General features: G+C 72.3%; 43 protein-coding genes and 2 pseudogenes. 31 read left to right on the top strand and 14 right to left on the bottom strand.

Features of this window, described 5'->3' with window-relative positions; genetic code table 11:
• The coding region (locus tag JS521_RS07880; RefSeq protein ID WP_372448565.1) for a FecCD family ABC transporter permease at nt 1-1,057 on the top strand (1,057 nt) is incomplete at its 5' end.
• A 115-nt stretch (nt 1,058-1,172) separates the two neighbouring features.
• Complete coding sequence (locus tag JS521_RS07875; protein WP_205082008.1) at nt 1,173-1,751, top strand: hypothetical protein; 579 nt, start codon at nt 1,173-1,175, stop codon at nt 1,749-1,751.
• 133 nt (nt 1,752-1,884) lie between these two features.
• On the opposite strand, the gene JS521_RS07870 is transcribed toward JS521_RS07875, so the two are convergent.
• Both JS521_RS07870 and JS521_RS07865 read right to left on the bottom strand, forming a co-directional pair.
• Complete coding sequence (locus tag JS521_RS07870; protein ID WP_205082007.1) at nt 1,885-2,577, bottom strand: DedA family protein; 693 nt, start codon at nt 2,575-2,577, stop codon at nt 1,885-1,887.
• A gap of 14 nt (nt 2,578-2,591) precedes the next feature.
• Nucleotides 2,592-3,491, bottom strand: coding sequence for an SIS domain-containing protein (locus tag JS521_RS07865; protein ID WP_205082006.1), 900 nt, complete (start codon nt 3,489-3,491; stop codon nt 2,592-2,594).
• 257 nt (nt 3,492-3,748) lie between these two features.
• On the opposite strand from JS521_RS07865, the gene JS521_RS07860 reads away from it, so the two are divergent.
• The 11 genes from JS521_RS07860 (at nt 3,749) to JS521_RS07810 (ending at nt 16,592) form a co-directional block, all read left to right on the top strand.
• Nucleotides 3,749-4,546: a DeoR/GlpR family DNA-binding transcription regulator gene (locus JS521_RS07860; RefSeq protein ID WP_205082005.1), complete on the top strand. Its 798-nt coding sequence runs from the start codon at nt 3,749-3,751 to the stop codon at nt 4,544-4,546.
• Nucleotides 4,547-4,712: 166 nt separating this feature from the next.
• Nucleotides 4,713-5,117 carry a cell division protein SepF gene (locus JS521_RS07855; protein WP_006128240.1) on the top strand — a complete coding sequence of 135 codons (405 nt, stop codon included), beginning with the start codon at nt 4,713-4,715 and terminating at the stop codon, nt 5,115-5,117.
• Nucleotides 5,118-5,252: 135 nt separating this feature from the next.
• Nucleotides 5,253-5,612, top strand: a complete 360-nt coding sequence (locus JS521_RS07850) for a nucleotide pyrophosphohydrolase (RefSeq protein ID WP_205082004.1) — start codon at nt 5,253-5,255, stop codon at nt 5,610-5,612.
• A gap of 124 nt (nt 5,613-5,736) precedes the next feature.
• The gene (locus tag JS521_RS07845; protein WP_205082003.1) at nt 5,737-6,237 is read left to right on the top strand and encodes a DUF6099 family protein; all 501 of its coding nucleotides are present in this window, start codon (nt 5,737-5,739) and stop codon (nt 6,235-6,237) included.
• An 89-nt stretch (nt 6,238-6,326) separates the two neighbouring features.
• Nucleotides 6,327-7,250, top strand: coding sequence for an LLM class F420-dependent oxidoreductase (locus JS521_RS07840; RefSeq protein WP_205082002.1), 924 nt, complete (start codon nt 6,327-6,329; stop codon nt 7,248-7,250).
• A gap of 60 nt (nt 7,251-7,310) precedes the next feature.
• Nucleotides 7,311-8,291, top strand: coding sequence for a homocysteine S-methyltransferase (mmuM, locus tag JS521_RS07835; protein ID WP_205082010.1), 981 nt, complete (start codon nt 7,311-7,313; stop codon nt 8,289-8,291).
• A gap of 59 nt (nt 8,292-8,350) precedes the next feature.
• Nucleotides 8,351-9,838 carry a 3' terminal RNA ribose 2'-O-methyltransferase Hen1 gene (locus JS521_RS07830; RefSeq protein WP_205082001.1) on the top strand — a complete coding sequence of 496 codons (1,488 nt, stop codon included), beginning with the start codon at nt 8,351-8,353 and terminating at the stop codon, nt 9,836-9,838.
• Nucleotides 9,835-12,420, top strand: coding sequence for a polynucleotide kinase-phosphatase (locus JS521_RS07825; protein ID WP_205082000.1), 2,586 nt, complete (start codon nt 9,835-9,837; stop codon nt 12,418-12,420). Before JS521_RS07830 ends, JS521_RS07825 begins: the two co-directional genes overlap by 4 nt.
• An 88-nt stretch (nt 12,421-12,508) precedes the next feature.
• The gene (locus JS521_RS07820) at nt 12,509-13,744 is read left to right on the top strand and encodes an arginine deiminase (RefSeq protein WP_205081999.1); all 1,236 of its coding nucleotides are present in this window, start codon (nt 12,509-12,511) and stop codon (nt 13,742-13,744) included.
• A 114-nt stretch (nt 13,745-13,858) separates the two neighbouring features.
• On the top strand, nt 13,859-14,863 hold the full coding sequence (gene argF / locus JS521_RS07815; RefSeq protein ID WP_205081998.1) for an ornithine carbamoyltransferase: 1,005 nt from the start codon (nt 13,859-13,861) through the stop codon (nt 14,861-14,863).
• Between the two features lie 241 nt (nt 14,864-15,104).
• Nucleotides 15,105-16,592, top strand: coding sequence for an amino acid permease (locus JS521_RS07810; RefSeq protein ID WP_205081997.1), 1,488 nt, complete (start codon nt 15,105-15,107; stop codon nt 16,590-16,592).
• Here JS521_RS07810 and JS521_RS07805 read toward each other — a convergent pair.
• The gene (locus JS521_RS07805; RefSeq protein WP_097867015.1) at nt 16,543-16,992 is read right to left on the bottom strand and encodes an ATP-binding protein; all 450 of its coding nucleotides are present in this window, start codon (nt 16,990-16,992) and stop codon (nt 16,543-16,545) included. The genes JS521_RS07810 and JS521_RS07805 overlap by 50 nt on opposite strands.
• A 288-nt stretch (nt 16,993-17,280) precedes the next feature.
• On the opposite strand from JS521_RS07805, the gene JS521_RS07800 reads away from it, so the two are divergent.
• Entirely contained in the window at nt 17,281-18,108 is an 828-nt protein-coding gene (locus tag JS521_RS07800; protein WP_205081996.1) for an enoyl-CoA hydratase family protein, read from the top strand.
• Nucleotides 18,109-18,110: 2 nt separating this feature from the next.
• On the top strand, nt 18,111-20,402 hold the full coding sequence (locus JS521_RS07795; RefSeq protein WP_205081995.1) for a bifunctional salicylyl-CoA 5-hydroxylase/oxidoreductase: 2,292 nt from the start codon (nt 18,111-18,113) through the stop codon (nt 20,400-20,402).
• Here JS521_RS07795 and JS521_RS07790 read toward each other — a convergent pair.
• Nucleotides 20,389-20,844: a hypothetical protein gene (locus JS521_RS07790; protein WP_205081994.1), complete on the bottom strand. Its 456-nt coding sequence runs from the start codon at nt 20,842-20,844 to the stop codon at nt 20,389-20,391. The genes JS521_RS07795 and JS521_RS07790 overlap by 14 nt on opposite strands.
• Before the next feature lie 194 nt (nt 20,845-21,038).
• Between JS521_RS07790 and JS521_RS07785 the strand changes: the two genes are divergently transcribed.
• The gene (locus tag JS521_RS07785; protein ID WP_205081993.1) at nt 21,039-21,617 is read left to right on the top strand and encodes a DM13 domain-containing protein; all 579 of its coding nucleotides are present in this window, start codon (nt 21,039-21,041) and stop codon (nt 21,615-21,617) included.
• A gap of 39 nt (nt 21,618-21,656) precedes the next feature.
• On the opposite strand, the gene JS521_RS07780 is transcribed toward JS521_RS07785, so the two are convergent.
• Nucleotides 21,657-22,475, bottom strand: coding sequence for a PaaX family transcriptional regulator (locus JS521_RS07780; protein ID WP_205081992.1), 819 nt, complete (start codon nt 22,473-22,475; stop codon nt 21,657-21,659).
• 9 nt (nt 22,476-22,484) lie between these two features.
• Complete coding sequence (locus JS521_RS07775) at nt 22,485-24,209, bottom strand: AMP-binding protein (protein WP_205081991.1); 1,725 nt, start codon at nt 24,207-24,209, stop codon at nt 22,485-22,487.
• A gap of 150 nt (nt 24,210-24,359) precedes the next feature.
• On the opposite strand from JS521_RS07775, the gene JS521_RS07770 reads away from it, so the two are divergent.
• The 9 genes from JS521_RS07770 (at nt 24,360) to mnhG (ending at nt 33,057) form a co-directional block, all read left to right on the top strand.
• Nucleotides 24,360-25,526: an acyl-CoA dehydrogenase family protein gene (locus tag JS521_RS07770; RefSeq protein ID WP_205081990.1), complete on the top strand. Its 1,167-nt coding sequence runs from the start codon at nt 24,360-24,362 to the stop codon at nt 25,524-25,526.
• Nucleotides 25,523-25,924 (top strand): RidA family protein, encoded by a 402-nt coding sequence (locus JS521_RS07765; protein WP_205081989.1) that lies wholly within the window; start codon nt 25,523-25,525, stop codon nt 25,922-25,924. Before JS521_RS07770 ends, JS521_RS07765 begins: the two co-directional genes overlap by 4 nt.
• A gap of 85 nt (nt 25,925-26,009) precedes the next feature.
• Nucleotides 26,010-26,441, top strand: a complete 432-nt coding sequence (locus JS521_RS07760; RefSeq protein ID WP_205081988.1) for a (4Fe-4S)-binding protein — start codon at nt 26,010-26,012, stop codon at nt 26,439-26,441.
• Nucleotides 26,442-26,582: 141 nt separating this feature from the next.
• On the top strand, nt 26,583-29,486 hold the full coding sequence (locus JS521_RS07755) for a Na+/H+ antiporter subunit A (protein ID WP_205081987.1): 2,904 nt from the start codon (nt 26,583-26,585) through the stop codon (nt 29,484-29,486).
• A complete protein-coding gene (locus JS521_RS07750) occupies nt 29,483-30,100 on the top strand; it encodes a Na(+)/H(+) antiporter subunit C (RefSeq protein WP_205081986.1) in 618 nt (205 codons plus the stop codon). The genes JS521_RS07755 and JS521_RS07750 overlap by 4 nt, the downstream gene beginning before the upstream one ends.
• Nucleotides 30,097-31,749, top strand: a complete 1,653-nt coding sequence (locus JS521_RS07745; RefSeq protein ID WP_205081985.1) for a Na+/H+ antiporter subunit D — start codon at nt 30,097-30,099, stop codon at nt 31,747-31,749. The genes JS521_RS07750 and JS521_RS07745 overlap by 4 nt, the downstream gene beginning before the upstream one ends.
• The gene (locus JS521_RS07740; RefSeq protein WP_205081984.1) at nt 31,746-32,372 is read left to right on the top strand and encodes a Na+/H+ antiporter subunit E; all 627 of its coding nucleotides are present in this window, start codon (nt 31,746-31,748) and stop codon (nt 32,370-32,372) included. The genes JS521_RS07745 and JS521_RS07740 overlap by 4 nt, the downstream gene beginning before the upstream one ends.
• Nucleotides 32,369-32,707 (top strand): MrpF/PhaF family protein, encoded by a 339-nt coding sequence (locus JS521_RS07735; RefSeq protein ID WP_205081983.1) that lies wholly within the window; start codon nt 32,369-32,371, stop codon nt 32,705-32,707. Before JS521_RS07740 ends, JS521_RS07735 begins: the two co-directional genes overlap by 4 nt.
• Nucleotides 32,704-33,057, top strand: a complete 354-nt coding sequence (mnhG, locus tag JS521_RS07730) for a monovalent cation/H(+) antiporter subunit G (RefSeq protein WP_030802046.1) — start codon at nt 32,704-32,706, stop codon at nt 33,055-33,057. The genes JS521_RS07735 and mnhG overlap by 4 nt, the downstream gene beginning before the upstream one ends.
• Before the next feature lie 18 nt (nt 33,058-33,075).
• Here mnhG and JS521_RS07725 read toward each other — a convergent pair whose 3' ends face one another.
• The gene (locus tag JS521_RS07725; RefSeq protein ID WP_205081982.1) at nt 33,076-33,444 is read right to left on the bottom strand and encodes a nuclear transport factor 2 family protein; all 369 of its coding nucleotides are present in this window, start codon (nt 33,442-33,444) and stop codon (nt 33,076-33,078) included.
• A gap of 163 nt (nt 33,445-33,607) precedes the next feature.
• On the opposite strand from JS521_RS07725, the gene JS521_RS07720 reads away from it, so the two are divergent.
• Nucleotides 33,608-34,345, top strand: coding sequence for a CDP-alcohol phosphatidyltransferase family protein (locus JS521_RS07720; RefSeq protein ID WP_205081981.1), 738 nt, complete (start codon nt 33,608-33,610; stop codon nt 34,343-34,345).
• On the opposite strand, the gene JS521_RS07715 is transcribed toward JS521_RS07720, so the two are convergent.
• Entirely contained in the window at nt 34,314-34,763 is a 450-nt protein-coding gene (locus JS521_RS07715) for an FAD synthase family protein (RefSeq protein ID WP_205081980.1), read from the bottom strand. The genes JS521_RS07720 and JS521_RS07715 overlap by 32 nt on opposite strands.
• A gap of 152 nt (nt 34,764-34,915) precedes the next feature.
• Here JS521_RS07715 and JS521_RS07710 point away from each other — a divergent pair, with 152 nt between their 5' ends.
• The 3 genes and pseudogenes from JS521_RS07710 (at nt 34,916) to JS521_RS07700 (ending at nt 39,087) form a co-directional block, all read left to right on the top strand.
• The gene (locus tag JS521_RS07710; protein ID WP_205081979.1) at nt 34,916-36,178 is read left to right on the top strand and encodes a glycosyltransferase; all 1,263 of its coding nucleotides are present in this window, start codon (nt 34,916-34,918) and stop codon (nt 36,176-36,178) included.
• Nucleotides 36,175-37,840: pseudogene (locus JS521_RS07705) on the top strand (P-loop NTPase family protein). The gene JS521_RS07710 and the pseudogene JS521_RS07705 overlap by 4 nt, the downstream one beginning before the upstream one ends.
• Nucleotides 37,837-39,087 carry an MATE family efflux transporter gene (locus JS521_RS07700; protein ID WP_205081978.1) on the top strand — a complete coding sequence of 417 codons (1,251 nt, stop codon included), beginning with the start codon at nt 37,837-37,839 and terminating at the stop codon, nt 39,085-39,087. Before JS521_RS07705 ends, JS521_RS07700 begins: the two are co-directional and overlap by 4 nt.
• 104 nt (nt 39,088-39,191) lie before the next feature.
• Here JS521_RS07700 and JS521_RS07695 read toward each other — a convergent pair whose 3' ends face one another.
• A complete protein-coding gene (locus JS521_RS07695) occupies nt 39,192-39,983 on the bottom strand; it encodes a hypothetical protein (protein WP_205081977.1) in 792 nt (263 codons plus the stop codon).
• 156 nt (nt 39,984-40,139) lie between these two features.
• Nucleotides 40,140-41,645, bottom strand: coding sequence for a hypothetical protein (locus tag JS521_RS07690; RefSeq protein WP_205081976.1), 1,506 nt, complete (start codon nt 41,643-41,645; stop codon nt 40,140-40,142).
• 108 nt (nt 41,646-41,753) lie between these two features.
• On the opposite strand from JS521_RS07690, the gene JS521_RS07685 reads away from it, so the two are divergent.
• Complete coding sequence (locus tag JS521_RS07685) at nt 41,754-42,917, top strand: glycosyltransferase (protein ID WP_205081975.1); 1,164 nt, start codon at nt 41,754-41,756, stop codon at nt 42,915-42,917.
• A gap of 12 nt (nt 42,918-42,929) precedes the next feature.
• Here JS521_RS07685 and JS521_RS07680 read toward each other — a convergent pair whose 3' ends face one another.
• The 4 genes from JS521_RS07680 to gmd all read right to left on the bottom strand — a co-directional run bounded on the left by JS521_RS07680 (nt 42,930) and on the right by gmd (nt 48,114).
• The gene (locus JS521_RS07680) at nt 42,930-43,769 is read right to left on the bottom strand and encodes a glycosyltransferase family 2 protein (protein WP_205081974.1); all 840 of its coding nucleotides are present in this window, start codon (nt 43,767-43,769) and stop codon (nt 42,930-42,932) included.
• Nucleotides 43,766-44,482 carry an Rv1352/Rv1906c domain-containing protein gene (locus tag JS521_RS07675; RefSeq protein WP_205081973.1) on the bottom strand — a complete coding sequence of 239 codons (717 nt, stop codon included), beginning with the start codon at nt 44,480-44,482 and terminating at the stop codon, nt 43,766-43,768. The genes JS521_RS07680 and JS521_RS07675 overlap by 4 nt, the downstream gene beginning before the upstream one ends.
• Nucleotides 44,483-44,485: 3 nt before the next feature.
• Nucleotides 44,486-46,744 (bottom strand): LamG domain-containing protein, encoded by a 2,259-nt coding sequence (locus JS521_RS07670; RefSeq protein ID WP_205081972.1) that lies wholly within the window; start codon nt 46,742-46,744, stop codon nt 44,486-44,488.
• A 356-nt stretch (nt 46,745-47,100) separates the two neighbouring features.
• Nucleotides 47,101-48,114, bottom strand: coding sequence for a GDP-mannose 4,6-dehydratase (gmd, locus tag JS521_RS07665; protein WP_205082009.1), 1,014 nt, complete (start codon nt 48,112-48,114; stop codon nt 47,101-47,103).
• Between the two features lie 114 nt (nt 48,115-48,228).
• On the opposite strand from gmd, the pseudogene JS521_RS37475 reads away from it, so the two are divergent.
• Nucleotides 48,229-48,457, top strand: a pseudogene (locus tag JS521_RS37475) (hypothetical protein); the annotation flags it as partial.

The following is a 48,457-nucleotide window of genomic DNA, read 5'->3' as shown; positions in this document are numbered from 1 at the left end:
CGCCCGGACCGCCCCCGCCCGCAAGGCCCCTCGCGGCTATCTGACCGTTGGCAGCGCCGTGGCGATACCCGTGCGCCGGGCCTCCGTCCTCGCGGGCGTCGGGCTCTTCGTCCTGCTCCTCGCGGCCGCCGTCGCGACGCTGGCCTGGGGACGCCTCGGCATCGACCTCGCCGACCTGCCCGCCGCGCTCGTCGGGGACGCCGAGGGCAAGGACCGGTTCGTCTTCAACCGGCTGCGCGGCCCCCGCCTCACCGTCGCCATCGGCGTCGGCGCGGCGCTCGGCCTGTCCGGCGCGCTGTTCCAGTCCGTCACTCGCAACCCGCTGGGCAGCCCGGACGTCATCGGGCTCTCCGCCGGAGCGGGCGCGGGCGCCGCGTTCTGCGCGCTGATGTTCCCCGACACGGTCCCCGTACCCGTCGGCGCGCTCATCGGCGCGATCCTCGCGATGGCCCTCGTGTACGTCTCCACCGGCACCGGCTTCCGCAACCCCGCCCGGCTCGTCATCGCCGGCATCGGGGTCGCCGCGATGGGTGCGGCCGTCACCCAGTACGTCGTCTACGCCCTGGAACGCGACAAGGCCTCCGTTCTCACCGCCTACGTCAACGGCAGCCTGACGGCCCGCTCCTGGACCGACGCCACCACCGTGTGGCTGGTCCTGCTCGCCGCCGCCCCGCTGACCGCGCTGATCTCCCGGCGGCTCGACATCGGCGAGATGGGCGACGACATCGCCGAGGGGCTCGGATCCGAGCCGAAGAAGGCCAAGACGCTGGCCGTGGTCCTGGCCATCGCCCTGTCCGCCGCCGCCGTCAGCGTCTCCGGACCGATCGCCTTCATCGCCCTGACCGCGCCCCAGATCGCCAAGCGCCTCACTCGCGGCTCCGGTCCGCACCTGCTGCTCTCCGGCCTGACCGGCGGCCTGCTGCTGGTGCTCGCGGACCTCTGCTCGCAGCAACTGGCGCTCTTCGACGATCTGCCGGTCGGGATCTACACCATGGCGATCGGCGGCGCGTACCTCGGCTACCTGTTGGTACGGGAGTGGCGCAAGGGCGTGCTCTGAGGGGTGGTCAGGCGGGGCGGCCAGGCGGGGCGCTCCGCGGCCGGCTCGATGCCCGGGGCCGCGCCGGAGCGGTGGCGACTGGTCACGTACAGGTTCGTCGACCATACTGCCCGCCGTGGAGCAGAGCATAGATTCGAACAAGAAGCCCGAGTTCGCCGCAGGCACCGACCCGGCGTTCATCCCCCTGCCCGGACTGGCGGCGCCCGTCGGTACCCGGAAGCCCGAACCGGAAGCGGAGTCGGAGGTCGGTCCGGGGTCGGATGCCGGTCCGGAGGCGGAGGAGATCCGCGACGACGCGCGCGAACCGGCGGCTGAGGAGGGCGACGCCGACCCGGAACCGGAAGCGGTGGACGAGGCCGCGACGGCCGAGGACGGCACCGAGTCGGGTGCCGATGCCGATGCCGAGGCCGGGGAGGGCCCCGTCTTCGAGGTCAGCGACCGGCGCGGTTCGATCCGGGTGGCCCGGGAAGGCGTCCGCTTCCGGCTGGACGACCAGGAGGCCGAGTTCGGCTGGGACGAGATCGGTGCGGTGGAGACCACCCCCGCCCGCTTCGGCCGCAGGTTCACGGTGACCGTCCACCTGTCGACCCGCCGCTGGTTCAACGCCGAGGTCGAGGCGGAGAGCCGCAGCGAGCTCAAGGGGTGGCCGGCCGAGCTGGACAAGGTCCTGGACGCCTACTTCGAGGAGTCCTGAGCAGTCGTGCGCGAGACACCCCCGGGAGGGGTGTCTCGTCCGACCGGTCGGCTCGGGCGGTTCAGGCTGTTCGGGCGGCGCGTCCGGCCGTGCCGTGCCGCGCTGCCCCGCGTCGGCAGGGTTCCCCGGGCTGTCAGGGTTCTTCGCGCCGGCGGGGCTCCTCGCGCCTACGGCCCCGGATGCGCATCGTGACGTAGACGGCCAAGGCGACGACGGCCAGCGCGGCCACGACCTTGGACACGACACCGACGTACGCCCCGACGACGTTCCACTGGTCGCCGAGCCAGTATCCGGCCATCACCAGCACGGTGTTCCACGCCAGGCTGCCCGCCGCCGTCAGCGCCACGAACACCGGCAGCGGCATGCGCTCCACACCCGCGGGCACCGAGATCAGGCTCCGGAACACCGGCACCATCCGGCCCAGCAGAACCGCCTTGGTGCCGTGCCGGGCGAACCACGCCTCCGTCCGCTCCAGGTCGGAGGCCTTGACCAGCGGCAGCTTCGCCCACCACGCGTGCATCCGCTCCCGGCCGAACACGGCCCCGATCCCGTACAGGACCCCCGCCCCCACGACCGAGCCGAGCGTCGTCCAGAACAGTGCCGAGGCGATGCTGAGCACGCCCTGCGAGGCGGCGAACCCGGTCAGCGGCAGGATGACCTCGCTGGGCAGCGGCGGGAACACGTTCTCCAGGGCGATGGCCGCACCCGCGCCCGGCCCGCCGAACGTCTCGACCAGCCCGGCGGCCCAGCCGGCGATGCCCCCCTGCGGCTCGGAGGCGGCCGACAACTGCTGGGCTTCCCGGGCTGCCGACAGGGTCAGGTGCATGCCTCCATGGTCTCTCAGGCCTTGTCCCGGGCCCCGTCGAGAACCACCGAGCGGCTCAGGTGCCGCGGCAGATCCGGGTCGAGCCCCCGCGCGGCCGCACGGGTGAGTGCGAGGCGCTGTACGCGTACGAGATCGGCCAGCGGGTCGAGGGAGCCGTTCACCCACTGGGCGCCCGTCGCGCGCACCTGCTCCGGCAGACCCTCGGGAGCCCCGCCGAACATCCAGGTCGTGGTGCCCGTGGTGGAGATGCTGATGGGCCCGTGGCGGTACTCCATCGCCGGATACGACTCCGTCCAGGACAGCGACGCCTCCTTCATCTTCAGCGCCGCCTCGTGGGCCAAGCCGACCGTCCACCCCCGGCCGAGGAACGAGAACTGGGTGCTGTCCAGCAGCCCGCCGGGCAGCGGCTCGGCGAGAGCGGTCTCCGCGTCCGCGACCACCTGGTCCGTGTGCAGGCCGAGGTGGGCCCGCAGCAGGGTGAGGGCGGTCGTGGCGAAGCGGGTCTGGACGACGGACCGTTCGTCGGCGAAGTCCAGGACGACGAGATCGTCGGCCACCGCCCTGACCGGAGTATCCGGATCCGCCGTGACGGCCACCGTGCGCGTGGTGCCGCGCAGCCGGGTCAGCAGCTCCAGCACCTCGGTCGTGGTGCCCGAGCGGGTCAGCGCGACGACCCGGTCGTAGCCGCGCCCGGAGGGGAACTCCGAGGCGGCGAAGGCGTCAGACTCGCCCTGGCCGGAACCCTCGCGGAGCCCGGCGTAGGCCTGCGCCATGTAGAAGGAGGTGCCGCAGCCGACGACCGCGATCCGCTCGCCCGCGACGGGCAGGACGGCGGCCTCGGGGCCACCGGCCAGGGCGGCGGCGCGCCGCCAGCATGCGGGCTGACTGGCTGTCTCGGTCTCGGCATACGACACGTCTGCACTCCACGGGAACGAGGGGGACCACGGCAACGGGGTGGACCACGGGAACGGGGCCGAGCCGGGCTGATCGAGGCCGCTCCACCCGCATGTAGGATTCTGCACGTTACATGCAGTTATCGAGCAAAAACAAGCAAGGTGCAGGTGGGTGAAGGGCTCCCGGCGGGCCCTGTGCGACGCTTGCGGCGGTCCGGCCACCGGCGACCGCGTTCCCGCGAAACGCGGTGCCCGCGCCTGACGGTGAGGAGACGCTCTTGTCCAGGGACGCCCGGTGGGACGCGCTGCTGGAACTGGTCGGCAAGCACGGCAGGGTGGACGTCGAGGAGGCGGCGACGACGCTCGACGTCTCGGCCGCCACGATCCGCCGCGACCTGGACCAACTGGCCGAACAGCACCTGCTCACCCGCACCAGGGGCGGCGCGGTCGCGCACGGCGTCTCCTACGAACTGGCGCTCCGCTACAAGACGGGCCGGCACGCGCCGGAGAAGCAGGCCATCGGCCGCGCGGTGTCCGGCCTCGTCGCTGTCGGCGAGGTGGTCGGCCTGACCGGCGGGACGACGGTGACCGAAGTGGCCAGGGCGCTCGCGATGCGCCCGGACATCGTCGGCGAGACGGCGGTGGCGGGAGGGCAACCGACGCTGACCGTGGTGACCAACGCCCTCAACATCGCGAGCGAGCTGGCGATCCGGCCGCAGATCAAGATGGTCGTGACGGGCGGGGTCGCGCGGCCCCAGTCGTACGAACTGACGGGTCCGCTCGCCGTGGGCGTGATGAACGAGATCACGCTGGACGTCGCCGTTCTCGGGGTGAACGCCATCGACATCGAACGCGGCGCGTACGTCCACCACGAGGGCGAGGCGAGCGTCAACCGGCTGCTCGCGGAACGGGCCCAGCGGGTGGTGGTGGCGGCCGACTCCTCGAAGATCGGCAAGCGGGCCTTCGCCCGGGTCTGCGACCTGGGCCTCGTCGACGTCCTGGTCACCGACTCCCACATCGGGGCGGAGGCGAGGGACCGGTTCGGCGAGGCGGGGGTCCAGGTCATCACGGTCTGACCGGTCCGGCCGTCATGAACCGGTGCCCGCCGGGTATCGGATGCGACACGGAGGCGGACTTCGCCGTGTCGCTGGTACGCCGAACGGGTGAGGGAGTGGAGGATTGCCCGATGAACAGTGAGTGCAGCCGGTGCCCGTCCGACCGGCTCGACGACGGGGTGAACCGGTGAGCAGGTACGACAGGTATGACAGATACGACGCCACCGACGAACAGTGGGAGGGGCTCGCGCAGGTCGTACCCCTGCGCGGCCGCGACGAGTGGCCGTCCCGGATCGACCACCGCACCGTCCCGGACGAGCGCGCCGCCGAACAGCGCCGCCTCGTCGTGCTGCGGGTGCAGGTCTTCGCGGACGCCCGCGAGGTCGCCGAGTATCTCGTCGCCCAGGTTCCGGTGCTGCTCGACCTGACGGCGGCGGAAACGGACGTGGCGAAGCGGATCCTCGACTTCAGCAGTGGTGTCGTCTTCGGCCTCGGCAGCGGCATGCACCGCGTCGACCGCAATGTCTTCCTGCTCGCGCCGGTCGGCATGGAGGTCGAGGGAGTCACGCCCGCGGGCCTCGCCCAGTCGTAGGAAGCGGCAGACGGGGCGGCGGCAGCCGGTTTCGGACCGCTGCCCCGGCCTCCGCCAGGAGCCCACGGTGTGCGGGAGCCGTGCGGGAGTCCGTGCGGGAAGGCACTGTCGGTGGCCGGTGATAGACCTGGGGCCGTGACAGACATCGATGTGGCAGAACTCCAGCGCCGGCTGGCCGCGTTCGCGGCGGCACGGGACTGGGGGCAGTACCACACCCCGAAGAACCTGGCGGCCGCGCTCAGCGTCGAGGCCTCCGAACTCCTGGAGATCTTCCAGTGGCTGACGCCCGAACAGTCGGCCGGGATCATGGCGAACCCCGAATCCGCCCACCGGGTCGCCGACGAGGTGGCGGACGTGCTCGCCTATCTCCTGCAGTTCTGCGAGGCGTTGGGCATCGACCCGACGGCGGCGCTGGCGGCCAAGTTGGAGCGGAACGAGAAGCGCTTCCCCCTGCCGAGCGCTCCCGAACCCCACGATCGTCACTCTTCGGAGTGATCGAGATATCCACATTCGACTTCCTGTCCACAGATTTCCGATTTCCTCTGGCCTTACGGTGCTGTCTACCTCACTGTGGGTAATGAATGAGGTGAGCGGGTTTTCGTACGGACGGGGGAGATAGATGGAAGCGGAGCGACTCATCGAGGCGGGGCGGCGGGCTCTGGCGGGCAGCCGGGGCGCGCCGGATGTCATGGCAGAGGCCTGGCAGGCGCAGGCGCTCGCCCGGGCGGTCGGCAGTCGGCTGGCGCTGTGCGGGCCGGTGGAATTACGGAGCGAGGCGCGGGCGCTCGGGGAGATCGGCGCCGGATGTGCGGCGCTGGACCACCCGGCAGTGCTCTCCGGCGGGGCCAGGGCGGCCCAGTTGTCCGGGATCGCCGATGTGCGCCCGACCCTGGCCGGGCTCGCGCTGCTGCTGGGCGAGGCCGGGATCGCGCTGGTCGGGGTGGCCTGCGACACGGGGGAGGACGGGATGTACTGGCAGTGCATCGAGGCCATGGACGCGGCGGACGAGTCGCTGGACCGCGTGCACGGGATGCTGAGACGGTTGGCGGAGCGGGAGAGGGAGCGCGACGGCCCGTACGGAGGCATACGCGGCCCCGCACCCTCGGCGGCGGGGCCTTGAGCGGAGACGACAGGTCCGAGGGGGGAGAAGCGGGGGAGACCGGCCGGGATGGTGAGGAGGACCGGGGGCCGGAGGGGCAGGATGGAGGCATGGATCTTCGCATCTTCACCGAGCCCCAGCAGGGGGCCGACTACGACACCTTGCTCACCGTCGCCAAGGCCACCGAGGACCTGGGCTTCGACGCCTTCTACCGCTCCGACCACTATCTCCGCATGGGTTCCGGCGACGGTCTGCCCGGGCCGACGGACGCCTGGATCACCCTGGCCGGACTGGCGCGCGAGACCCGGCGGATCCGGCTCGGCACGCTGATGACCGCCGGCACGTTCCGGCTTCCGGGAGTGCTGGCCATCCAGGTGGCCCAGGTCGACCAGATGTCCGGCGGCCGGGTCGAACTGGGCCTGGGGGCAGGTTGGTTCGAGGAGGAGCACAAGGCCTACGGCATCCCGTTCCCGAAGGAGAAGTTCGGCCGCCTGGAGGAGCAGCTCGCGATCGTCACCGGTCTGTGGGCGACGGAGGTCGGCAAGACCTTCAGCTATGACGGCACCTACTACCAGCTCACCGACTCGCCCGCGCTGCCCAAGCCTGCCCAGGCCAAGGTGCCCGTCCTGATCGGCGGCCACGGGGCGACGCGCACCCCGCGCCTCGCCGCGCAGTACGCGGACGAGTTCAACATCCCGTTCGCCTCGCTGGAGGACAGCGAGAAGCAGTTCGGCCGGGTCCGGGCCGCCGCACAGGCGCACGGGCGCTCGCCGGACGACCTCGTGTACTCCAACGCGCTGATCGTCTGCACGGGCAAGGACGACGCCGAGGTCGCCCGGCGCGCGGCGGCCATTGGCCGGGATGTGGAGGAGCTCAAGGCGAACGGGCTAGCTGGCTCGCCCGCCGAGGTGGTCGACAAGATCGGCCGCTACGGGGCGATCGGCTCGTCGAGGGTCTACCTCCAGATCCTCGACCTGGACGACCTGGACCATCTGGAACTGATCTCCTCGCAGATCCAGTCCCAACTGACCTGACCTGACCTGACCTGACCTGACCTGACCTGTCCGACCTGACCCGAGGAGGCGGAGGTGGCCGTGAGGACCGGAGGCACGCTCGCCGACGCGCTGGACGCCGGGCCCGTCCTGCTGGACGGCGGGCTCTCCAACCAGCTGGAGGCGCAGGGCTGCGACCTGTCCGACGCGTTGTGGTCGGCCCGGCTGCTGGCCGACGCGCCGGAACAGATCGAGGCCGCCCACCTTGCCTACCTCCGGGCCGGGGCGCGGGTGCTCATCACGGCCGGCTATCAGGCGACGTTCGAGGGGTTCGGGCGGTACGGGTTCGACCGGGCCGGGACCGAGACCCTGCTCGCCCGCAGCGTGGAGCTGGCCCGGGGCGCCGCCGATGCGGCGTGCCGGGCCGGCCCCGGGCGGGAGACCTGGGTCGCCGCCTCGGTCGGACCGTACGGGGCGATGCTCGCGGACGGCAGCGAGTACCGGGGACGTTACGGGCTGAGCGTCCGGGTGTTGGAGCGTTTCCACCGCCCCCGGGTGGCGGCACTCGCGGCGGCCGGGCCCGACGCCCTGGCGCTGGAGACCGTGCCGGACCTGGACGAGGCCGAGGCCCTGGTCCGGGTGGCCGAGGAGACCGGACTGCCGTACTGGCTCTCGTACAGCGTGGCCGGTGGCCGGACCCGGGCCGGCCAGCCGTTGGAGGAGGCGTTCGCGGTGGCGGCCGGGCGGGAGTCCGTCGTCGCGGTCGGGGTCAACTGCTGCGATCCGGAGGACGCGCAGGAGGCCGTCGAGCAGGCGGTGGCGGCCACGGGCAGGCCCGCCGTGGTCTATCCGAACAGCGGCGAGGGCTGGGACGCCGGGGCGCGGGGGTGGACCGGGCGCAGCACCTTCGACCCGGGCAGGGTGCGGGCCTGGACGCGGGCCGGGGCCCGGCTCGTCGGTGGCTGCTGCCGGGTGGGACCTGACCTCATAGCCGAGCTGGCCGGTCGACTGGAGGTGTCGGAGGAGCCGGGAGAACAGGAAGAGCCGGGGGAACGGGAAGAGCCGGAGAGGCTGGAGGAGTAGTAGACAGGCGGGGCGAAAATGCCTGGTGGGGGCAGGGGGCGACGACCATACTCGGACAGGTGTTCATGACGATCGGTACGACCGGCACCCAAGAGCGTCCCGCCACTGATCTGGGCTTCCTGCTGCACAAGCACCCCGACAAGGCGCAGGCGTTCTCCACCTCGCACGGCTCCGCGCACGTCTTCTACCCCGAGGCGCCCGCCGAGCGCTGCACGGCCGCACTCCTCCTGGAGGTGGATCCGGTGGCGCTGGTGCGGCGCGGCAAGGGCAAGGGCCGGGGAGGCGCGCCCGACGCGGCGCTCGCGCAGTACGTCAACGACCGCCCCTACGCGGCGTCCTCGCTGTTGTCGGTCGCCCTCGCCGCCGTGTTCAAGTCCGCGCTCGGCGGGGTCTGCCGGGCCATGCCCGAGCGGGCCGAGAGCCCGCTGCCGCTGCGGATCGAGGTGCCCGCCCTGCCCGCCCGGGGCGGTGTCGAGCTGGTGCACAAGCTGTTCGCGCCGCTCGGCTGGGAGCGGGTCGAGGCCACGGCCGTACCGCTGGACGAGCAGTTCCCCGCGTGGGGCGACTCGCGCTACGTACGGCTGGTGCTGGAGGGCGAGTTGCGGCTCGCCGACGCGCTGCGGCAGCTCTACGTCCTGCTGCCGGTGCTCGATGACGCGAAACACTACTGGGTCGCGCCCGACGAGGTGGACAAGCTGCTGCGGGCCGGGGAGGGCTGGCTGGCCGACCACCCCGAGCGGCCGCTGATCACCCGGCGCTATCTGTCCCACCGCTGGGGGCTCACGCGCCAGGCCGACCAGGCCCTGGAGCTGGTCCGGCTCGCCGAGTCGGACGACCTCGACGTGGACAGTGTCGACAACGCGGTGGACGAGAGCACCGACACCGAGGAGAAGCCGGTCCCGCTCGCCGAACACCGGCGCACCGCGATCCTCGACGCGCTGCGCGCCGCCGGGGCGACCCGGGTGCTCGACCTCGGATGCGGGCAGGGCCAGTTGGTGCAGGCGCTCCTCAAGGACGTCCGCTTCACCGAGATCGTGGGCGTCGACGTCTCGATGCGCGCCCTCACCATCGCCTCGCGGCGGCTGAAGCTGGACCGGATGGGGGAGCGCCAGGCCGACCGGGTCACCCTGCGGCAGGGTTCGCTGACCTACACCGACAAGCGGCTGACGGGGTACGACGCAGCCGTGCTCAGCGAGGTCGTCGAGCACCTGGACCTGCCCCGGCTGCCCGCCCTGGAGTACGCGGTGTTCGGCGCCGCACGCCCCGGGACGGTGGTCGTGACCACGCCGAACGTCGAGTACAACGTCCGCTGGGAGACCCTCCCGGCCGGGCACGCCCGGCACGGGGACCACCGCTTCGAGTGGACCCGGGCCGAATTCCGGGAGTGGGCCGGGCAGGTCGCCGAACGGCACGGATACACCGTCCGGTACGTGCCGGTCGGGCCGGACGACCCGGAGGTGGGGCCGCCGACCCAGATGGCCGTGTTCACCCGGGGCACGGAGAACAGCGCGAGCACCGAGAAGACGAAGGAGGCGGAAGCCGCATGAACAGCGACCACAGCTCCACCGGCGCGGAGACCGCTGCCGCCCCGACCCCCGCACGCACCCTGCCGGTGACCGACCTCTCCCTCGTCGTCCTGATCGGCGCCAGCGGATCGGGCAAGTCCACCTTCGCCCGCAAGCACTTCAAGCCGACCGAGATCATCTCCTCGGACGTCTGCCGGGGCCTGGTCGCCGACGACGAGAACGACCAGAGCGCCAGCCGCGACGCCTTCGACGTGCTGCACTACATCGCGGGCAAGCGCCTGGAGGCCGGGCGGCTCACCGTCGTCGACGCCACCAGCGTCCAGCCCGAGAGCCGCAAGCAGCTCGTCCAGTTGGCCAGGAAGCACGATGTCCTGCCCATCGCCATCGTCCTCGACCTCCCCGAGGAGGTCTGCGCCGCCCGCAACGCCGCCCGCCCGGACCGCGCCTCCATGCCCCGCCACGTCATCCAGCGGCACCGCCGCGAGCTGCGGCGCTCGCTGCGCGGCCTGGAGCGCGAGGGCTTCCGCAAGGTGCACGTCCTGCGCACCGAGGAGGAGGCCGAGCGCGCCGAAGTGGTCCTGGAGCGCCGCTACAACGACCTGCGCCACCTCACCGGGCCGTTCGACATCATCGGCGACATCCACGGCTGCAGCTCCGAACTGGAGACCCTGCTCGGCACGCTCGGTTACGTGGACGGCGCCCACCCCGACGGGCGCACCGCCGTGTTCGTCGGCGACCTCGTCGACCGGGGCCCCGACAGCCCCGGTGTGCTCCGCCGCGTGATGTCCATGGTGGCGTCGGGCCACGCCCTGTGCGTCCCCGGCAACCACGAGAACAAGCTCGGCCGCTATCTCGCGGGCCGCAAGGTCCAGCTCACCCACGGGCTCGCCGAGACCGTCGAGCAGCTGGAGCGCGAGGACGCCGAGCACCCCGAGTTCCGGGGCCAGGTGCGGGAGTTCATCGACTCCCTCGTCAGCCACTACGTCCTGGACGAGGGCAAGCTGGTGGTCTGTCACGCGGGGCTGCCCGAGAAGTACCACGGCCGGACCTCCGGCCGGGTCCGCTCGCACGCGCTGTACGGGGACACGACAGGGGAGACCGACGAGTTCGGCCTGCCCGTGCGCTACCCGTGGGCCGAGGAGTACCGGGGCCGCGCCACCGTGGTCTACGGCCACACCCCCGTCCCCACCACCTCCTGGATCAACAACACCATCTGCCTGGACACCGGCGCCGTCTTCGGCGGGAAGATGACCGCGCTGCGCTGGCCGGAGCGCGAACTCGTCGACGTACCCGCCGAGAAGGTCTGGTACGAGCCGGTCAAGCCGCTGGTGACCGAGGCGCCGGGAGGCCGGGAGGGCCGGCCGCTGGACATCGCCGACGTCCAGGGCCGCCGGGTCGTGGAGACCCGGCACACGGGGCGCGTCGCCGTGCGCGAGGAGAACGCCGCCGCCGCGCTCGAAGTCATGAGCCGGTTCGCCGTCGACCCGCAGCTCCTCGCCTACCTGCCGCCCACCATGGCCCCCACCGCCACCTCCCGCGAGGACGGCTTCCTGGAGCACCCGGCCGAGGCGTTCGCGCAGTACGCGGCGGACGGCGTCGAGCGAGTCGTCTGCGAGGAGAAGCACATGGGCTCCCGGGCCGTCGCCCTGGTCTGCAGGGACGCGGACGCGGCGACCGCGCGGTTCGGCACGGCGGGCCCCACCGGCGCGCTGTACACCCGCACCGGCCGCCCCTTCCTGGACGACCCGGCCATGACCGAGGAGATCCTGGCCCGGCTCCGCAGCGCCGTCACCGCCGCCGGGCTCTGGGCGGAGTGGGACACCGACTGGGTGCTCCTGGACGCCGAGCTGATGCCGTGGTCGCTGAAGGCCGGCGGGCTGCTGCGGTCGCAGTACGCCGCCGTCGGCGCCGCGTCCGGCGCGGTCTTCCCGCCGGCCGTCGCCGCCCTGGAGCAGGCGGCCGCCCGGGGGGTCGAGGCGGCGGGCCTCGCCGGGCACCAGCGGGCCCGTGCGCAGGACGCCGCGGCGTTCACCGAGGCGTACCGGCGCTACTGCTGGCCCACCGAGGGCCTGGAAGGGGTGCGGCTCGCCCCGTTCCAGATCCTCGCCGTCCAGGGCCGCTCCCTTGCCGCCGTCCCGCACGACGAGCAGCTCGCCTGGCTCGACCGGCTGGTCGAGCACGACCCGACCGGGCTGCTCCAGGTCACCCGCCGGCTCGTCGTCGACACCGGCGACGAGGCATCGGTCCGCGCGGGCGTCGACTGGTGGCTGGAGATGACCGGGCGCGGCGGCGAGGGCATGGTCGTCAAGCCTCTCGGTGCCCTTGTCCGGGACGCCAAGGGCCGCCTCGTCCAGCCCGGCATCAAGGTGCGCGGCCGGGAGTATCTCCGCATCATCTACGGCCCCGAGTACACCCGCCCGGAGAATCTGGAGCGCCTGCGCTCCCGGTTCCTCGGCCACAAGCGCTCGCTCGCGCTGCGGGAGTACGCACTCGGCCTGGAGGCGCTGGACCGGCTGGCGGAGGGCGAGCCGCTGTGGCGGGTCCACGAGGCGGTGTTCGCCGTCCTGGCCCTGGAGTCGGAGCCGGTGGACCCCCGGCTCTGAGCCAGGGGGCGTCCGGTGGATCCTGGCCGGGTCCAACCGGTAGGCGATTCGCCGGGTGAACGGCGCTCCGCGCGGTGAGGATGGAGACATGGGATTCCATGTCGACTCCGAAGCCGGGCGGCTGCGCCGCGTCATACTCCACCGCCCCGATCTGGAGCTGAAGCGGCTCACCCCCAGGAACAAGGACGCGCTCCTGTTCGACGACGTCCTGTGGGTGCGCCGCGCCCGGGAGGAGCACGACGGATTCGCCGACGTCCTGCGCGACCGGGGGGTCGCCGTCCACCTCTTCGGCGACCTCCTGCGCGAGTCCCTCGACATCCCGGTCGCCCGGCGCCTCGTGCTCGACCGGGTCTTCGACGAGAAGGAGTACGGGCCGCTCGCCACCGAGCATCTGCGGGCCGCCTTCGAGGAGTTGTCCTCCCAGGAGCTCGCGGAAGCACTGGTCGGCGGCATGACCAAGCGGGAGTTCCTGGCGCGGCACAGCGAGCCGACCTCCGTCCGCTTCCACGTGATGGACCTGGACGACTTCGTCCTCGGCCCGCTGCCCAACCACCTCTTCACCCGGGACACCTCGGCCTGGATCTACGACGGGGTCTCCATCAACGCGATGCGCTGGCCCGCCCGGCAGCGCGAGACCGTCCACTTCGAGGCCATCTACCGGCACCATCCGCTCTTCACCGGCCCGGAGGCGGGCGTCTTCCACCACTGGTCGGAGGGGCAGGACGACTACCCCTCCACCATCGAGGGCGGTGACGTCCTGGTCATCGGGCAGGGGGCGGTCCTGATCGGCATGAGCGAGCGCACCACGCCGCAGGCGGTGGAGATGCTGGCCCGGGGCCTCTTCGACGCCGGTTCGGCGCGCACGATCGTTGCGCTCGACATGCCCAAGGCCCGCGCGTTCATGCACCTGGACACGGTGATGACGATGGTCGACGGCGACACCTTCACCCAGTACGCCGGTCTGGGCATGCTCCGCTCGTACACCATCGAGCCCGGCAGCGGCCCCCGCGAACTGAAGGTCACCGACCATCCGCCCGAGCACATGCACCGTGCCATCGCCGCCGCCCTCGGCCTCGACTCCATCCGGGTGCTCACCGCCACCCAGGACGTGCACGCGGCCGAGCGCGAGCAGTGGGACGACGGCTGCAACGTGCTCGCGGTCGAGCCCGGCGTCGTCGTCGCGTACGAGCGGAACGCGACGACCAACACCTATCTGCGCAAGCAGGGCATCGAGGTGATCGAGATCCGGGGCAGCGAGCTGGGCCGGGGGCGGGGCGGGCCGCGCTGTATGAGCTGCCCGGTGGAGCGGGATCCCGTCGCATGACAGGCCGGCTGATCGGGAGCCCCCGGCCCTGTATAGAGATGCGGTCGATCGTATAGACTTCCAGCTCTGCCGCGCGCAGTGCGCCGATCCCCGCCAGACCCAGGAGCAGTCATCATGGCCATAGACCTCACCGGCCGCCACTTCCTCAAGGAGCTGGACTTCACCTCCGAGGAGTTCCTCGGCCTGGTCGCGCTGGCCGCCGAGCTCAAGGCGGCCAAGAAGGCCGGGGCCGAGGTCCAGCGGCTGCGCGGGAAGAACATCGCGCTGATCTTCGAGAAGACCTCGACCCGTACGCGCTGCGCGTTCGAGGTCGCCGCCGCCGACCAGGGCGCCTTCACCACCTACCTCGACCCCGCGGGCTCCCAGATGGGTCACAAGGAGTCGGTGCGGGACACCGCCCGGGTGCTGGGCCGGATGTTCGACGGGATCGAGTACCGGGGCGACAGCCAGCAGGCCGTCGAGGAGCTGGCCGCGTACGGCGGGGTGCCGGTCTTCAACGGGCTCACCGACGACTGGCACCCCACCCAGATGCTGGCCGACGTCCTCACCATGACCGAGTGCCGCGCCGGCGGCCTCGCCGGGGCGGCCTTCGCCTACCTCGGCGACGCCCGCTTCAACATGGGCAACTCCTACCTGATCACCGGCGCCCTGCTCGGTCTGGACGTCAGGATCGTCGCCCCCGAGGCGTACCGGCCGGACGAGGCCGTCGTGGCGCGGGCCCGGAAGCTCGCCGAGGTCAGCGGCGCGACGATCACCCTCACCGGCGACGTGGCCGAGGGCGTGCGGGGCGCCGACTTCGTCGCCACCGACGTCTGGGTCTCCATGGGGGAGCCCAAGGAGGTGTGGGCCGAGCGCATCGCCGCTCTCGGGCCCTACGCCGTGACCATGGACGTCCTGCGGGCCACCGGCAACCCGGACGTGAAGTTCCTGCACTGCCTTCCGGCCTTCCACGACCTCGGCACCCAGGTCGGCCGGGACATCCACGCCCGGTACGGGCTGACCGAGCTGGAGGTCAGCGACGAGGTCTTCGAGTCGCCGCACTCCGTCGTCTTCGACCAGGCGGAGAACCGGATGCACACGATCAAGGCCGTGCTGGTGGCGACGCTGGCCGGGAAGTAGCCCCGGCCCGCACGGACGCCCGCACGCCCACACGGACACCCGGTGAGGATCCGGTACGCATACGGGGCAGGGGTTCGCATGCTCATACACCCGATTGGGTTAACATGCGCGGTCGTGGCTACGATGTCGGCTCTTGGTGGGGTTCGGACCCGGGGAGACCCCCGCAGGGTCGAACCCCATACCTGTGCCGCCGCGCACGGGCCGTCCCCCCACTGCACCACCAGAGATGAGAACGTCCCGCATGAGCACCGGTCTGCCGCGATCCGGCACCCCGAAGCCCCCCGGCCTCCCCCAGCGGGACCTGCGCCGCAAGAGCCCCGACCAGCTCATCGCCGAATCCGGCGGCGACCTGGAGGGCCACGGCCTCAAGCGCACGATGGGCCTCTTCCAGCTCGTCTGCTTCGGGGTCGGCGCGATCGTCGGCACCGGCATCTTCGTCGGGCTCTCCGACAGCGTCGCCGAGGCCGGCCCGGCCGTCGTGATCTCGTTCGTCCTCGCGGCGATCACCTGCATCTTCACCGCCCTGTCCTTCGCGGAGCTGGGCAGCGCCATCCCGGTCTCCGGAAGCTCGTACTCCTTCGCGTACGCGGCGCTCGGCGAGCGCACCGCCTTCCTCGTCGGCTGGTGCCTGCTGCTGGAGTACGGCGTCTCGGTCTCCGCCGTCGCGGTGGGCTGGAGCCAGTACGTCAACGAGCTGCTGAACAGCCTGTTCGGCTGGGAACTGCCCGCCGCCCTGTCCTCCGGGCCCGGTGACGGCGGTGTGGTCAACCTGCCCGCCGTCGTCGTGATCGCCATGGCCGCCACCCTGCTGGTGCGCGGTGTCCGGGAGAGCGCCACCGCCACCGCCGCGATGGCGGTCCTCAAGATCGGCATCCTCGTCGCGTTCTGCGCCGTGGCGTTCAGCGCGTTCCGGGACGACAACCTCATGCCGTTCGCCACCCACGGGCTCGGCGGGATCACGGCGGGCGCGTCGCTCGCGTTCTTCTCCTACATCGGCTTCGACGCCATCACCACCGCCGGCGAAGAGGTCAAGAACCCCCGGCGGAACATCCCGATCGCCATCCTGATCTGCATCGGCGTCGTCACCCTGCTCTACTGCGCGGTGGCGCTCTCGGCCATCGGCGCGATCGGCTCGGACGCCGTCGCGAACAAGAGCGCCGCTCTCTCGATCGCCGTCAACGAGGTCACCGACTCCTCGGTCGGCGGCGGCATCATCGCCTTCGGCGCGGTCGTCGCCATCGCCTCGGTGGTGCTCGCCGTGATGTACGGGCAGACCCGCATCCTGATGTCGATGTCCCGTGACGGACTGATTCCGCGCGTCTTCGAACGGGTCTCGCCCAAGACCCACACCCCGGTCGCCAACACCTGGATCGTCGCCAGCGTCTTCGCGGTCCCGGCCGCTTTCGTCTCGCTCGACGTCGTCGTGAACCTGACGACCATCGGCACGCTCGCCACGATGGTCGCCGTCAATGTCGCGGTGGTGGTGCTCCGACGCCGCAATCCCGAGCTGAAGCGGACCTTCCGGGTGCCGCTCTACCCGGTCAGCCCGCTGCTGGGCGTCGCCTTCTGCCTGTATCTGATGTACGGGACCGGCTGGACGACCTGGGTCCAGTTCGCGGTCTTCCTGGCCGTCGGCTCCCTGCTGTACGCCGGTTACGGGCGCAAGCGCTCCCGGCTGGTCAGCTCCCCGGGGACGGACCCGGCTGGGCCGGTATCGCCGGAAGCGTGAACCAGACGGCCTTGCCGTGCTCCGTGGTGCGGTGACCGCACGCGGAGCTGAGGGTCCGGATGAGCAGCAGGCCGCGGCCGTGCTCCTGCCAGGGATCGACCTCACAGCCCGGCTGCGGCCGGGACAGGTCGCCCGGCGGAGCGGGGTCGCGGTCGTGCACCTCGACCTGGCAGCCGGTCGGCAGCAGCTCCACGACCAGCTCGATGGGCTCACCGCCCAGCGTGTGCTCGACCGCGTTGGCCACCAGTTCGGCGGTCAGCAGTTCGGCGGTGTCGCTGTCGGCCGGGGCGTCGATGTCCGACAGCGCCGTACGGATGAGAGCGCGGGCGATCGGCACGGCCGCGGTGGAGTGCGGCAGGGCGATGCGCCAGGAGGCGGGGACGGGGACATCGGGCGGCACGGCAGGGTTCCGTTCGGGAGCGGTTGTTCCTCGAAGCGGGAGGTCTCGACTTCTCGGGTTCACGTCTTCTCGTGTTCGCGTGTCGGGACTTCCCGGTTTCAACCTTACGAACCGCTCCGGCCCAGCCATAGAGGCGGTCGGCCGGAGCAAAGGGGACTTTCGCCACAACAGTCTCATGGATGCGGTATTGCGACCTCGTGACGGCAGTCACGCAGGAGTGATAACTTCGAGGCGGAACGCGACCCGCGCACGGCCGGCACCAGCCCGATCGCTGAAGGGGATCCCTCCATGAGCCCGTTTCCCAGCTCGGCCCCGAGCACCGAGGAATGGCGTCATCTCCGGCTGACCCGGGACGGCGGTGTGGCAACCGTCACATTCTCCCGCCCCGAGAAACTCAACGCGCTCACCTTCGGCGCCTATGCCGATCTGCGCGACCTCCTCGCCGAGCTCTCCCGCGAACGCTCCGTCCGCGCCCTCGTCCTCGCCGGGGAGGGGCGCGGCTTCTGCTCCGGCGGCGACGTCGACGAGATCATCGGTGCCACCCTGGCCATGGACACCGCGCAGCTCCTCGACTTCAACCGGATGACCGGACAGGTCGTCCGGGCCCTGCGGGAGTGCCCTTTCCCCGTCGTCGCCGCCGTCCACGGCGTCGCGGCGGGCGCCGGAGCCGTGCTGGCCCTCGCAGCCGACTTCCGGATCGCCGACCCCGCGGCCCGCTTCGCCTTCCTCTTCACCCGGGTCGGCCTCTCCGGCGGCGACATGGGCGCGGCCTATCTGCTGCCCCGGGTCGTCGGCCTCGGCCACGCCACCCGGCTCCTGATGCTCGGCGACGCCGTCCGCGCCCCCGAGGCGGAGCGGATCGGCCTGATCAGCGAGCTGACCGAGGAGGGGAAGGCCGACGAGCGCGCCGCCGAGCTGGCCCGCCGCCTCGCCGACGGACCCGCCCTCGCCCTCGCCCAGACCAAGGCCTTGCTCACCGCCGAGCTGGACATGCCGCTGGCCGCCTCCGTCGAGCTCGACGCCAACACCCAGGCCCTCCTGATGCACGGCGAGGACTACGCCGAGTTCCACGCCGCCTTCACCGAGAAGCGGCCCCCGAAGTGGCAGGGGCGGTAGCCATGACCCGCGAGAGCACAGCCGTGCGGCGCATCGCGGTCATCGGCGGCGGCCCCGGCGGGCTCTACGCCGCGGCGCTCCTCAAGCGCCTCGACCCCGACCGCGAGGTCACCGTCTTCGAGCGCAACGCCCCCGACGACACCTTCGGCTTCGGCGTCGTCCTCTCCGACGAGACCCTCGGCGGCATCGAACACGCCGACCCCGAGGTGTACCGCGCCCTCGGCCGCGAATTCGTCCGCTGGGACACCATCGACATCGCCCACCGCGGCCGCACCCACACCTCCGGCGGACACGGCTTCGCCGCCCTCGGCCGCCGCCGACTCCTGGAGATCCTGCACGAGCGCTGCGCCGCCCTCGGCGTCGACCTCCGCTTCCGCACCCCGGCCCCGCCCGCCGCCGAGCTGGCCGCCCACCACGACCTGGTCATCGCCGCCGACGGGGTGCACAGCGCCACCCGCGCCGCGCACGCCGACGCCTTCGGCCCGAGCGTCACCGAACACCGCAACCGCTACATCTGGCTCGCCGCCGACTTCGCGCTCGACGCCTTCCGCTTCGAGGTCGCCGAAACGCCCTACGGCGTCATGCAGTTGCACGGCTACCCGTACGCCGCCGACGCCTCCACCGTCATCGTCGAGATGCGCGAGGAGGTGTGGCGCGCCGCGGGGCTCGACACCTGTGACCCGGCCGAATCCACCGCCCGTTGCGCCAAGTTCTTCACCGAGGCCCTGGACGGCCGCCCCCTGCGCGGCAACCGGTCCTCCTGGCTCGCCTTCCGTACGGTCACCAACTCCCGCTGGTCCCACGGCAACACCGTGCTCATCGGTGACGCGGCCCACACCGCCCACTTCTCCATCGGCTCCGGCACCAAGCTCGCCGTCGAGGACGCCCTCGCGCTCGCCGCCTGTGTCGAGGAACAGCCCGACCTGCCGTCCGCGTTGACGGCGTACGAGGCCGAGCGCCGCCCGGTCGTCGCCTCGACCCAGCGGGCGGCCGCGGCCAGTCTGCGCTGGTTCGAGGAGCTGGCCCACTACGTCGACCAGCCGCCCCGGCGCTTCGCGTTCAACCTGCTCACCCGCAGCCGCCGGGTCACCCACGACAACCTCCGGCTGCGCGACGCCTCGTTCACCGCCGCCGTCGAGGAGGAGTTCGGCTGCCCGCCCGGCACCCCGCCGATGTTCACCCCGTTCCGGCTGCGCGGCCTGGAGCTGCGCAACCGCGTCGTCGTCTCCCCGATGGACATGTACTCCGCCACCGACGGGCTCCCCGGCGACTTCCACCTCGTCCACCTCGGGGCCCGCGCGCTCGGCGGCGCCGGACTCACCATGACCGAGATGGTCTGCGTCAGCCCCGAGGGCCGCATCACCCCCGGCTGCACGGGCCTGTGGAACGACGAACAGGCGGCGGCCTGGCGGCGGATCACCGACTTCGTCCACACCTCCGCCCCCGGCGCTGCCATCGGCGTCCAGCTCGGCCACTCCGGCCGCAAGGGCTCCACCAAGCTCATGTGGGAGGGCATCGACCAGCCCCTGGACAGCGGCAACTGGCCCCTGGCAGCTGCCTCCCCGCTCCCGTACGCCCCCGGCGTCAGTCAGGTCCCCGCCGAGCTGGACCGGGCCGGACTCGACGCCGTGCGCGAGCAGTTCGTGGCGGCCGCCCGGCGCGCCGCGAGCAGCGGCTTCGACCTCCTCGAACTGCACTGTGCCCACGGCTACTTGCTCTCCGGCTTCCTCTCCCCGCTCACCAACCGTCGCACCGACGCCTACGGCGGAACCCTGCAGGGCCGCCTCCGCTTCCCCCTCGAAGTCTTCGACGCCGTGCGCGAAGTATGGCCGGAGGAACGGCCGATGACCGTGCGGATCTCCGCAACCGACTGGGCCGATGGCGGCACCGACGCCGAGGACGCCGTCACGATCGCCCGCGCCTTCGCCGAGCACGGGGCCGACGCCGTCGACGTCTCGACCGGCCAGGTCGTGCCCGAGGAGCGCCCCGAATACGGCCGCTCGTACCAGACCCCGTACGCCGACCGGATCCGCAACTCCGTGGACGTCCCCGTCATCGCGGTCGGCGCGATCTCCTCCTGGGACGACGTCAACTCCCTTCTCCTCGCGGGCCGCGCCGACCTCTGCGCCCTGGCCCGCCCCCACCTGTACGACCCGCACTGGACCCTCCACGCGGCGGCCGAACAGGGCTACACCGGACCGGGCGCGCCCTGGCCCCTCCCGTACGACGCGGGCAGCCGCACCCCGCCCACCGGCCGTACGGACGCCCCGAAACCCCGGCTCACCCTGGGGTGACCAGACACGTGTGGCAGAGGCACGGCGTGGGGTGGGGTGCGCCGTGGTGGGTCTCGCGGTACGTGGCGGCGAGCCGCTCCAGCAGCGCGGCCAGCTCCTGGGCCTCCTCCCGGGTCTGCGGGCGCACCGCGATCGAGTCGGCCCGCCGCAGCACGGCCGGCGCGAACACCTGCTTGGCCCGGAAGGTGTGCAGATGGCGCGAGCCCGTGTCGACGGTGATCCAACGGCCGGTGCGGGCCCGCCCGATGGTGGTCACCTGCTCATGCCCCATGCCCGGGTAGGTGTCGACGACGTACACCTTCGCCCCGCCCCGGTACGACTTCGTCCCCGGCCGCAACTTCTGCCCGCCGTCCCCGTACCGCCGCCACCGCACCACGTTGGCGGCGACGAGCCACAGCAGCTCGGGCGTCACGGGCTGCGGCGTCACGGACTCCGCAGTCATGTGTCCCTCCGTATCCCCCGCGCCCAGAGCGCTGTCCCGCGCACGAAGAACCCGCTCCCCGGCGTCCGGCGGCGGTGATGCCGTAAGACTCTCGTCATCCGGGAGCGGTCGCCGCGGGTGGGGTCGGTCGGATTGGATGGTGCTCCGGACCGGAGGGAGTGTATCCGGCGAGCCGATGTAGTGGAGGAACCGGAATGGGACGGGTGCGCGGAACTCTGACGCGGCCGATGGTGGCGGGGGCCCTGGCAGTGGCCGTGGTGCTGGTGGGCGTGGGGCTCTGCTGGTTCCAGCCCTGGAAGCTGTGGCAGGACGAGACCGTGCGGGAGGCCCTGCCCGAGGCGACGGCCGCGGAGTCCGCCGACACCTCCGCGAGCCGGGCGGCGACGCCGCAACAGGCTCCCGGCCCCGACCGGGCGGCGCCGGTGACGGTGGCCTCCGGCAACCTCATCAGTCACGAGCACGCCACGTCCGGCACCGTGAAGCTGCTGCGGCTCGCCGACGGCTCGCACATCGTGCGGCTGGAGGACCTCGACACCAGCAACGGCCCGGATCTCAGGGTCTGGCTGACCGACGCACCGGTGAAGGAGGGGCGGGCGGGCTGGTTCGTCTTCGACGACGGTCGCCACGAGAGCCTCGGCAGGCTGAAGGGCAACAAGGGATCCCACAACTACCGGCTGCCCGCGGGCCTCGACCCGGCGGCCTTCACGAGCATCAGCATCTGGTGCGACCGGTTCGACGTCTCCTTCGGCGCTGCCGAGCTGGGCCGCGTCTGACAACCCGACGTGTCCGTCCCTTCTGCGTGCCGGGCTGCCTCACTCCCGTACGAAGAGCTCCCCGGAGTCCCGCAGCCGCTCGTGCAGCCGACCGAACACCTCCGCCGACCGGCCGCCCGGCCAGTCCGCGGGCAGCAGCTCCGCGGGAAGTCCCGGGTCCGCGTAGGGGAGTTGCCGCCACGAGTCCAGCGCCAGCAGATAGTCCCGGTAGGCGGTCTGCGGGCGGGGCGGGCCGTCGGCTCCGGACGCCTCCCAGTCCCGCAGCACCGGCTCGTGCAGCTCCAGGAAGTCGTGGTGCAGCCGCGCCACCGTGTCCAGGTCCCACCAGCGGGCCACCGCCTCGCGGGTGGCGGCGAAGCCGAGGTGCTCGCCGCGGAACAGGTCGACGTACGGGGCGAGTTCGAGCCGCTGAAGGGTGTGCCGGGTCTCCTCGTACAGCCCGGCCGGCGCGATCCACACCCCGGGGGCCGCCGTGCCGAAGCCGAGGCGGGCCAGCCGGGAGCGCAGCACATGACGCTTGCTGCGCTCCGCCTCGGGTACCGAGAACACCGCGAGCACCCAGCCGTCGGCGAGGCTCGGCGCGGGGTGCCGGTAGATCCGCCGGTCCCCGTCGTCCAGCAGCTGCCGGGCGTCGGGCGACAGTGCGTACCCCGCCGAGCCGTCCCCGGCCCGGGCGGCCACCAGCAGCCCGCGCCGCTTCAGCCGCGAGACGCAGGAGCGTACGGACGGGGCGTCGACGCCCACGGCGTGCAGCAGGCGGATCAGCTCCGACACCGCGAACGGCGAGCCGTCCGCCGGACGGCCGTACGCGCCGTAGAGCGTGATGATCAGGGAACGGGGGGTGCGCAACTCGGCCACGTGATCACTCTAGGCTCTGTCTTTCCGGAGGTCCTCCCGGAGGTCATTTCGGACGTCTTCCCGGAGCAGGAACCGCTGGAGCTTGCCGGTCGCCGTACGCGGCAGGGACTCCTCGAAGACGAAGAGGCGCGGGCACTTGTGCGGGGCCAGGTTGGCCTTCATATGGGCGCGCAGCGAGTCGGGCGTCTGCTCCGACCCCTCGGTCAGCACCACGTGCGCCACCACGATCTCGCCGCGCAGCTCGTCCGCCCGGCCCACCACGGCCGCCTCCGCGACCTCCGGATGGCGCAGCAGGGCGTCCTCCACCTCGGGGCCCGCGATGTTGTACCCGGAGGAGATGATCATGTCGTCGGCGCGGGCCACGTAACGGAAGTAGCCGTCCGGTTCGCGGACGAAGGCGTCGCCGGTCATGTTCCAGCCGTGCCTGACGTACTCCGTCTGCCGGGGGTCGGCGAGGTAGCGGCAGCCGACCGGGCCGCGCACGGCGAGCAGGCCCGGCTCGCCGTCCGGCAGCTCGTCGCCGTGCTCGTCCACCACCCGGGCCTGCCAGCCCGGCACCGGCAGCCCCGTCATGCCCGGCCGGATCGCGTCGTCCGCGGCCGAGATGAAGATGTGCAGCAGTTCGGTGGCCCCGATGCCGTTGATGATGCGCAGCCCCGTCGCCTCGCGCCAGGCCCGCCAGGTCGCCTCGGGGAGGTTCTCCCCGGCCGACACGCAGCGCCGCAGCGCCGACAGGTCGTGGCCGTCCAACTGCCCGAGCATCGTGCGGTAGGCCGTGGGCGCGGTGAACAGCACCGACACCCGGTGCTTCACCAGTGCGGGCAGCAGGTGCTGCGGACCCGCCTGCTCCAGCAGCAGCGTCGAGGCCCCGGCCCGCAGCGGGAAGACCAGCAGCCCGCCCAGGCCGAACGTGAAGCCCAGCGGCGGGCTGCCCGCGAACACGTCGTCGGCCGAGGGGCGCAGCACATGGCGGGAGAAGGTGTCGGCTATGGCCAGGAGGTCCCGGTGCAGGTGCATACAGCCCTTGGGGCGCCCGGTGGTTCCCGAGGTGAACGCGATGAGCGCGACCTCGTCGGCGGCCGTGTCCACCGTCCGGAACGGACCGGACCTGCGCTCCGCCAGCCGGGTGAGGTCCTCGGGCCCGTCCCCGCCGAACAGGGTGATCCGCAGCCCGTCCACGTCCGCTTCCGCCAGATCCGTCATGGACCGGGCGTCGCACAGGGCGTGGCTGATCCGCGCAAGCGAGCAGATGGTGGCCAGTTCCGTGGCGCGCGCCTGCGCCAGTACGGTGACGGCGACCGCGCCCGCCTTCATGACGGCGAGCCAGCAGGCGGCCAGCCAGGGCGTGGTCGGACCGCGCAGCAGCACCCGGTTGCCCGGCACCACGCCCAAGTCGTCCGTCAGCACATGGGCGATGCGGTCCACGGTCTCCCGCAGCTCGCCGTAGCTCCAGACGCTCCCGTCGCCGGAGCGCAGCGCGGGACGGTCGGCGCCGTACTCCTCGACCGTGCGGTCCAGCAGCTCGTGTCCGCAGTTCAGCCGGTCGGGGTAACGCGGCGCCGGATCGTCCAAGAGGAGTTCCGGCCACTGTTCCGGCGGCGGGAGATGGTCGCGCGCGAAGGTGTCGGTGTGGGCGCCGGTGGCGTGCCTGGTCGGCTCGTGAGGCGCGCCGGGGACGCGTACGGACGCGTCGGCGGCGGCTGTGGGCGTGTTCGGCGAGGAATTCGGCTCCATGAAGGATCGCCCCCTTGTCGCCTCTGGAGCGTATCGTTTGGGTGACGGTAGTCAACGGTCCGCGATAAGCCATGGCGTGCGAAGCGATGCGACGAGATGCCACCCGACGCGACGGGGCACGCGACACGACGCGACAAGAGAGGCGCCGCCATGACGGCATTCTCCCTCGAACCGGAACAGACCGCCTGGTGCGAGGAGCTGCGCACCCTCGCCGAACGGGAGCTGCGCCCGCTCGCGGCGAAGGGGGAGCCCGGGCGGGTCAACCGTCCGCTGCTGGCCGCCCTCGGCGAGCTGGGCCTCCTCGGCCGGATGCTGGGCTCCGGCGCGCTGGACCTGTGCCTGCTGCGGGAGTCGCTGGCCCGGGGCTGCACGGAGGCCGAGACGGCGCTCGCCCTCCAGGGCCTCGGCACCACCCCGATCGTCCAGGCGGGCACCCCCGCCCACCGTGATCGCTGGCTCCCCGAGGTCCGGGCCGGGCGGGCCGTCGCCGCGTTCGCGCTGAGCGAGCCGGGGGCGGGCTCCTACGCGGCGGCCCTGAGCCTGGCCGCCGAGCACACCCGGGACGGCTGGGCGCTCACCGGCGAGAAGTGCTGGATCTCCAACGCCCCCGAGGCCGACTTCGCCGTGGTCTTCGCCCGGACGACCCCCGGTGCGGGCTCCCGGGGCATCACCGCGTTCCTGGTCCCGTCCGACCGCCCCGGACTCACCGGCTCCGCCCTCGACATGCTCTCCCCGCACCCCATCGGCACCCTGGAGTTCGACGGCGTACCGGTCACCGTCGACGACGTACTCGGCGAACCCGACCGGGGCTTCCGGGTCGCGATGAACACCCTCAACCTCTTCCGGCCCAGCGTCGGCGCCTTCGCCGTGGGCATGGCCCGCGCCGCCCTCGACGCGACCCTGGACCACACCGCCCAGCGCACCGCGTTCGGCGGCCCGCTGAGCGACCTCCAGGCCGTCTCGCACCAGGTCGCGGAGATGGCCACCCGCACCGAGGCCGCCCGCCTGCTGGTGTACGCGGCGGCAGCGGCGTACGACGCGGGGGAGAGCGGGGTGCCGCGCCGCGCGGCGATGGCCAAGCTGTACGCCACCGAGACCGCGCAGTACGTCGTCGACGCCGCCGTCCAGCTGCACGGCGCCCGCGCCCTGCGCCGGGGCCATCTGCTCGAACACCTCTACCGCGAGGTCCGCGCGCCGCGCATCTACGAGGGCGCGAGCGAGGTGCAGCGCACGATCATCGCCAAGGAGCTGTACGCGAACGCCGCCGCCCACGAGCACGTGGATCCCGTGGGCCTCACCCAGGAGCCGCCCGCATGAGCCCGTCCCACCGGATCAACCCGTCCGAACTCTCCCCGCCCACCGGCTTCAGCCACGCGGTCGTCGCCACCGGCGGGCACCTGGTCTTCCTCGCCGGGCAGACCGCGCTCGACCCGGACGGCAAGGTCGTCGGGGCCACCCTGCCCGAGCAGTTCGCCCTGGCGCTGGGCAATCTGCTCACCGCTCTCCACGCGGCCGGCGGCGCCCCCGCCGACCTCGCCCGGGTCACCGTCTACGCCACCGACGTCGCCGACTACCGCTCCCACGCCCCCGAGCTGGGGCGGATCTGGCGCACGCTCGCGGGGCGCGACTACCCGGCGATGGCCGTCATCGGGGTCGCCCGGCTCTGGGACGAGCAGGCGATGGTCGAGATCGACGGGGTCGCGGTCCTCCCGTGAGACCCCGGCTCCCGAGTAGCGGCTGCGGGGCGCCGGGGCGAGGCTGAAAGGGTCCGGATGCCGAGCCGACCCGGGAGAGCCAGCGGTGACCAGCCAGCCGCCCCCGCGCCCCGCCGCCAAGTCCTACGACGGCGAGGGCATCGTCGTCGGCTTCGACGCGGGCCGCTGCCTGCACGCCGCCGAATGCGTGCGGGGCCTTCCCACCGTCTTCGACGTCGGCCGCCGTCCCTGGGTCCAGCCCGACAACGCCCCCGCCGAGGAGGTCGCCGCCGAGATCCACCGCTGCCCGAGCGGCGCCCTCCAGTACCACCGCACCGACGGCATGCCCGACGAGGTCCCCGACGTCCCCACCCATGTGTCGCTCCACGCCGACGGCGTACTGCACGTGCGCGGGGACCTGGAGGTCGCCACCCCGTACGGGCCCCGCCACGAGACCCGGGTGATGCTCTGCGGCTGCGGCGCCACCGGCAACACTCCGTACTGCGACCACAGCGGGCCCTGCGCCGGACACGGCTGAGACGGCCGGACCCCGAGGCCCCGAACCGCAGCGGGCCGGGAGGTGCGCGGCGCGCCGGACGGGTGAATCACTCTGGGGGATATATCTGTATTTAGTGCCCTTTATTCCGGATGCCCCGCCGCCCGAACCGGACACCCCGCTGTGATCGCGCTCATCGTCGCCCACTTCGCGCTGGCGGCCTGCGCGGGCCCGCTGGTGCACCGGCTCGGCCGGCGGGCCTTCGTCGTGCTGGCGCTGCCCCCGGCGGCGGCCACCGTCTGGGCCTTCACCCGCTGGAACACCGCCGCGTCCGGCGGCGCGGACACCTGGACCTGGGAGTGGATCCCGGACTACGGCGTCACCCTCGATCTGCGGCTGGACGCGCTCGCCGAGCTGATGGTGCTGCTCGCCGCCGGGGTCGGGGCGCTCGTCCTGCTCTACTGCGCCTCCTACTTCACCGACGACACCCCGCAGCTCGGCCGCTTCGCCGGGAACCTCCTCGCCTTCGCCGGCGCGATGCTCGCCCTCGTCCTCGCCGACGACCTGATCACGCTCTATGTGTTCTGGGAGCTGACCACGGTCTTCTCCTACCTGCTGATCGGCCACGGCAGCGAACACCGGCACAGCCGCCGCTCCGCCCTCCAGGCCCTCGTCGTCACCACGCTCGGCGGCCTCGCCATGCTCGTCGGCTTCCTGATCATCGGTCAGGCCGCGGGCACCTACCGGATCTCCGCGATCGTCGCCGACCCGCCCGAGACGACGCTCGCCATGTCCATCGCCGTCGTCCTCGTGCTGTGCGGGGCCCTGTCGAAGTCGGCGATCTGGCCGTTCTCCATGTGGCTGCCGAACGCCATGGCCGCCCCGACCCCCGTCAGCGCCTATCTGCACGCCGCCGCGATGGTCAAGGCCGGGGTCTACCTGGTCGCCCGGCTCGCCCCCGCCTTCGCCGACGTCCCCGTCTGGAAACCCGTCGTCCTCGTCCTCGGCGGCGCGACCATGCTGCTCGGAGGCTGGCGGGCGCTGCGCCTGAACGACCTCAAGCTCGTTCTCGCCTACGGGACCGTCAGCCAGCTCGGCTTCCTCACCCTGCTCGCCGGGACCGGCAACCACGACGCCGCGCTCGCCGCCTTCGCCATGATCCTCGCCCATGCCCTCTTCAAGGCCCCGCTGTTCCTCGTCACCGGGATCGTCGACCATGCGGCCGGCACCCGTGACCTGCGGAAACTCTCCGGGGTCGGGCGTTCCCTGCCGTACGTCGCCGGGGTCGCGGCGCTGTCCGCCGCCTCCATGGCCGCCCTGCCGCCGCTGCTCGGCTTCGCCGCGAAGGAGGCCGCGTTCGCGGCGCTGATCCAGGGATCCACCGCCGACCGGTGGGCGCTGGTCGCCGTGGTCGCGGGCTCCGCGCTGACGACCGCGTACACCCTGCGGTTCTTCTGGGGCGCGTTCCTCCGCAAGCCCGGCGTCCCCGACACCCCCGTCCACCGGGTGGGCCCGGCCTTCCTCGCCCCGCCCGCCCTGCTCGCCGTGCTCGGCCTGGTCCTCGGCCCGGCCGTCAGCTGGACCGACCGGCTGCCGAACGCGTACGCCGACCTGTTCCCGGCCGAGCCGGACCCGTACCACCTCGCCCTCTGGCACGGATTCGGTCTCGCGCTGCTCCTGTCGGCCGTCGCCTGGGTCGCGGGCACCGTGCTCTTCCTCGGCCGGACCCAGGTCACCCGGCTCTCCCGGCGCATCGCCTGGCCCACCGCCGACAGCGTCTTCGGCCATCTGCTGCTCGGGCAGGAACGTCTCGCCCTCCAGGTCACCGGCTTCATCCAGCGCGGTTCCCTCTCCGTCTACCTCGCCACCACGCTGCTCGTCATGCTCGGCGGACAGCTCGCCGTCCTCATGGTCGACACCCCCTGGAACGGGGCCGTGCGCCCCCGGCTCTGGGACAACCCGCTCCAGGGTGCCGTCGCCGCCCTGACCTGTGCCGCCGCCCTGCTCTGCCTGACGGTACGGCGGCGCATGAAGGCCGTCGTCCTGGCAGGCCTCACCGGCTACGGCACTGCCTTGCTCTTCGTCGTCCAGGGGGCGCCCGACCTGGCGCTCACCCAGTTCTGCGTCGAGACCGTCGCGATGATCGTCTTCGTCCTGGTGCTGCGCCGCATGCCCGTCCACTTCCAGGAGACCGTGAGCACCTGGCGACGGGCCGCCCGCATCCCCGTGGCGCTCGCGGCGGCCGCCACCGTCGGCGTCGGGATGTGGGTCGCCGCCGCCGCGCGCACCGCCGAACCGGCCGGCACCGCCATGGTCCAGGAAGTCGCCGACCACGGGCTCAAGGACGTCGTGGCGACCATCCTCGTCGACCTGCGTGCCTGGGACACGATGGGGGAGTCCGCCGTCCTCGCCGCCGCCGCGATCGGCGTCACCAGCCTCATCTACCTGCACCGCCGCAGCGAGGGCTCCATGGCCCAGGAGGAGTTGCAGGGCCGTACCGCCTGGTCGCTCTCCGCCCACCACTCCTCCCGGCTGCCGCAGGGCGACGACGTGGCCCCCGAACGCAGCTGGCTGGCCGCCGGAGCCACCCTCGCCCCCGAACACCGCTCGATCGTCTTCGAAGTGGTCGCCCGGCTGCTGTTCCACCCGATCCTGGTGCTCTCGGTCTACCTGCTGTTCTGCGCCGAGTCCCTGCCCGGCGGCGGGTTCGTCGCCGGACTCGTCGCCGGGGTCGCGCTGATCACCCGCTACCTCGCCGGCGGCCGCTTCGAACTCGCCGAGGCGGCCCCCCTGCAACCCGGACTCTTCACCGGCCTCGGCCTGTTCATCTCCACCGGGGTGGGCCTCATCGGACTCCTGGAAGGCACCGTCCTGCACGCCTTCACCTACTACGGACACCTGCCGGTCTTCGGCAAGTACCACTTGAGCACCTCGGTCCTCTTCGACTTCGGCGTCTACCTGCTGGTCCTCGGCGTCGTCCTGGACATCGTGCGGGCCCTCGGCGCCAAGGTCGACCGGCAGATCGAACGCGCGGCGGGTGTCCTCACCCCCGAAGGCGGACCCGAGGCGGGAGGGCCCCTGCGGTGATCGTCAGCGCCTCGCTCATCGCCACCGCCGTCGTGCTCTGCGCCGTCGGCGGCATCCTCATGCTCACCCGCCCGCTGACCCGCATCCTGCTCGGCGCCGTCATCCTCGGCAACGGCATCAACCTGCTGGTCCTCTCCTCGACCGGGCGGGCCGGCGCCGCACCCCTGCTGTACGGGGTGTCCCTGAGCCGGGTCACCGACCCGCTGCCCCAGGCCATCGCGCTGACCGCCATCGTCATCACCCTGGCCACCACCGCGTTCCTGCTGGCCATGGCCTACCGCAGCCACCAGATCACCGGCACCGACGAGGTCCACGACGACCTGGAGGACCGGCGCATCGTGCTGCGCGCCGAAGTCCTCGGCGAACGCGCCGAGTTGCGCGAGCAGTTCCGGTCCGGTGCCGAACCCACCGCCGAGGAGCGCGAACGCTACCGCGAGGAGCGCCGCCGGCTCCGCGACCGGCTCCGCGCCGACCGGGCCCGCCAGGCCCGCGGCCGCGACGCCTCCGGAAACCTCTGGAACGACGTGCTAGGCGCGGACCCCGAGGACTACGCCCGCGACGGCGACGCCAAGGCGGACGACCGCTACCCCCGTGACCGAGGAGCCGACGGATGAACGCGCTCGTCCCGCTGCCGGTGCTGCTGCCGCTCTGCGCCACCGGCCTCAGCCTCGCCTTCGGCACCCGTCTGGGGCGCTTCCAGCGCTTCATCAGCGTCGCCGTGCTCACCGCCGTCACCGCGCTGTCGGCGATCCTCATGGTCGCCGCCGACCGGCAGGGCCCGCTCTCCGTCCACCTCGGCGACTTCGCCCCGCCGCTCGGCATCACCCTGGTCGCCGACCGGCTGTCCGGGCTGATGCTCACGGTCTCCTCGGCCGTCACCCTCTGCGTGCTCGTCTACTCCCTCGGCCAGGGCATGACCGACCGGGACAAGGAGACCCCGCTCGCCGTCTTCCACCCCGCCTATCTGATCCTCGTCGCCGGAGTCTCCTGCACCTTCCTCGCGGGCGACCTCGTCAACCTCTACGTCGGCTTCGAGATCATGCTCGTCGCCAGCTTCGTCCTGCTCACCCTCGGCGGCACCGGACCCCGCATGCGGGCGGGCTCCACCTACGTGATCATCTCGCTGTTCTCCTCGATGCTCTTCCTCACCGCCATCGCCATGACGTACGCGGCCACCGGCACCGCGAACTTCGGCCAGCTCGCCGTGCGGCTCGCCGAACTCCCCATCGGCGTACAGACCCTGATCCAGGCGCTGCTGCTCACCGTCTTCGCCATCAAGGCCGCCGTCTTCCCGCTCGCCGCCTGGCTCCCCGACTCCTACCCGACCGCCCCGGCCCCCGTGACCGCCGTCTTCGCCGGACTGCTCACCAAGGTCGGCGTCTACTGCATGCTGCGCACCGAGACCCTGCTCTTCCCCGGCAACCGCATCGGCGACCTCCTGATGGCCATCGCGCTGGCGTCGATGGTCATCGGCATCCTCGGCGCGGTCGCCCAGACCGACCTCAAGCGGCTGCTCTCCTTCACCCTGATCAGCCACATCGGCTACATGGTCTTCGGGATCGGCCTCGCCACCCGCGAGGCGTACGGCGGGGCCATCGTGTACGTCGCCCACCACATCACCGTCCAGACGACGCTGTTCCTCGTCGCCGGGCTCATCGAACGCCGGGGCGGCACAACGGAGCTGACCCGGCTCGGCGGCCTCGCCCGGGCCGCCCCGATGCTCGCCCTGCTCTTCTTCGTCCCCGCGATGAACCTCGCCGGGATCCCCCCGCTCTCCGGCTTCATCGGCAAGCTCGGGCTGATGCGCGCCGGCGTCGCCGACGGCGGCGGCTGGGCCTGGGTCCTGGTCGCCGGATCGGCGGCCACCAGCCTGCTCACGCTGTACGTCGTCGCCAAGGTCTGGAACCTCGCCTTCTGGCGCGCGGCCCCGCCCGGGCAGGCCGCCACCGGTACGGTCCTGGAGTCTGGCGACGACAGCGACGACGACAGCGACCCCGGCCCGGACGGGGTGTTCGGCACCGGTGACGAGGGCATCGGTACCACGCCCCCGCCCGCCGGCCAGGCCGTCGCAGCGACCCTGCACGGACGGGCCGTCACCACCACCAGCCGACTGCCCCACCCCATGGTCGCGGCCACCGCCGCCACCATCGCGATCGGCCTCGCCTTCACCGTCTTCGCCGACCCGCTCACCTCCTACACCGACCGCACGGCCGCCGAACTCCTCCAGCGCGCCCCCTACATCCAGGAGGTGCTGGGCCGGTGAAACGCGTGCTGGGCTTCTCCTTCCGCAACGCCGATCTGCCGCCGCTGAGCTTCGAGTTCGGCCGCCGCCGGCGGGTGCTGGACCTACCGCTGATCATCTGGCTCACCGTCATCTGGGTGCTGCTCTGGTCCACCCTCACCTGGGCCAACGTCCTCACCGGCCTGGTCGTCTCGGTCGTCGTCTGCCTCGCCTTCCCGCTGCCCCGGGTCGACCTCGGGCTGCGACTCCACCCCTGGGGCATCGTGTGCCTGGCCGGCTACCTCTTCTACGACATGTACACCTCGGCCGTGAAGGTCACCCGCCAGACCCTGTTCGGCCTGCCGCACCGGGCCGCCGTCATCGGCGTCCCCCTGCGCTGCCGCAGCGACCTGATGCTCGCCGCCACCGCCGTCGCCGTCTCCAACGTCCCCGGCGGCTCCATCATCGAGGTGCGCCGGGCCACCGCCACCGTCTTCGTCCACGTCCTGGACGCCGACCGGCCCGAGGAGCTCGAAGCCGCCCGGCGTCAGGTGTGGCGCGTGGAAGAACTGACCGTACGGGCCTTCGGCACCCGGGACGAGATCGCCCGGGTCGCCGAACCCCCGCCACCGCCCCAGCTCGCCGCCGGGAGGCCCGCACCATGACCGCACCCGAACAGGTCGACCGGGCTCTGCTGACCTGCGCCGTCATCCTCATCCTCATCGCCGGGGCCCTGCTGCTGGCCCGCATCTGGCGCGGCCCCTCCATGCTGGACCGGGCGATCTCGCTGGACGTCTGCGCCGCCCTGATCATCGCCGGGCTCGCCGCCAAGTCCGCCTTCGCCCGAGACCCGTTCTACTTCCCGATCATGTTGGTGCTGGCGTTCCTCGGCTTCACCGGCTCGGTGGGCATCGCCCGCTTCATCGCCGTACGCGACCGGCCCCGCACACCGGACGACCCCCCTCCGCACTCCGACGACGCCCAGGAGGGCCCGCGATGAGCCTCTGGCTCCAGATCGTCGACACGGCCGGCGCCGTCCTGCTCCTGATCGGCGCCGCGACCTGTCTGCTCGGGGTGATCGGCATGCTCCGGCTGCCCGACGTCCTCTCCCGCAGCCATGCCGCCACCAAACCGCAGACCCTCGGCATGATCCTGGTGCTGGCCGGGGTGGCGCTGCGGTTGCGCGGCGGCATGGAACTCGCCACCCTCGCCCTCATCGCCTTCTTCCAGATGCTCACCGGACCGGTCGCCTCGCATCTGGTGGCCCGCTCCGCCTACCGCACCGGACAGGTCGACCACAGCGAGCTGCTCTTCGACGAGCTCGACGAGCAGCTCACCGACGGGAAGTGACCTTGGTGCGGGGCGGGTTCATGCCGACGGTACGCGGTCCAGGAATCCGCTCACCGAGCTGATCCGGCCGTCCTCGGCCAGCCGGGCCACGTCGAACCCGGCCACCGGGGCGGAACCGTCCGCCGAGGAGACCAGCTCCCAGGAGAACCGGACCAGGTCGTGGTGCCCGTCCGGCGTGCCGGTGAGCGTGAACCGGAAGCCGGGGAACTGTCCCTGCACGCCGCCGATCAGGGCGGCGAGCCCCTCGTGCCCGCGCACGTCGGCCAGCGGGTCGGTATAGCGGGCGTCGTCCGTGAACGCGGCGGCCACCGCCTTCGCCCGCTCCTCGTCCCCGGTGCTGTTCCAGGCGGCGAAATAGCGCGACACGATCTCGTCGTACGCGGTCATGGTGAGCCCTCTCCGTCGTCGCCCCGGCGATCCGGGGCGGTGCACCCACCTTGGCCCGGGGCTTCGACGGCGTCGATTACCCCCGAGGTAAGGAGATCCAAAGACGCCACGGGGCCGGTGCCCGCGTGCCATGATGCGGGCAATGCCGGACGCTGGGGGGCGTATGGGAAGCACGGGCACGGTGCTGCGCGAATTGCGCGGCGCACAGAAGAGCGCCAAGGGCGTCTCGCTCTACTCGCGGTACGTGAACCGGCCCGCCGGGCGCGTGCTCGCGGCCGGGGCCTACCGGGCGGCCATGACGCCCAACCAAGTCACACTGTCCAGCGGGCTGTTCACGTACGGCGCGCTGGCCGCGGTCGCGCTCGTCGAGCCGTCCTGGACGCTCGCCGTCCTGGTCTACGCGGCCCTCGCGGTCGGTTTCGCCCTCGACTCCGCGGACGGGCAGCTCGCCCGGCTCACCGGCCGGGGCGGGCCGGACGGGGAGTGGCTGGACCACGTCGTGGACTGCGGGAAACTGCTGCTCGTCCACACCGCGGTCCTGATCTCCTTCTACCGCTTCGGTGAACTTCCCTCGGACGCCTGGCTGCTGCTGCCGCTGGGCTTTCAGCTGGCCGCCGTGGTGACCTTCTGCGCGGGGCTGCTGCGCGAACACCTCGGCAAGGCGGCGGTGAGTGCGCGGGGGCCGTCCTGGGCGGCGGCCCAGGACGCGCCCGCCTCCCGGGTACGGGCCGTGGCCCTGCTGCCCGCCGACTACGGGGTGTTCTGCCTGGTGTTCCTGCTGCTCGGCGCACCCGGGGCCTTCCGCGCCGGGTACGCCGTGCTCGCGGTCGTGCACACGCTGTTCCTGGCGGCCTTCCTCGCCAAGTGGTTCAGGGAGCTGAAAGCGCTCCGGGCCGGCTGACCAGCACGTCCAGCGCCCGGCGCAACTGGGTGCTGGACGTGTGCACGGTGTACGGGAAGTAGACGACCTCCACGCCCACTTCGGCGAAGTCGCGCTCCAGCTTCACCCCCTTCTCCGTGCCCCGCCAGTCGTCGCCCTTGAAGATCACGTCGAACCGGACCTGCTGCCAGGTCTCGACCTTGTCCGGCACGGTCTCCACGAACGCGGCGTCCACGAAGCGCACGCTGCGGACGATCTCCAGCCGTTCGCGGAGCGGGATCACCGGCGTATGGCCCTTGGCCAGGGCCGCCATCTCGTCCGACACGACCCCCGCGACCAGGTAGTCGCACTGACTGCGGGCGTGTCGCAGGATGTTGAGGTGTCCGACGTGGAACAGGTCGTACACCCCGGGTGCGTAACCCACCCTGTGCTGCACCATCCGTATCTCTCCCCCCACGGTGAAACGTGATCCGGTGATGTGCCAACGACCTTACTGTGAAGAACACTTGTGCAAGCCGTGAACGGATAAGCTCGACGGGGGCTGTTCCTCGGTGGGGACAGCGGCTGTCGTGGGGGGAAGGCGATCGTCCGATGTCCGATGCTGCAAGGCCCGGTCCGATGCGGGGCCGCCGACTTCTGGTGGTTTCGACCAACTACGCGCCGGAGCTGACGGGCATAGGCCCGTACGCCACCCAACTGGCCGAGCACTGGGCCGCGTCCGGCGCCCGCGTCCGGGTGCTCACCGGCATGCCGCACTATCCCTCCTGGAGACTGGAGGAGGGCTACCGGGGCGTGTGGCGGACGGTGGAGATACGCGGCGGCGTCGGCGTACACCGACGTCGGCACTATGTGCCACCCCGTCAGACAGCTCTGAAGCGTGCCGCGTTCGAGGCCAGCATTCTCGCCACCGGGCTGCTCGCGCCGCCGCCCGGGCGTCCCGACGTCGTGATCTCCCAGATGCCCAGCCTCGCCGGCGGAGTCATCGGAGCGCGCCTCGCCCGACGCCACCGCGTCCCCTATCTCCCCGTCGTCCAGGACCTGATGGGCGCCGCCGCAGCGCAGAGCGGCATCCGGGGCGGCGGCAGGGCCGCCGCCGTCGCCGCGGCCGCCGAACGGTACGCGCTGCGCGGGGCCGCCCTCGTCGGCGTCATCCACGAGAGCTTCGTCCCCGGTGTCCGGGCCCTCGGCGTCGACCCCGGCCGCATCCGCCTCGTCCCCAACTGGACCCATGTGCAAGGGCCCACCGCGGACCGGGCCGCGACCCGGGCCCGGCTCGGCTGGCCCGAGGGCGCCCCGGTTCTCCTGCACTCCGGCAACATGGGCCTCAAGCAGGGGCTGGAGGTGCTCGTCGACACCGCCCGCCTCGCCCCCGACGTCCGCGTCGTCCTGATGGGCGACGGCAACCAGCGCGACGCCCTGCGCGCCCGCGCCGAAGGACTGGCCAACGTGGAGTTCCTGGAGCCCGCGGCGGCCGAGGAGTTCACCGACGTGCTCGCCGCCGCCGACGTCCTCGCGGTCACCCAGCGCGCCTCCGTCCTCGACATGAGCGTCCCCTCCAAGCTCACCTCCTACTTCACCTCGGGACGCCCCGTGATCGCCTCCGTCGCCGACGAGGGCGGCACCGCCGACGAGGTCCGCCGCTCCGGGGCCGGCGTCCTCGTCGCCCCCGAGGACCCGGCCACGCTGCTGGAGGCCGTGCGCAAGCTCGCCGCCGACCCGGCCGCCGCCGACGCGCTCGGCGCGGAGGGGCCGCGCTACGTGGCCCGCCACCTGAGCCGCGAGGCGGGCCTCGCCCGCTTCGACGACCTGCTCGCCGAGGTCCTGCCGGACGCACAAGGGAGCCCCCGCCGATGACGCCACAGCACCGCGCCCCGGACGACCACGACGAGCCGGCGCTCCTGCGCGACCAGTTCCGCCAACTCCTGCGCTACCGCTCACTGCTGGCCGTCGGCGTCGTCATCGGCCTGCTCGGCGGCGGCTACCTCGCACTCGGCGGCGAGGACACCTACACCGCCACCGGAGAGGTACTCGTCCGCTCCGCGATCTCCGACCCCTTCGCCGCCGGATCCACCGCCGACAAGGGCATCAACATCGGCTCCGAACGCCAGACCGCCATCAGCGACACCGTGGGCACCCTGGCCGCGGGCACCCTCCTCAAGGAGGGCGACGACGTCACCGCCCGCAAGCTCCTCGCCGGGCTCCAGGTCACCAACCCGCCCAACACCCTCACCCTGCGGTTCTCCTACACCGGCGCCACCCCCGAGCAGTCCCGCGCCCGCGCCGAAGCCCTCGCCGAGGCCTATCTGGCCCACCGCAAGGCGCGCACCGAGGAGAGCATCGAGAACATGGCGGGCGGCTACCGCGCCCAGCTGAAGCCGCTGGAGGAGAAACGCGACCAGCTGGAGGAGCAGTCCGGCACCGGCGCGGCCGACGACGTCACCAGCGCCCGCGCCAACATCATCGTCTCCATCTCCGAGCTGAGCCGGAAGATCTCCGAGCTGGGGGCCCTGGACACCACCCCCGGCTACCTCAACAAGAAGCCCGTCGCCCCGGCCTCGCCCACCGGCCCGGGACTGCCCCTGCTCCTCGGGCTCGGCGGTGTCGTCGGCCTCGCGCTGGGGCTGCTGCTCTCCTGGGTGCGCCTCGTCTTCGACCCCGCCGTACGCTCCGACCGCGAGCTGGTCCGCTCGCTCGGCGCACCCCTGCTCGGCACCCTGCCCCGGGAACGCGCCGCCGCCGGCAGCCTGCTCGCCATCGGCCGGGGCAGCTCCCGGCTGGCCGAGGAGTACCGCGCGGTCGCCTTCCGGCTCGCCTACGACCCGTCGTTCGCCGAGAGCCGCCGCCTGCTGGTCACCGCCCCGCGCGGCGACAGCACGGCAGCCGCCGCCGCTGCCGCCAACCTGGCCGCCGCCTTCGCCGAGATGGGCCGGGACGTCCTGCTCGTCGAGGCCGACCTGCGCACTCCCTCCCTCGCCCGCGACCTGGGCTCCGCCGGCCACGAGGTGCGCCCGCCGCGCTGGGCCGCCGAGGAGGGCGACGGCAGCTGGCCGGGCGGCGGCGGCCGCACCAATGTGGACGTGCCCGGCTCCGGGGCCTTCGCCCTGATCCCCGGGACCACCGTCGACAACGTCCCGCGCGCCCTGACCTCCCCGTCCGTCGGCCGCATCGTCGCCGAGGCCGACCGCAGCGGCAACGTCGTCATCGTCCTCGCCCCGCCCGTCCTGTCCTACGCGGACGCGGTCGCGCTGGTCGACCGGGTGGACGGCGTCATGATCGTCTGCGATCCGCGCGAGGTGCACCGCAGCGACCTGGAACGCATCCGTGAGATCATCGGCGCCTCCGGCGGCTCCGTCCTCGGCGCCCTGCTCCACCCGGGCCGGGGGCGGCTGCGCCGCGCGGAGCGACGGGCGAAGCCGGCCCGCCCCCACCGCCGAGCCGGACACCCCCGAGACCACCGGCGATCCCACCGAGACCCTCGGCCTGCGCTCCTTCACCCTGCCGGCCGCCCGCCGGTGAGAGCCCGTACCGCCGTCCTCTGCTCGGTCGCGGACCAGGGCGTGGCGGCGCTCACCAACATCCTCGTGCTGGTGGCCGCCGCCCGGCTCTCCACCCTCGCCGACTTCGCCCGCTTCTCCGCGGTCTACCTGGTCTTCACCGTGCTCCTCGGCGTCTCGGGCGCGTACACCGGGCAACCGCTGGTCCTCAAGCGCGGCGCGGGGGAGGAGACCCGGGGCGCCTGCCGGTCCGCGGTCGCCTTCACCGTCCTCGCCTCCGCCGTCATCGGGGCGCTGCTCGCGGCCGTCTGCGTCCTCGTCCCCGGCGACACCGCCCGCGCCCTGCTGATGCTCGGCCTCGTCCTGCCCGTGGTGCTGGGACAGGACGCCGTACGGTACGCCTTCGCCACCCTCCAACAGCCCCATCTCGCCCTGACCGGCGATCTGCTGCGGCTCGGCTGCGTGCTCGGGGCGCTCTCCGTACAGGACTACGGGGCGTCCCCGGCGCGCCTCATCGCCGTCTGGGGGCTCTCCGCCCTGCCCGCCCTCCTGCTGTCCGCCGCGCTCCTCCACCGCGCCACCGCCGGATCCCCGCTGCGGCTGCGCCCGCTGCTGCGGCGCGGCCACCTCGGGCAGCGCTTCACCGTCGAGTTCGGCGTGGGCAACGCGACCGGCCAGCTGTCCGTCCTCGGCCTCGGCGCGGTCGGCAACCCCCTCCTGGTCGGCGCACTGCGCGGGGCGACCACCCTGTTCGGGCCGCTCAACGTGCTCTACACCTCCGCCACGTCCTTCGGCCCCCCGATGCTCGGCCGCATCACCGACGAGCGCCACCGGATCCGGGCCACCGCCGCCCTCGCCGCCGTCCTCGCGGGGATCGCCGCCCTCTGGGCCACCGTGCTCGCCCTGCTGCCGGACTCCGCCGGTCGCCAACTCCTCGGCGACACCTGGCCGGTGGCCGTCGACCTGCTCCCCGCGACGGGCAGCCAGTACGCGGCGATGGCCGTCGGCACCTGCGGGCTGCTTGCCCTGCGCATGCTCGACCCGCGCACCACGCTCGCCATCCAGGTCGTCTTCTCGCTCACCGCCGTGGCGTTCCTCGCGGGCGGTTACGTCGTCGGGGGCGTCCCGGGCGCCGCCTGGGGGCTGTTCCTGGGGTCGCTCTGCAAGGCCGCCGCCACCTGGATCAGGGTGGCCCGGCTCCGCCGGCGTACCGTGGCGCCCGACCGGACCGTGGCGGTAGCCGAGGACACGGTCGGCGGTCGGGCCTGAAGCGGAGGCCGCGCCTCATCCCGGAACAGTCGCTGGTCCGCGACCCGGTGATCCGGGCGAGCGTGGCCGGCCCGCCGGGAGGGGGCAGGGAAAGAGGCCCCCCATCAGCGCCGCTCCACCGCGTAGTCGAACGCTTCCCGGTGCTCGTCGACGCTTTCGACCCCGTCACGTGCGCGCAGGGCCAGGTCACGGGCCAGGCGGCGGGCAAGCTCACGCAACTCGGCGTGCGGGGTGTCCCCCTCCACGTACTCCAGGAGTTCCGTCAGGGCCCTCAGCTCGCCGATGTGCAGTGCCACGTCGACGATCTCCTGGCCGGCCGCGGTGAGGGCCCCCACCGCACGCCGCTGGGTGGCGGAGCTCCGCAAAGAGATGAACCGGCTGTTCCCGGACCACGGCTCCGTGCACTCCCCCGACGTGCCGAAGGCCCTGAGCCGCATGAGGAGGGCGTCAGGCTCGCTGCGGGGAGCGCGGTAGAAGGGCCGCTCGCCGCTCCCCGCGTTGCGGGCGTCCAGCCGCGCCTCCGAAAGGAAAACCGCGACGCGCCTGGGCTCGGGTGTCAGTCCGCCCCCCATCCAGCGGGCGGTCTCCAGCAGGGACCGGCCCGAACCCTCCGGTATGTGGAAGAAGCACCATCCGGAGACGCCGCACCAGAGCAGACCCGCGTCTCCGCCGTCCCCGAGAAGTCTTCTCCTGAAGGCGTCCGCGAACTCGACGCTCCCTTCGACATCCCCCGCGAAGTCGTCCTGGCTCGGATCGTCGAAGTCTCCGTACGCCGAGATGGAGGCCACCGGAACCTCCTCGTCGAGCAGAGTTCCGGCCACGGCCACCATGTAGCCGCCGATAGCGGCTTCGAGATCGCCCCGCAGTTGGGCTGCACAGTCTTCGGTGTACGTCACGACGATTCTCCTGGGTCACCTGCGACGGAGCATCCGCCATGATCGCCGTTGCCCGGAAAACGCCTGTTCACACGGGTCAAGATGGTTTGCTCGGGCTGCGGGCGGCACCTGGATACGCATCGAGGTCCGGGCCCGGTCGCGGGCAGGGCGACGCGCTCAGCGCCGACGCTCTTTCCGCCGCTCCCTGAACGTGGCGATCGCCAGCAGACACAGCGCGGCGATCGCCAGCTTCCCCGCCGCCTGGAGGAGCGGGCCGCGCAGCAGGATGAAGGTGTATCCGGCGATGAGAGGCGCGGCGATGGCCAGCACGCTCCCGGGGCCGGGCCCCGCCCGGGTGACCGCCAGGGCGTAGCGGCGGTCGGTGCGGGCCGACGCGTAGCCGATCAGCGCGAGGCCGCCCATCATGCCGCTCGCACCGAGATCGACCCAGAACTCGGTCCACAGCGGGGCCGAGAGGTTGGTCATCCGCAGCCCCATCCACTGCCCGACCCGGACCCCGGTGTCCTCCGGCTTCCCGCTCCACACCGCGCGCGGCACGAAGAACAGCGCGGAGCCCGACAGCTGGCGGCCGTAGGTGTGGCCCCGGGTGTCGACCCACGAGATGGTGTTGGCGAACATCACCATCTGGTCGTAGTCCTTGGTCACCAGCGGATCGAAGACCGAGGCCGACTGCACGGCCCGCTGGCCCCCCTCCTCGTACCGGAACTTGTCCGCGTACGGGAACAGCACCAGCGCCCCCACCACGCCCGTCGTCAGCACCGTCCGGTAAACCGCCGCACTGCTCGGGAACGCGGCGAACACGAACGCCACGACCACCGTCAGGAACCAGTAACGGGCATTGGAGATGGGGTTGTTCACCAGAAGGTTCAGTCCCGCCAGCGCCACCCACACCAGCACCGTCGACGGTCTGCGCCGGGCCCGGTAGGAGGTCGCCAGCCGGCGGGTGTAGAAGAGCAGTGCCAGCAGCGCCGGGACCTGGCCGAAGCCCTTGACGAACGCCGAGCCGACATTCGACCCTTCCGCGACGACCCCGCTCGCCGCGACCGTCTCGTTGATCTCCTGACGGCTGGAGAAGAAGACCGCGGGCCCGCCCAGCTTCAGCACGTAGAACGCGCTCGCCGCGAACGCCACCAGCACCAGCAGCCGCAGCCGCACCGGATGAGCGACGGCGGGCCCGCCGCCCGAGGCCCGCGCGGAGGGCGTACGGCGGCGCAGCGGACGCCGCGAGGCCAGCAGCGCCCCCAGGTCGTAGGCGGCACACCCCACCAGGACCATCGCGATGGCCGTGACCAGGTCCTGGCGCGGCCCCACCATCGGCGTCGGCGTCTGCCCGATCACCACCTGGGCGAACGGCGCCACGCCCATCGCGATGTACACGAACATCCAGAAGACGCCCTGGAGCAGCCGCCGCCGGGTGGAGAGGATCATCGTCGCCAGCCGGGCCCCCGCGTAGCAGGTCAGCACCAGCTGGAGCCAGTACGCGGTGTCCCGCACCCCGGTACCGGGCTGGGCGGCGATCACCGCGGGCAGGAAGCAGACCAGGCCCAGGATGAGCGGCACGGACACGGCCCGCGACAGCATCGACCAGACGATCGGCCGCTCGGGCGCGCCGGACGCGGGCCCCCGGGGCGGCGTGCGCGCCGATGTGTGCACCGACGTCATGCGCCCCCCCGGGATCAGTGAACCGCTGAACACTCTAACGAATCAGCCCACTTGAGGGGGGCCGATGGCTAGGCTGTGAATACATGGCCATGGTCGAGGGGAACTCTGGTGAAAATCCTGCACGTTGTCACGCTCCACACCCCGGACCACGCCTTCGGCGGTCCGACCCGGGTGGCGTTCAACCTCTCCAAGGTCCAGCGGGCGCACGGCGACGACGCACGGGTCATGGCCCTCGGTGACGGCTTCGCCGGCGGTGAACTGCCCCGCCACGTGGAGGGAGTTCCGGTCCATCTCTTCCAGGCCCGGCACCTCCTCCCGATGTTCGAGGTCAGCGGCATCACCTCCGCCAAGCTGCTCAACACCGCCCGCCGCATGATGCGCGGCGCCGACCTCGTCCACGTCCATCTGATGCGGGACCTGGTGACCCTGCCCGCCGCGCTCCTCGCACTCGCGACCCGTACGCCCCTGGTCGTCCAGACCCACGGCATGATCGACCCCACCGAGAAGAAGGTCGCCCAGCTCACCGACCTTCTCGGGGTCCGCAAGGTGCTGCGCGAGGCGGACGCCGTCCTGCACCTCACCGAGATGGAACGCGTCGACGTGAACGCCGTCGCCGCACCCGTCCCGCTCACCCGCACCGTACGGCTGGTCAACGGGGTCCGCCCGCAGGAGCGCAAGCCCGCCCGTGAGCCCGGCCGCCCGCCCACCGTGCTGTATCTGGCCCGGATTCAGGAGCGCAAGCGGCCCGAGGACTTCGTCGCCGCGATGCCGCACGTCCTCGCCCGCCACCCGGACGCCCGCTTCGTGCTGGCCGGTCCTGACACCGGCGCACTGGCCGAAACCCTCGGGCTCGCCCGGCAGCTCGGGGTGGCCGAATCCCTCGACCATGTCGGCCCGCTGGAGCACGACGAGGTTCTGGCCGCCGACCGCGAGGCCGACGTGTATGTGCTGCCCGCCATCGAGGAGCCGTTCCCGGTCTCGGTGCTGGAGGCGATGTCGGTCGGCACGCCGGTCGTCATCACCCGCACCTGCGGGCAGGCCCCCGATGTGGCGGAGGCCGGCTCGGGCCGGGTCATCGACAGCCGGGTCGGCGAGGACGCGGCCAACGCCCGCAAGGTCGCCGATGCGATCCTGGAACTGCTGGAGCCGGAGGCCGCCGAGCAGGCCGGCAAGGCCGCCTGGGAGCTGGTGAACGAGCAGTTCACCATCGAGGCCGTCACCGCCACCCTCCGGCGGACCTACGAGGACGTGGTCCGCCGGAGGCGAGGGTGAGCGGCCGACTCGTCAACGTATGGGCTTTTCGCGGGACTTGAGGGCGATCTGCCAGCGGTAGAAGCTCATCGCCAGCGCGAAGTCCAGGCCCGCCCGGCCGTCCAGGAATCCCCGCTTGTAGAGATACATGTAGGCGAAGGACACCACCGGCTTGAACGGCGCCTTGTGGAACAACTGCCCCTGACGTGACTTGACCTGGCGCACCTGCTCCTTCACCCGGGGGTGGTGCTCCAGCCACGCCTCCCAGTCGGAGTAGCGGTTGTGCCGCTCGAACCAGGCGGTGACCGGGTCGAGGTCCTGGTGCTCGATGGGGTGGCTGAGTGTGCCCACGCTCGCCGCGACCGGCTGGTAGTGGCCCTCCACCTCCCCGATCCCCGGCGCGTCCAGGTCCCCGACCTCCGGGTAGTGGCAGCGGGTCCGGTCGGTCAACGACCGCTTGCGGATGGTGTATCCGTGCCTCAGCCGCTTCCCGGAGAACCAGTAGCCGAGCGGGATGTCGTACGCGGCGGGCTTCGGCGCCTCCGGGTTCCGGAAGGTCTCCCGCAGCTCGGCCAGCAGCCCGGGGCTGAGCCGCTCGTCGCCGTCCAGGAGCAGGATCCAGTCCAGGTCGGTGCGGACGTTCTCCAGGCACCACTGCTTCTTGCGCGGGTGGCCGCCGTCCCATGTGTACGTGACCACCTCGGCCCCGCACTCCTCGGCGATCTTCGCGGTGTCGTCGGTGCTGTGGGAGTCCACCACCACGACGGCCTCGAAGTGGCCGAGCACCGATTTCACCGCCTCCGCGATGTTCAGCCCCTCGTTCTTCGTGGGGATCGCCACGGCTATCGGGAGTTTCGGCGTACCTGCGGTCATCCCGCGGCTCCTTCGGGCAGCCAGGCGTAGCAGCCTGTGGACGTGAACGTGCGGGCGGAAACGGGGATGGTGATCTTCCGGGACTTCCCGGTGTCGGAGGCGCCGGAGGCCAGCTCCTTGCCGCCCGCCCCCTCGATCTGCCAGGAGCAGTCCGTGGTGGGCGAGGCCGAGCGGTACACGCCCGGCCGGAGCTTCTTCCCGGCGTGCTTGCCGTCCGGGTAGCCGTACGCCGCCTCGTCGACCAGGGCCTGGTGCTGGGTGCAGAGCCCGGCGACCGCGTCCTTCGCGTCGGGGATCTCGCCCGTCACGATCGCGCCGACCGCGGTGTCCCGGTCGGCCTTGACGAGGTAGCGCAGCTTGTCGCAGGTCTCCTGACCGGTCTGGAGCACGGCCGCCGGGTCCATCCCCTTCGGCACCCGGTCCTTCAGGTACTCCTTCTGCTTCTTCGTGAACGTCCCCATGGCCGGGGTGATCTTGTCGGCGGGCGTCTTCGGGCCCTCGGCCGTGGCGGCCGGAGCGGACTGCCCGGTGGCCGCGGGTTCCTCGGTGGGCGGTGTGGCGGGCTCGGTGGCCGTGGTGGCGGACGGGCCGGGGGCCGGGGGGGGGGGGGCGGGGGGGGCCTCGGGGTCTCTCCCGTCCGCGGACGAGCCGCAGGCGGCCAGCGCCGCCGCCGTCAGGACGACGGCGGCGCAGGCCAGGAACGGGTTTCTCATCGCTCAGCCGTTCCTCAGGGCGTAGTGCGCACTGATCGTGGAAGCGCTCAGCGCGGTCGGGTAGATGGCGGTCTCATCGATCTGCCCGGCGAAGAAGTTGCTGGTCGGGCGGTTCGGCCAGCCGGCCAGGTTGTCCCCGCCGACCCGCCAGTACCCCGGCTGGCTCTCGTTGCCGGAGACCAGGATGTTCGACGCGCGCAGCTGCCCGTCGACGTACAGGGACATGCCCTGACCCAGCGGGCCCTGGGTGGCGACGACGTGGTGCCACTGGCCGTCGTTGTACGACCCCGAGGTGGCGACGGTACGGGCCCCGCCGCTCTGGACGCCGAACACGAGGCGCCCGTCGTTGCGCATGTAGATGTGCTTGTCGTGGCGGGTGCTGTTCTGCTGGGTCAGATTGCCGAAGCCGACGATCTTCCCGCCCCGGGTGGTGGTGGTCTTGATCCAGGTCTCGATGGTGAACCGGGCCGGCTGGGCGTGCTGCCGGTTGCTGTACGCGTACTCGTCGGTGCCGTTGAACCCGATGGCCGTCGAGGGCCCGGCGACCGCCGCCGGGGTCTGCCGGTAGGCGGGGCCGTTGCGCATGAAGCCGTTGTTCAGATTGCCGCTGCTGTCGTGGGCGAAGGTGGAGGTGCCCTCGTCCCAGCGCCAGTAGAGGCTCGCCCCGTCGGACCTGACCCGCGCCGGGTACGCCTCCGTCGCGCTCGCCACGGTGGCCGACTGGGCCGGGGACTTGGCACTGGTGTTGGTGCCGTCGCTCGCGGTGATCCGGTACGAGTGGGTCTCGCCCGGGGCGACGTCGGTGTCCGTCCAGGTCAGCTGCGGCCGGTCCCAGAAGACCGAGTAGCCGGTCGTCGTGTGGATCGGGGTGTTGGAGCCGTCCTTGTAGATCCGGTAGGTCAGCTCACCGTCGTCGGTGTCGAAGCTGGTCTGCCAGTTCACGTCGATCTGCCCGGGCGTCAGCGTGGAGAGGCTGATGTTGGGCACCCAGGGCGCGCCCGTGTCCGGGCCGTCCGCGAACCGGGTCAGACCCTGCTGCGGCTTGGTGTTGACGGTGGTGAACTCGCCGCCCACCCACATGTAGTGGCGCCCGCCGCTGCTCGTCTGGGCCATCACACGCGGCCCGACCGGCTCCCCGATCCCGTCGTTGGTGTCCGGGAACCAGGGCAGCAGCTTCGGGTCGTCGACCGCCTGGGCCAGCAGGTGCTTGCGCGGCTGGTCGGGGAACGCGCCCATGCTGGCGCAGTCGTGGGCGTGGCTGCCGCTGTACAGCACCCCGGAGTGCACCAGCACGGACTGGGTCGCGCCGAGGCAGGTGTCCCGCCAGCGCTGCTCGAAGTTGTTCAGGTTCAGCGCGATGCGCCCGTCGAACACCCCGCCGCCGGTGCCCTCGTTGCCCGTGTAGAAGCCGGTGGCGTCGGTGGTGATGTCCTGGACCGTGGAGTTGTTGTGGATGAACCCCGGGTAGGACTTGGTGAGTTGCCCGGTGGTGGCGTTGACCACCGCCAGGGCGTGGGTGTTCGTGCCGTTGATCCGGAAGAAGTCCCCGCCGAGCAGCACGTTCTGTCCGTCCGGAGTCACCTCTACGGCCCGTGCGACCTCGTCGGCGTTGGCCGTGAAGGGCAGCAGGGAGGCTCCGGTCGTGACGGCGGCGAAGTGGCTCCTGGTCTGCCCGCCGACCGTGGTGAAGTCGCCCGCCAGATAGACCGTGTCATCGGTGACGGCGAGTCCCCGCACGCTCGCCGACACCCCGATCTTGAAGGAGGTGCGGACCGTGCAGCTCTCGGTGTCGATCGCCGCGATGTTGCTCACGCCGACACCGTTGACCGCCCCGAACTGGCCGCCCGCGTACAGGGTTTCGCCGTCCGGGGAGAGGGCGAGGGACCGGACCGTCGCGGTTCCCGAGGAGATGGTGAAGGACAGCGAGCAGTCGGTGGGCGCCCCGGTCGCCGCGTCGAAGGCGGCGAAGTTCACCGCGGGCTGTTCGTTCGTGCCGGGGGTTGCGGTGGGGGGCCGCAGGGTGGAGAAGGTGCCGCCCGCGTAGACGACGCCGTCGCCGGCGGCCATCGACCAGACGATGCCGTTGGTCTGCCAGGTGGTGAGGTCGTCCGCGGTGAGGGCGACCGGTGGTGTCAGCGCCGTTGCCCCGGAGGCCCCGACCGTGGTCGCGGTCAGGACTCCGGCCAGCAGGCCGAGAGCGGCGGAGGCGGCCCGCACACGGCCGCGACCTCCGCTTCTGCGCCCCGTACTTCCGTTCATCATTCAGCTCCGAAGGTGAGATTCGAGCTGCGGCCGAAAGGCCGCGGATGCTGCCTCGCCCGACCGGCGGCGGGGACGGAGTGTCCCGCCGCCGGCCGGGGCGAGTGGGTAGGCGGGGCCGGGGCCCCGCCCGTGGCCGGCGCGTTGAGCTCCACCGAGCGGTCGGTGGAGATCGGCGGTGGCGCCGGTGATCGTCCCGGGCGCGGCGAGCGCCGGCCGGGAGTCATGGGTGGCCGCCGGCCCGGTGCGGGCGTCGGCGGTCGCACGGTCGGACCGGTCCGGTAAGGGGACGGCGGAGCGGCGGCGGAGCGGACCGCCCCGGCCGCCGGGGGAGCGTCGCACGCCCAGGAGGCGCCCGTTCACCGGTCCACCCGGACGGCGGCCCCGGACAGCTGGTCGTCCAGGCGGCGGATGTCGGCGTCGACCATGATCCGGGCCAGCTCACGGGACTTGACCTCGGGCTTCCAGCCCAGCAGCTCCTCGGCCTTGGACGCGTCACCGACCAACGCGTCGACCTCGCTGGGGCGTTCGTACTTCGGGTCGTAGCGCACGTGCTCGCGCCAGTCGAGACCCGCGTGCTCGAAGGCGTACTCCAGGAAGTCCCGGACGCTGACGCCCTCACCGGTGGCGATCACGAAATCGTCGGGGTTGTCGCACTGGAGCATGCGCCACATGGCGTCCACGTACTCCGGCGCGTACCCCCAGTCCCGGACCGCGTCCAGGTTGCCCAGGTGCAGCCGGTCCTGGAGCCCGGCCTTGATCCGGGCGACGCCCCGGGTGATCTTCCGGGTCACGAAGGTCTCGCCCCGGCGCGGCGACTCATGGTTGAAGAGGATCCCGTTCACCGCGAACATGCCGTACGCCTCGCGGTAGTTGACCGTCGCCCAGTAGGAGTAGACCTTCGCCACGCTGTACGGGCTGCGCGGGTGGAACGGGGTCTTCTCGTTCTGCGGGGGCGGGCTGGCGCCGAACATCTCGGAGGACGAGGCCTGGTAGATCCGGGTCTGAATGCCGCTGGCCCGGACCGCCTCAAGGAGCCGGACGGTGCCGAGCCCGGTGACGTCACCGGTGTAGAGCGGGGCGTCGAAAGACACCCGCACATGCGACTGCGCGCCCAGGTTGTAGACCTCGTCGGGCTGGATGTCGCGCAGCAGGTTCACCAGGGCCACACCGTCGGACAGGTCCGCGTGATGCAGGACGAAGGAGCGCTCCGGCTCCTCGGGGCCCTGGTATATGTGGTCGATCCGCTCGGTGTTGAAGCTTGAGGAACGGCGTATGAGCCCGTGCACCGTGTATCCCTTGTCGAGCAACAACTCGGCCAGATACGAACCGTCCTGGCCGGTCACTCCGGTGATGAGCGCGGTCTTCGCCACGATTCCCCCTTCTCTGCTGATCGCCTCGGCGGCGATGTTCACCGACATTTCGGAATTGGAGCGTTCTGCGGCAAACCGTCACCGCAGTCCTTTTCTGCTGGCACAATCCGAGCCATGACGACCGAACTCCCCGTCCCGGCCCAGGAATCCGCCCGTCCTCTACTGCGCCCCGGCTCCCGCATATTCGTCGCGGGACACCGCGGCCTGGGGGGGGGGCGGGGGGGGGGGCCGGCCGCCCGCGCCCCCCCCCCCGCGGGGGGGGCGGGGGGGGGCCTCAAACCCCTGGGGGGGGGGGGGGGGGGCGGCGGCTTTTCGGGGTTTCTCCGCCGGCCCCGCCCCGAGC

This window comes from Streptomyces durocortorensis (assembly GCF_016901035.1).
In the GTDB taxonomy this organism is placed as follows: domain Bacteria; phylum Actinomycetota; class Actinomycetes; order Streptomycetales; family Streptomycetaceae; genus Streptomyces; species Streptomyces durocortorensis.
Note: the sequence above shows the minus strand (reverse complement) of the source record. Positions and strands in the feature narration are given on the sequence as shown.

Bases quoted from the DNA above. Each gene is read 5' to 3' on its own strand.
- JS521_RS07795 (WP_205081995.1), top strand. From the start codon at position 18,111: ATGACCCGCGAGAGCACAGCCGTGCGGCGCATCGCGGTCATCGGCGGC.
- JS521_RS07870 (WP_205082007.1), bottom strand. From the start codon at position 2,577: ATGCACCTGACCCTGTCGGCAGCCCGGGAAGCCCAGCAGTTGTCGGCC.
- JS521_RS07670 (WP_205081972.1), bottom strand. From the start codon at position 46,744: ATGATGAACGGAAGTACGGGGCGCAGAAGCGGAGGTCGCGGCCGTGTG.
- JS521_RS07720 (WP_205081981.1), top strand. From the start codon at position 33,608: ATGGGAAGCACGGGCACGGTGCTGCGCGAATTGCGCGGCGCACAGAAG.
- JS521_RS07800 (WP_205081996.1), top strand. From the start codon at position 17,281: ATGAGCCCGTTTCCCAGCTCGGCCCCGAGCACCGAGGAATGGCGTCAT.
- JS521_RS07775 (WP_205081991.1), bottom strand. From the start codon at position 24,209: ATGGAGCCGAATTCCTCGCCGAACACGCCCACAGCCGCCGCCGACGCG.
- JS521_RS07710 (WP_205081979.1), top strand. From the start codon at position 34,916: ATGTCCGATGCTGCAAGGCCCGGTCCGATGCGGGGCCGCCGACTTCTG.
- JS521_RS07680 (WP_205081974.1), bottom strand. From the start codon at position 43,769: ATGACCGCAGGTACGCCGAAACTCCCGATAGCCGTGGCGATCCCCACG.
- JS521_RS07690 (WP_205081976.1), bottom strand. From the start codon at position 41,645: ATGACGTCGGTGCACACATCGGCGCGCACGCCGCCCCGGGGGCCCGCG.
- JS521_RS07825 (WP_205082000.1), top strand. From the start codon at position 9,835: ATGAACAGCGACCACAGCTCCACCGGCGCGGAGACCGCTGCCGCCCCG.
- mnhG (WP_030802046.1), top strand. From the start codon at position 32,704: ATGAGCCTCTGGCTCCAGATCGTCGACACGGCCGGCGCCGTCCTGCTC.
- JS521_RS07840 (WP_205082002.1), top strand. From the start codon at position 6,327: ATGGATCTTCGCATCTTCACCGAGCCCCAGCAGGGGGCCGACTACGAC.
- JS521_RS07845 (WP_205082003.1), top strand. From the start codon at position 5,737: ATGGAAGCGGAGCGACTCATCGAGGCGGGGCGGCGGGCTCTGGCGGGC.
- JS521_RS07770 (WP_205081990.1), top strand. From the start codon at position 24,360: ATGACGGCATTCTCCCTCGAACCGGAACAGACCGCCTGGTGCGAGGAG.
- JS521_RS07745 (WP_205081985.1), top strand. From the start codon at position 30,097: ATGAACGCGCTCGTCCCGCTGCCGGTGCTGCTGCCGCTCTGCGCCACC.
- JS521_RS07675 (WP_205081973.1), bottom strand. From the start codon at position 44,482: ATGAGAAACCCGTTCCTGGCCTGCGCCGCCGTCGTCCTGACGGCGGCG.
- JS521_RS07765 (WP_205081989.1), top strand. From the start codon at position 25,523: ATGAGCCCGTCCCACCGGATCAACCCGTCCGAACTCTCCCCGCCCACC.
- JS521_RS07790 (WP_205081994.1), bottom strand. From the start codon at position 20,844: ATGACTGCGGAGTCCGTGACGCCGCAGCCCGTGACGCCCGAGCTGCTG.
- JS521_RS07735 (WP_205081983.1), top strand. From the start codon at position 32,369: ATGACCGCACCCGAACAGGTCGACCGGGCTCTGCTGACCTGCGCCGTC.
- JS521_RS07785 (WP_205081993.1), top strand. From the start codon at position 21,039: ATGGGACGGGTGCGCGGAACTCTGACGCGGCCGATGGTGGCGGGGGCC.
- JS521_RS07715 (WP_205081980.1), bottom strand. From the start codon at position 34,763: ATGGTGCAGCACAGGGTGGGTTACGCACCCGGGGTGTACGACCTGTTC.
- argF (WP_205081998.1), top strand. From the start codon at position 13,859: ATGGCCATAGACCTCACCGGCCGCCACTTCCTCAAGGAGCTGGACTTC.
- JS521_RS07820 (WP_205081999.1), top strand. From the start codon at position 12,509: ATGGGATTCCATGTCGACTCCGAAGCCGGGCGGCTGCGCCGCGTCATA.
- JS521_RS07725 (WP_205081982.1), bottom strand. From the start codon at position 33,444: ATGACCGCGTACGACGAGATCGTGTCGCGCTATTTCGCCGCCTGGAAC.
- JS521_RS07810 (WP_205081997.1), top strand. From the start codon at position 15,105: ATGAGCACCGGTCTGCCGCGATCCGGCACCCCGAAGCCCCCCGGCCTC.